The organism is Spirosoma horti (genome assembly GCF_054776595.1).
On sequence record NZ_BAAHBQ010000002.1, the window covers coordinates 1 to 57,671 of the forward strand.

At 47.9% G+C, this 57,671-nt stretch carries 40 protein-coding genes and 1 rRNA gene (1 of these 41 running past the window's edge); 16 read left to right on the forward strand and 25 right to left on the reverse strand.

Annotation, left to right across the window (positions count from 1 at the left end; genetic code table 11):
* Together ACYVAM_RS04130 and pruA are read right to left on the reverse strand one after the other, a co-directional pair.
* A 16S ribosomal RNA gene (locus ACYVAM_RS04130) occupies positions 1-206 on the reverse strand; the annotation flags it as partial.
* 349 nt (positions 207-555) lie between these two features.
* Complete coding sequence (pruA, locus tag ACYVAM_RS04135; RefSeq protein ID WP_461064236.1) at positions 556-2,187, reverse strand: L-glutamate gamma-semialdehyde dehydrogenase; 1,632 nt, start codon at positions 2,185-2,187, stop codon at positions 556-558.
* Between the two features lie 141 nt (positions 2,188-2,328).
* On the opposite strand from pruA, the gene thrC reads away from it, so the two are divergent.
* A complete protein-coding gene (gene thrC / locus ACYVAM_RS04140) occupies positions 2,329-3,636 on the forward strand; it encodes a threonine synthase (protein WP_461064238.1) in 1,308 nt (435 codons plus the stop codon).
* Positions 3,637-3,722: 86 nt separating this feature from the next.
* On the opposite strand, the gene ACYVAM_RS04145 is transcribed toward thrC, so the two are convergent.
* From ACYVAM_RS04145 to ACYVAM_RS04165, 5 genes are all read right to left on the reverse strand, one after another.
* Positions 3,723-5,531: a tetratricopeptide repeat protein gene (locus ACYVAM_RS04145; RefSeq protein WP_461065668.1), complete on the reverse strand. Its 1,809-nt coding sequence runs from the start codon at positions 5,529-5,531 to the stop codon at positions 3,723-3,725.
* Positions 5,532-6,018: 487 nt separating this feature from the next.
* The gene (locus ACYVAM_RS04150) at positions 6,019-6,900 is read right to left on the reverse strand and encodes a class I SAM-dependent methyltransferase (RefSeq protein ID WP_461064240.1); all 882 of its coding nucleotides are present in this window, start codon (positions 6,898-6,900) and stop codon (positions 6,019-6,021) included.
* Between the two features lie 75 nt (positions 6,901-6,975).
* Positions 6,976-8,838, reverse strand: a complete 1,863-nt coding sequence (gene mnmG, locus ACYVAM_RS04155) for a tRNA uridine-5-carboxymethylaminomethyl(34) synthesis enzyme MnmG (RefSeq protein ID WP_461064242.1) — start codon at positions 8,836-8,838, stop codon at positions 6,976-6,978.
* Positions 8,839-8,992: 154 nt separating this feature from the next.
* On the reverse strand, positions 8,993-12,295 hold the full coding sequence (locus tag ACYVAM_RS04160) for a DUF4175 family protein (protein WP_461064244.1): 3,303 nt from the start codon (positions 12,293-12,295) through the stop codon (positions 8,993-8,995).
* Positions 12,296-12,314: 19 nt separating this feature from the next.
* Positions 12,315-12,668: a hypothetical protein gene (locus ACYVAM_RS04165; RefSeq protein WP_461064246.1), complete on the reverse strand. Its 354-nt coding sequence runs from the start codon at positions 12,666-12,668 to the stop codon at positions 12,315-12,317.
* 56 nt (positions 12,669-12,724) lie between these two features.
* Here ACYVAM_RS04165 and ACYVAM_RS04170 point away from each other — a divergent pair, with 56 nt between their 5' ends.
* A complete protein-coding gene (locus ACYVAM_RS04170; protein WP_461064248.1) occupies positions 12,725-13,435 on the forward strand; it encodes a ComF family protein in 711 nt (236 codons plus the stop codon).
* Positions 13,436-13,540: 105 nt separating this feature from the next.
* Here ACYVAM_RS04170 and ACYVAM_RS04175 read toward each other — a convergent pair whose 3' ends face one another.
* The 7 genes from ACYVAM_RS04175 to pdhA form a co-directional block, all read right to left on the reverse strand.
* Positions 13,541-14,803, reverse strand: coding sequence for an SUMF1/EgtB/PvdO family nonheme iron enzyme (locus ACYVAM_RS04175; RefSeq protein WP_046578403.1), 1,263 nt, complete (start codon positions 14,801-14,803; stop codon positions 13,541-13,543).
* Positions 14,804-14,842: 39 nt separating this feature from the next.
* The gene (gene mfd, locus ACYVAM_RS04180; RefSeq protein WP_461064251.1) at positions 14,843-18,196 is read right to left on the reverse strand and encodes a transcription-repair coupling factor; all 3,354 of its coding nucleotides are present in this window, start codon (positions 18,194-18,196) and stop codon (positions 14,843-14,845) included.
* A gap of 102 nt (positions 18,197-18,298) precedes the next feature.
* Positions 18,299-18,745 (reverse strand): barstar family protein, encoded by a 447-nt coding sequence (locus ACYVAM_RS04185; protein WP_461064253.1) that lies wholly within the window; start codon positions 18,743-18,745, stop codon positions 18,299-18,301.
* 194 nt (positions 18,746-18,939) lie between these two features.
* Positions 18,940-19,236 (reverse strand): muconolactone Delta-isomerase family protein, encoded by a 297-nt coding sequence (locus tag ACYVAM_RS04190; RefSeq protein WP_046578409.1) that lies wholly within the window; start codon positions 19,234-19,236, stop codon positions 18,940-18,942.
* 29 nt (positions 19,237-19,265) lie between these two features.
* Positions 19,266-19,898 carry an alpha/beta hydrolase gene (locus ACYVAM_RS04195; RefSeq protein ID WP_461064255.1) on the reverse strand — a complete coding sequence of 211 codons (633 nt, stop codon included), beginning with the start codon at positions 19,896-19,898 and terminating at the stop codon, positions 19,266-19,268.
* A gap of 98 nt (positions 19,899-19,996) precedes the next feature.
* A complete protein-coding gene (locus tag ACYVAM_RS04200) occupies positions 19,997-20,935 on the reverse strand; it encodes a ring-cleaving dioxygenase (protein WP_461064257.1) in 939 nt (312 codons plus the stop codon).
* 148 nt (positions 20,936-21,083) lie between these two features.
* Positions 21,084-22,142, reverse strand: a complete 1,059-nt coding sequence (gene pdhA / locus ACYVAM_RS04205) for a pyruvate dehydrogenase (acetyl-transferring) E1 component subunit alpha (RefSeq protein WP_461064259.1) — start codon at positions 22,140-22,142, stop codon at positions 21,084-21,086.
* Positions 22,143-22,345: 203 nt separating this feature from the next.
* Between pdhA and recF the strand changes: the two genes are divergently transcribed.
* The 9 genes from recF to ACYVAM_RS04250 all read left to right on the forward strand — a co-directional run bounded on the left by recF (position 22,346) and on the right by ACYVAM_RS04250 (position 34,121).
* Positions 22,346-23,452, forward strand: coding sequence for a DNA replication/repair protein RecF (gene recF, locus ACYVAM_RS04210; protein WP_461064261.1), 1,107 nt, complete (start codon positions 22,346-22,348; stop codon positions 23,450-23,452).
* 251 nt (positions 23,453-23,703) lie between these two features.
* On the forward strand, positions 23,704-24,330 hold the full coding sequence (locus tag ACYVAM_RS04215; RefSeq protein ID WP_461064263.1) for a TetR/AcrR family transcriptional regulator: 627 nt from the start codon (positions 23,704-23,706) through the stop codon (positions 24,328-24,330).
* The gene (locus ACYVAM_RS04220; protein WP_461064265.1) at positions 24,317-25,978 is read left to right on the forward strand and encodes a TolC family protein; all 1,662 of its coding nucleotides are present in this window, start codon (positions 24,317-24,319) and stop codon (positions 25,976-25,978) included. The genes ACYVAM_RS04215 and ACYVAM_RS04220 overlap by 14 nt, the downstream gene beginning before the upstream one ends.
* Before the next feature lie 17 nt (positions 25,979-25,995).
* Entirely contained in the window at positions 25,996-27,123 is a 1,128-nt protein-coding gene (locus ACYVAM_RS04225; RefSeq protein WP_461064267.1) for an efflux RND transporter periplasmic adaptor subunit, read from the forward strand.
* A gap of 29 nt (positions 27,124-27,152) precedes the next feature.
* Positions 27,153-30,587, forward strand: a complete 3,435-nt coding sequence (locus ACYVAM_RS04230) for an efflux RND transporter permease subunit (RefSeq protein ID WP_461064269.1) — start codon at positions 27,153-27,155, stop codon at positions 30,585-30,587.
* Between the two features lie 302 nt (positions 30,588-30,889).
* The gene (locus ACYVAM_RS04235; protein WP_461064271.1) at positions 30,890-32,170 is read left to right on the forward strand and encodes a metallophosphoesterase; all 1,281 of its coding nucleotides are present in this window, start codon (positions 30,890-30,892) and stop codon (positions 32,168-32,170) included.
* Between the two features lie 59 nt (positions 32,171-32,229).
* Positions 32,230-33,096, forward strand: coding sequence for a dienelactone hydrolase family protein (locus tag ACYVAM_RS04240; RefSeq protein ID WP_461064273.1), 867 nt, complete (start codon positions 32,230-32,232; stop codon positions 33,094-33,096).
* 182 nt (positions 33,097-33,278) lie between these two features.
* A complete protein-coding gene (locus tag ACYVAM_RS04245; protein ID WP_461064275.1) occupies positions 33,279-33,713 on the forward strand; it encodes a hypothetical protein in 435 nt (144 codons plus the stop codon).
* Positions 33,714-33,803: 90 nt separating this feature from the next.
* Complete coding sequence (locus tag ACYVAM_RS04250) at positions 33,804-34,121, forward strand: hypothetical protein (protein ID WP_461064277.1); 318 nt, start codon at positions 33,804-33,806, stop codon at positions 34,119-34,121.
* 79 nt (positions 34,122-34,200) lie between these two features.
* On the opposite strand, the gene ACYVAM_RS04255 is transcribed toward ACYVAM_RS04250, so the two are convergent.
* A complete protein-coding gene (locus ACYVAM_RS04255; RefSeq protein WP_461064279.1) occupies positions 34,201-34,632 on the reverse strand; it encodes a gamma-glutamylcyclotransferase family protein in 432 nt (143 codons plus the stop codon).
* A 68-nt stretch (positions 34,633-34,700) separates the two neighbouring features.
* On the opposite strand from ACYVAM_RS04255, the gene ACYVAM_RS04260 reads away from it, so the two are divergent.
* Both ACYVAM_RS04260 and typA read left to right on the forward strand, forming a co-directional pair.
* Positions 34,701-34,901 (forward strand): hypothetical protein, encoded by a 201-nt coding sequence (locus ACYVAM_RS04260; RefSeq protein ID WP_461064281.1) that lies wholly within the window; start codon positions 34,701-34,703, stop codon positions 34,899-34,901.
* Between the two features lie 261 nt (positions 34,902-35,162).
* Positions 35,163-36,977 (forward strand): translational GTPase TypA, encoded by a 1,815-nt coding sequence (typA, locus tag ACYVAM_RS04265; protein WP_461064283.1) that lies wholly within the window; start codon positions 35,163-35,165, stop codon positions 36,975-36,977.
* A 97-nt stretch (positions 36,978-37,074) separates the two neighbouring features.
* Here typA and ACYVAM_RS04270 read toward each other — a convergent pair whose 3' ends face one another.
* The 8 genes from ACYVAM_RS04270 to ACYVAM_RS04305 all read right to left on the reverse strand — a co-directional run bounded on the left by ACYVAM_RS04270 (position 37,075) and on the right by ACYVAM_RS04305 (position 43,814).
* Complete coding sequence (locus ACYVAM_RS04270; RefSeq protein ID WP_461064285.1) at positions 37,075-37,272, reverse strand: hypothetical protein; 198 nt, start codon at positions 37,270-37,272, stop codon at positions 37,075-37,077.
* Positions 37,273-37,341: 69 nt separating this feature from the next.
* Positions 37,342-37,923 (reverse strand): hypothetical protein, encoded by a 582-nt coding sequence (locus tag ACYVAM_RS04275; RefSeq protein WP_461064287.1) that lies wholly within the window; start codon positions 37,921-37,923, stop codon positions 37,342-37,344.
* Positions 37,924-37,931: 8 nt separating this feature from the next.
* Complete coding sequence (locus ACYVAM_RS04280; protein WP_461064289.1) at positions 37,932-39,218, reverse strand: LVIVD repeat-containing protein; 1,287 nt, start codon at positions 39,216-39,218, stop codon at positions 37,932-37,934.
* A gap of 189 nt (positions 39,219-39,407) precedes the next feature.
* Positions 39,408-39,851, reverse strand: a complete 444-nt coding sequence (locus ACYVAM_RS04285; RefSeq protein ID WP_461064291.1) for an META domain-containing protein — start codon at positions 39,849-39,851, stop codon at positions 39,408-39,410.
* Complete coding sequence (locus tag ACYVAM_RS04290) at positions 39,848-41,101, reverse strand: serpin family protein (RefSeq protein ID WP_461064293.1); 1,254 nt, start codon at positions 41,099-41,101, stop codon at positions 39,848-39,850. Before ACYVAM_RS04290 ends, ACYVAM_RS04285 begins: the two co-directional genes overlap by 4 nt.
* 56 nt (positions 41,102-41,157) lie before the next feature.
* The gene (locus ACYVAM_RS04295; protein WP_461064295.1) at positions 41,158-41,631 is read right to left on the reverse strand and encodes a hypothetical protein; all 474 of its coding nucleotides are present in this window, start codon (positions 41,629-41,631) and stop codon (positions 41,158-41,160) included.
* A gap of 12 nt (positions 41,632-41,643) precedes the next feature.
* Complete coding sequence (locus ACYVAM_RS04300; RefSeq protein ID WP_461064297.1) at positions 41,644-43,230, reverse strand: hypothetical protein; 1,587 nt, start codon at positions 43,228-43,230, stop codon at positions 41,644-41,646.
* A gap of 14 nt (positions 43,231-43,244) precedes the next feature.
* Positions 43,245-43,814, reverse strand: coding sequence for an RNA polymerase sigma factor (locus ACYVAM_RS04305; RefSeq protein ID WP_461064299.1), 570 nt, complete (start codon positions 43,812-43,814; stop codon positions 43,245-43,247).
* Positions 43,815-44,036: 222 nt separating this feature from the next.
* Between ACYVAM_RS04305 and ACYVAM_RS04310 the strand changes: the two genes are divergently transcribed.
* Positions 44,037-44,894, forward strand: a complete 858-nt coding sequence (locus ACYVAM_RS04310) for a sugar phosphate isomerase/epimerase family protein (protein WP_461064301.1) — start codon at positions 44,037-44,039, stop codon at positions 44,892-44,894.
* 80 nt (positions 44,895-44,974) lie between these two features.
* On the forward strand, positions 44,975-48,052 hold the full coding sequence (locus ACYVAM_RS04315) for a PVC-type heme-binding CxxCH protein (protein ID WP_461064303.1): 3,078 nt from the start codon (positions 44,975-44,977) through the stop codon (positions 48,050-48,052).
* A gap of 67 nt (positions 48,053-48,119) precedes the next feature.
* Here the strand turns inward: ACYVAM_RS04315 and ACYVAM_RS04320 are convergent, their stop codons facing one another.
* Positions 48,120-48,710 carry a peptidylprolyl isomerase gene (locus ACYVAM_RS04320; RefSeq protein ID WP_461064305.1) on the reverse strand — a complete coding sequence of 197 codons (591 nt, stop codon included), beginning with the start codon at positions 48,708-48,710 and terminating at the stop codon, positions 48,120-48,122.
* Positions 48,711-49,156: 446 nt separating this feature from the next.
* On the reverse strand, positions 49,157-50,866 hold the full coding sequence (locus tag ACYVAM_RS04325; RefSeq protein ID WP_461064307.1) for a PQQ-dependent sugar dehydrogenase: 1,710 nt from the start codon (positions 50,864-50,866) through the stop codon (positions 49,157-49,159).
* Positions 50,867-51,216: 350 nt separating this feature from the next.
* Between ACYVAM_RS04325 and ACYVAM_RS04330 the strand changes: the two genes are divergently transcribed.
* Positions 51,217-57,671, forward strand: partial view of an alpha-2-macroglobulin family protein gene (locus tag ACYVAM_RS04330; RefSeq protein WP_461064309.1) — the 5' portion only. It continues 7 nt past the right edge of the window; 6,455 of the gene's 6,462 nt are visible here — the first part of the coding sequence; the start codon lies at positions 51,217-51,219; its stop codon lies off the right edge, out of view.

Sequence of the window (57,671 nt, forward strand, 5' to 3'; positions counted from 1 at the left end):
TACCCATAAATGTTTACCCATTAAGCCAGGTGACTCAATCGGACCGTGCGGGTTTACCCCAGCTTTCGCCGGGCTATCCCCCAGTATGAGGCAGGTTGCTTACGCGTTACGCACCCGTTTGCCACTGATCTTGCGACCCGTTCGACTTGCATGTATTAGGCCTGCCGCTAGCGTTCATCCTGAGCCAGGATCAAACTCTCCATCGTAAATATATTTGTGACCACCGAAGTAGTCACGATGTTTATAGCCTTGAATAGTGCTATCCTATGATGTCAATACGTCAAAGAACTGTCTCACGAACCTTTCGGCTTATGATTGCGGCCAACCGTTGTTGGCCTTCCTTATATTTGGGAGTGCAAAGGTACAACACTCATTCGTTCTTGTCAAGAAAAAGTTGAAATTTATTTTTTAACAACTTTTCCAATTCTCATTTGTAACTAGCTGACAGAAAAGCAATTAGATTATCAATCTGCCTGTTCTTTCGTCGTTTGGGAGTGCAAAATTAGGTGTTTAAATTCCTTTACGCAAGCATTGTTTAAAACTTTTTCTAAAAATTTATTCGGCTTGCAAAAAGGGATACTCGTAAGACTTGGGCGGATTAAACGTCTCTTTTATCGTACGTGCTGATACCCAACGATATAGGTTTAAAGCCGATCCCGCTTTATCATTAGTACCCGATGCCCTAGCCCCCCCAAACGGTTGTTGGCCGACTACGGCTCCAGTCGGTTTATCATTGATATAAAAGTTACCAGCTGCGTTTTGAAGCACCTTTGCTGCCTTCTCAATGATATATCTGTCCTTCGAAAATATTGACCCCGTCAATGCATACGGGGAAGTCGTGTTGACAATTTGTAACACATTGTCAAATTCCGATGGCTCATACACATATATAGATAGCACCGGACCGAAGATTTCTTCACACATCGTACGGTATCCTGGATCTTTAACCAATAATACGGTGGGCTCAATGAAATAGCCTTTTGAGCCGTCACTATTTCCACCTGCAATTACCTCGACGTCTTCACTCCGCTTTGCCTCTTCGATATATCCCGTAATTTTCTTGAATGAGCGTTCGTCGATGACGGCATTCATGAAGTTGGAGAAATCTTCGGTTACGCCCAGTTTGATCTCACTCAGGAATTGCTTCATCTTTGCTTCTACGGCTGGCCAAAGCGTAGTTGGTATGTATGCCCGTGAAGCCGCCGAACATTTTTGACCCTGGTATTCAAAAGCACCGCGTACCAAACCGGTTGCTACCTCATCGGCATCGGCCGATTCATGGACCATTACGAAATCTTTTCCGCCCGTTTCTCCCACGATTCGGGGATACGTTTTATACTTGTGAATATTGGCGCCAATGGTACCCCATATTTGCTGAAACACGCCAGTGCTTCCCGTAAAGTGGATACCCGCAAAATCGGGGTGGTTAAAAATAACCTCGCCCGCAACCGGCCCATCGACATAAATAAGGTTAATGACGCCATCCGGTAAGCCTGCTTCCTGTAGAACCTCCATAATGACCTTAGCCGATAATACCTGTGTATAGGCTGGTTTCCATACCACTGTGTTGCCCATTAAGGCTGCCGATGTGGGTAGGTTGCCCGCAATAGCTGTAAAGTTGAATGGCGTCAGTGCAAATACAAATCCTTCCAGTGGACGGTATTCTAATCTATTCCATACGCCCGCTGATGATGCCGGTTGTTGTCCGTATATATCTGTTGCGTAATGTACATTGAACCGAAGGAAGTCAATTAACTCACAAGCAGAGTCTATTTCTGCCTGGTAGGCATTCTTTGACTGCCCTAGCATGGTGGCTGCATTGATTCGGGCTCGGTAGGGTCCAGCAATCAGGTCGGCAGCTTTCAGAAAGATACTGGCTCTGTGTTCCCAACTGAGGGAAGCCCAGGCATCTTTCGCTTTTAAGGCTGCCTGGATGGCCATCTCAACATGGGGCGCATCACCTTCATAAAAATAACCTAATGTGTGCTGATGGTCATGTGGGGGCGCAACGCGTATCTTTCGATCCGTACGTATCTCCGCTCCGCCTATATACATGGGAATATCCGTTTCGTGAGAACGGAATTCAGCTAATGCTTTTTTGAGAGATTCGCGTTCCGGCGAACCGGGACGATATTCTTTTACCGGCTCATTAACCGGCGTTGGTACATTGAATTGGCCAAATGACATAATGAAGTGTTCGAGTTTTTACAAATTTACGGATTGCTATACTTATCCACTAATTCACACTAGTTTTCCACAATTTAGCTGCTGATACTCCATTCATTAAGTTGATTTACCGTACTTTGTTATCTTACTTCGACTTTATTCATGCGTTTTTATAGCACAAATAGCCCCAAGGCGACTGTTTCCACAGAGCAGGCACTTTTTCAAAGCATGCCTGCTGATAGAGGGCTTTACATGCCTACTCCTTTACCGTATCTGGGAACTGACTTCTTTTCAACCATAGCCGGACAATCGTTGGCCGATATTGGTTTTGCGATCAGTCAGGCTTTGTTCGGCGATGAAATAAGTAAAGCTGATCTGGAAGAATTAACTCACCACGCTTTTCCATTCGAAACGCCAGTGGTCGACCTCGAGCCAGGTTCGACGAGTGTTTTAGAGTTGTTTCATGGGCCGTCTCTGGCGTTTAAAGATGTTGGTGCTCGCTACATGGCCGCTTTGATGTCTTACTTTTCTAAGCAGACTGATAAAGAAGTTAATATTCTGGTGGCTACCTCGGGCGACACGGGTGGCGCTGTAGCTATGGGCTTTCACAATGTTCCGGGCGTTCGGGTTTCTATATTATACCCAAGTGGTCGTGTCAGCGAATTACAGGAAAAACAGTTGACAACGTTAGGAGGAAATATTCAGGCATTTGAGGTTCAGGGTTCTTTCGACGATTGCCAGGCTATTGTCAAGCAGGCTTTTTCGGATGATGACTTGAACGCAAACCTTTCTTTATCTTCAGCTAACTCAATCAACATTTTTCGGCTAATTCCTCAGGGCTTTTATTATGTGAGCGCCTACGGACAGGTTCAAAAACAGGGCAAGCCAGTTGTCTTCTCGACACCCAGCGGCAACTTTGGTAACTTAAGTGCCGGTGCCATGGTACAGAAAATGGGATTGCCCGTTGCCCATTTTATTGCGGCTACTAATCTGAATCATGTTGTACCAAGCTATTTAAAAACGGGAGATTATATCCCGAAAGCTTCCGTTGCAACCATATCCAATGCAATGGATGTTGGAAGCCCTAGTAACTTTGTTCGTTTGGCTCATCTCTACGATGATCAGTATGACCAATTTAAAGCAAACGTTTCGGGCTACTTTTTTGATGATGAAGAGACGAGGGCTGGCATGCAGCAGATTTATCAACAATACGGCTACGTCTCCTGCCCGCACACCGCTATTGGCATTATGGGTTTACAAACCTATCTTCAGGATAAGAAGCAGGATTATATAGGTGTAGCGCTGGCAACGGCCCACCCTTCCAAGTTTAAACCATTGGTCGAAGAAGTCCTTGATTTAACTATTGACGTTCCGGAACGGCTTGCTACGCTATCCCAACGAACAAAGCGGAGCATTCCTATTCCAGCCGATTACGAAGTTTTTAAAGAATCATTTTTACAGACTGTTTAACAAAAGTTATCCACAAAAAAGGCTCGAATTTAGGGGTTCGAGCCTTTTTTGTGGATAACTTTCTTTTTAAGCGTCATTACAGCTGTTTAGTTAAGCGTATCTCCTCGTAACGCTCTAAACCGCTTACGAGCCTCAGCGCCATAAATGCTTCCCGGATATTGGGTCAATACTTTTTGGTAGGCTTCCATAGCGGCCTGTTTATCCTTCAACCGCTCCTCATACATTTTCCCTTGTGCAAACATGGCGTCATCGCCTAAAATATCGGTTGGGTAAGTTGCCGTTATTTTTTTCAAGTCTTCCAGAGCCTCAGCATTTTTGCCCTGTTTCATGTACGTATTAGCTCTTAACCACAGAATTTCGTCAGCCAAGCTATGAGTAGGATATTTGGTTAACATTTGATTCAGAGCCGCTATGGCTTCATCGTTCTTATTTTGAAAAAGCAATAGATCAATGTCAGCGTATTCATGCATAGCAGCTTCTGTGCTATCCATACCTGTGTTATCCACAATCAACAGACTCAGCTGCTCAGCATCATTGGCAATTTCACGTGAAGTAGCCAGTTTTAGAACATCCAGCAGATCTTTTGATACGGCAAAATTTCCTCTGTAATAATGAAGCTTCGCATTTTTCAGTTTTGCCTCATACCCCAATAGCTCCTCCTTTTGCGATTTTTCAACCTGAGAATATAACAACGTTGATTCCCAGGGCTCACCTTTAAGCAGGTAAATATCTCCTTTGTCGAGTTTGCAGCGATCAACAAAGTTTTTATCCGTTTTTCCTAAATCAATCGCCAGATCCAGTACTGTGAGCGCCGTGTCTTTACTGTCCAGGTAGTTACCGTACAGGTTTGCCGTACTGCGTAAGGCTTCCAGCGTTTTTACGTTCGTTCCTATTTCCTGAAGCATTTGCTGATAATCACCGATCAGCTTGCGTATCTCGACCTTATCAACAGGATAAGTGTTTTTTACCTGTTCTTCACGAGCACTAATGACTAACCTGCGCGCAAACGGATACAGCTGTCCTTGTGGATAAGTTGTGGATACATACTCAAAAGCCTCAGCTGCGGTCTTGTATTCTTTGTTATTCATGGCCAGCATGCCCAGATCATACACGCGGCTTCCGTTCAACTTGACCCGTTTATCAGTCGCTTTTTCCTGCAGCAACGCCCGGCTGAATTTTTGCTTCTGAACAAAATACCAGATCAGTAGCTCATTATAGGCCAGCTCATTTGGCTCTTGCTGAATTCGCGTATATAATGCTTTTTCCACAAGTGGTTCATCCTTGGTGTTGATAAACCCCTGCAAGGCGGCTAAAACGGGTTCTTTCTTTTCAGCTTGTTTGCTGGTCGTTATGATTTCGTCTATCGCCTTTTCTGTTTGGCCCGTCGCCCGATACAAGGCCATTAATTCCTCGCTGTAAGCCATTGGCTCCTTACCGACCTCACGGGCCGTTTCCAACGAACGGATCGCCCAGCGGCTTTCTCCGGCCTCACTGAAGGCCGCTGCGATTTTTTCCAGCTTTGCTATCGATGACTTACTCGATTGTATGGCTGCGGTGAATTGTGCTTTCGCCTGAGTGCTGTCGCCCTGCTGGGTTGCTAATTGACCGCTCAACAATTCGTAGTAAGCACGATTGGGCTCGTCACTGCGCTGTTGTTTGCGCAGGAACTTAACTGCTTCTTCGGTTTTATTAGTTTTTTGCAAGCTGTTCACATAACGCGACAGTTTTATCCACGTCACATCTGTTTTTAACAACTTGGCATATTCGTTTGCGGCCTTTTCAAAATCGCCGGCTTTATAGTATTCTTCGGCCAGCGTCGCCCCACCTTGTCCCCAGGCCAGTCCAACAGACATCAGCCATAGTAATGCAATAATGACTTTTGACCTTATTAACATTTTATAGAAAAGATTTTTTAAAGAAACGTTATTACTCTTATTAGCTATGTGGAAATGTGAATAAATAAGTTGTCCACTAATCAATATACGCATTGTGGATAACAACTACAAGATATCCACTATCAGATTAGTGCTTATCCACTTGTAATTAGTTTATTCTTAGGTAAATAACATTTTATCCACAATTTGTGTGTTGAAAGTTTGTGGATTAGTGTATAAACTTCGTACACATTTTCAACTGGGGAAAAATTGTGGAACGGATTGGTATATGTGGGACTTTCTCCACAGAAACTAATTTGTTAAAAACCTATGTGGATTACTTCACTAGTCTTCCACATACCCTTCCATTCTTGTGAACAAATTATCCACCGTGGTTAGATAGTTATACACACGGTTATTCACATTAAATTTTCACTTTTTTAATTTAGAATAGACCTTTACCGCTCTTAGCCCAATTAGGCTATTTATGGGGTGATCAAGGCAAATACTATGCCTTATTAAAGAGGTAGATTAAGCTTGATGAGTTACCGGTACGTCTGGCTTCGGCATTAGAGGCTAAGCCCACTCGAATACTTTTACTGTAGTCTGTTTTACCAGTTTGGTATCGGGTGCTCAACATGGCGATATAAAATGCATCGAATACCATTGGTTTCTGTTTAACCATAGTAAAGCCATGTTTGTTGAAAAGCAGCTCTATTGATGAGGGAGTGAAATGATGTAAGTGCCGGGGAACATCGTAGGCAGCCCAATATTCTTTGAAATATTGAGCATCATAAGAATCGGAGTTTGGTACGGCTATCAACAATGTTCCCTTTTCTGTCAACAACTGGTGGAGTATCTGAATGGATTCGTTCAGATCAGGAATGTGCTCAAGTACGTGCCAAAGGGAAATAATGTCGAACCGTTGAGCGCCTACTAGTGCTTTCAGGCTTGGTTCAATTTCAGCGTTCAACTTTTCTATGGCTATAGCCCGGGCATCCGGGTCTGGTTCCATGCCGGTTATCTGCCACCCACCCATTCGGCAAGTCTCAAGAAAGGCCCCCGTTCCACAGCCTACATCCAAGATTTTACCTGGTTTTCCATTAAGTTGATTGATGAGGGTTAATTTCGATCGCAATGTATAATTTCTTACGAGTCGATAAGCCGTATTGACAACGCCACTGCTTTGGTCATTGTGCGACACATATTGATCTGACTTATAATAGGACCCTATCGACTGTGCATCTGGACGAGGATTTGTTAAGCGAAAGTTGCATGTCTGGCACTGCTGAATGGAGAACTTCTGATTACTGACGAGGTAATCCTCACACGTTAAATAGGGACTAAATGTGTTGTTGCCACAAACGGGACATTGATCTATGGTTTCCAAAGCAGGTATTAGAAAGGAGTGAATACAAAAAAGCTCTGATGGCTTATTTAAAATAAACGATCAGAGCTTAAAAAATTAGCGGCCCATGTAGACCAGAAGTATCGATACGTCGGAAGGACTTACCCCACTAATGCGAGATGCCTGGCCAATTGTTGATGGCCTCAAGCGTTTAAGCTTTTCTTTACCTTCAAATGAAAGCGCTTTTAACCGATCATAATCAAAGTTAGAATTGATGGATAGGTTTTCCCATTTGTCTAACTTCTCGGCATTCTGTTTCTCCCGGTTTAGATAATCTTCGTACTTTATTTCAATTACGGTCTGTTCAATGATCTCCTCCCCTACCCCATCCGGCATTTCGGGTATTGATTTCAGCAGGTCTTTTACGTCAGCCTGATCAATTTCGGGCCGCTTCAGAAGCGTGTATAAACTCCCTTTTTCACGTAACGGAGCGCTTCCTTTCGATTCCAGGAACTCATTAATCGACTCTGGTTTTACTTTCGCTATCCGTATGGCTTCTGTTAATTCAGCAATTCCGTTTCGTTTTCCAACCATAGAAGCATACCGTTCCTGCGAGGCTAAACCAATGGCGTACCCCTTTTCGGTGAGCCTTAAGTCAGCATTATCTTGTCTTAATAAGGTCCGGTATTCAGCTCTAGATGTAAACATTCGGTAAGGCTCTTCAGTCCCCTTTGTGATCAGGTCATCGATCAAAACACCTATATATCCTTCAGAACGTTTGATGGTAAATTCCGCTTCTTCATTTGAATTTCTGTGGGCGTTAATACCGGCCATCAACCCTTGACAAGCCGCTTCTTCGTATCCTGTAGTACCATTTATCTGGCCGGCAAAGAAAAGATTGGCTACCAATTGCGTTTCAAGTGTTGGCTTTAACTGCGTAGGCGGAAAGAAATCATACTCAACGGCGTACCCTGGTCGGAACATGCGTACATTCTCAAACCCCTGAATTTTACGCAAGGCATTATATTGTACGGTTTCTGGCAATGAAGTTGAGAATCCATTCACGTATACCTCCACGGTGTCCCACCCTTCAGGTTCCACGAAAATCTGATGACGGTCCTTATCCGCAAACCGGTTGATTTTATCTTCTACTGACGGGCAATACCGAGGGCCAAGCCCTTTAATCCGACCCGTAAACATAGGGGATTTATCAAAGCCTGTTTTTAGCTCATCATGGACGGCCTGATTGGTGTATGTTATCCAGCAACTACGTTGCTTTGTTAAAACGGGTGTATTTGAATAGGAAAACTTTCCTGGTTTTTCATCGCCCAGTTGTTCTTCCATTAACGCATAATTAAGACTTCGACCATCTACGCGTGGAGGAGTTCCCGTCTTCATGCGTCCAGATTCAAAGCCGAGCTGAACGAGTTGTTCGGTTAATCCTGTCGATGATCGTTCGGCAGTTCGGCCACCACCGAATACTTTTTCACCGATAAACATTTGGCCGTTTAGAAACGTCCCGTTCGTTAACACAACGGCTTTGGCGTAGAACTCAACACCTAAACTTGTTTTCACACCCGCAATACGCCCGTTTTTTACAATCACTTCGTTAACGGAATCCTGCCAAAAATCTACGTTTCTATTTTCTTCTAGCGCTTTGCGCCATTCCCAGGCGAATACATTTCGATCGCTTTGGCAACGTGGGCTCCACATGGCTGGGCCTTTTGATCGATTCAGCATTCTAAATTGTATCATGCTTTTATCGCTTATGATACCTGAAAGGCCGCCTAATGCATCAATTTCTCGCACAATTTGCCCTTTAGCAACCCCGCCCATAGCGGGATTACAAGACATTTGAGCAATCGTCTGCATGTTCATTGTTATGAGCAATACTTTAGAACCCATTGTTGCCGCTGCGTTAGCCGCTTCACATCCGGCATGGCCAGCTCCAACTACAATGACATCGTATGAAGAATACATCTCTTATGATTTTTGAAAAATGTTTCACGTGGAAACTTTTCACAAAATTGTTGAAAGTTGTTGAAAAGGTAAAACGTGACATATGCTGAATATTGAACCAACAAAAAACCGCTGACCTTAGTGCAAAGTCAGCGGTTTTAAACAGAATGGAAAACTATTTACTTACCTTCTGTAAATACTGATTTGCTTCCTTTTTGTAAAAAAGATTGTAATTCGGCGAAACAGAGCGAAGAACTTCAACTTGCTTCGTCTTTTGCTGAAAATTGGTCGAATCAAAAAAAGCTGGTGTGCTACGCTTGGTTGACTTAGCTGCTTCTGCTTGCCGTTTTGGATCTTCCTCTTGTTGTTTCAACGCTTTTTCAGATTCCAATAAACGAGTCAAAATCTCATTCTGCCGATTGATTGTCGTTGGATTCACCCGCTTGTTAACCAAGTCTGTTTCGGTTTCATCCATTTTCTCCATCAGCTCTTTCACTTGTTTCTCCTGTTGTTTACCGACTTCTGTTCCTTTTGCATTCTCTTCTAGTTTCTTCAACAGTTGACGGATCATTGCCTGCTCGGCAGCCATCTGGGATAACTCTTCTGATAAGCCCCTACCCGACTTGCCGCCTTTTTGCATTTGCTGCATTTTTGCATTTAGCTGCTTTTGCATTTCGCCCATACCGCTTGGGTTTTGGCCTTTCTTACCTCCTTTCCCCTTGCCCGGCATAGCCATTGCGTTCATCTGTTGCTGCATGTTTTTAAGCACGTCACTAAGCATCAAGGCGAGGTTATTGATTGACGTCATTGCAAACTGCTGCTTTGAAGAAGCCATACTCAATCGACGATCGCGTAATTGCTGTACGCTCTCATCCATGTAAAACTTCATATTTGTTAGTTCACGTGTCACAAACGATTGAATCTGGACTACCCGGCTAGCCAGCGCATTCAGGCTATCTTCTATGATTTTCGCATCGTCCTGTAACTTGAGTTGCTCCTGAGATAGCTTCGTTACCCGTGGATCCTGCAGGCTCATTCCACGAAAATCCTTCATAACCCGTTCCTGACCGAAAGACAATGTAATCAGGTTATCAAGAATATTACGAAGGTCATCCATGTTTTCCTGCATCTCTTCCATCTCCGACGATTGCATAGACTCTTTCATGGCTTTACTCATTGCCTTCATGGATTTGGCTGACTTTTTCTGCTTTGAAGAAGCTTGTTTACCCTGATCGCTCTTCATGTTTTTAGTCGCGTCCTCCATGTCTTTTTCTATCTCCTGCTGCTCTTTTTCAGATGATTCCGGTTTATTCAGATCATCCTTCTCAGCCTGTTTTTCTATCTCTTTAAGTTGTTCCTGCGTATTTTTGAAATCCTCCTGAGACTTCTCCTGTTGCTTCTGCTGCTCTTCGGACGTTTCATTTTTCTTCTCATTTTGTTCAGCCTGCTTCTCCAGTTGTTCAGCTTGCTTCTCTAAATTTTCCGCGATATTATTCACCTTCTGCTCCAGTTGCATCTGCTTGAAAAGCTTAAGCGCGCGGTCTAAATCGCGCTCCATATTCTTCTCTTTCCGGGTCAGCCGATCAAGCATATCAGATGCTTTCTCATCCTGCTTGCGTTCCAAAAGCTGTTTCAACTGCTCATACAATTGCTTAGCTTCTGGATCGAGCAAATCTTTGAAAAGCTTCTGCAATTGCTCCATTTTATCCTGCATCGCCTGGTTTTTTTCGGCAAAGCGTTGCTGTGTGTCATTCGTCTTCTGCATTTGTTCCTGCAGTTTTTGAACTTCATTCATTAACTCCTCACGCTTCTGCAGGATATCCTGTAACTGTTTTTTATCCTGAAAATCGGATGACTTCTTTGTTCTCATCCGGTCTTCCATCGTTTGGAGCTCTTTCTTGATCGCTTGTGTTTTACTGAGCGCGTTATCTATTTGTTCCTCCGTTTTCTGGGCTGATTTATCAACTTGCTTTTGTATCTCAGCATTGGAAGGTATAGTGAAGTTCAACTGATTGGATCGACTGGATTTAGCCCCGTTTACCCCATCATTGTCCCATACCTGAACGAAATATTCCAGCCTATCTTCCTGCCCCAACTTCAAGCTGTCGAGCGACCAGTTGTATACAAAGTTTTGGGAGGTGGTTGATTTATTGACAGGAATTTCCTTCGTATACAAAGGCGATGATTTGCCGTTGCGGCTAATTTTATAATTCAATCGTAGTTTAGAAAAGCCATAGTCGTCAGAAACCAGACCGGAGAGTGCTATGTAATCATACGTTACAGTGTCCTGAATACGGTCTACCGAAATTTGTGGATACCGGTCCGGAATAACCTGCACGTTGTATTGAATGGTGGATGGAGACGCAACCTGACCATTTTTTAAGGAGACCGTATAGCCTGAATTTTGCATCAGTTTCCGGTTCAACATAAACGTATTGTCATCCACTAACCTGGCTGCGGTTGGCTTTGAATCGGTATTAAATCGAAATAAAAGTGAATCCGTATGATCAGCAGCAAACTCCCAGTTCACGACCGTCCCCTGTGGTACGAGTAGATTTCCAACGTTAGAAAGTTGCTCGGACGGTTTATTCAAATAACCAGGATAATCGAGCTTTACATTGAACGAGAGTACAGATGGACGGTCAAGTAATGACACTTTATAAGTAGGAGAATTGTACCCAGCGGCCTCCAGGTGAAAATCCAGATCACGCTGTAAGTTGTCAAAATTATAGGTGAATTGACTCCCGGACTGTTCCAGTTTAAAGCGAGTTCCATTGGCCACTACATACACAGCCTGAGGTACGGCATCGCCAGCTAGCTTTACGGATAAGGGAAAATCTTCGTTCCTGAAAGCTTTCAGGGCTTTGTTCTGAATAATAAATTGAAAAGGGGCTTCCTCTACAAATTCCTTATTGTAATTAACCAGTCGAGTTGATGATTTGGCAAAGAAAGACGGATTCATTATCAAAATGAGGAGAATCAACGCCAAAGGTGGTATAGCATATTTCAGGAATTGCCGGTTACGACTTATTTGAATCGCATTGGCAAAACGGTTTATCAATAGCTGTTGCGAACGTTGATCCAGACTAGCTCGCAACAAATCACTCTGGTCGGTGGAGATACGCTGAAGCTGAAGCGTGTTGAGTAACTTATCCCCTACCTCAGGAAAGAACGTACCAATTTGCCGGGCAGCTTCGTCATTTGACAGGGGTTTACTCAAACCATACAAATTCAGCAAAGGCCGAATGATAAGCAGATAAAGGCCGACAAAGACGGTAAGCAGGAAGCCAAAAAACAGGGCTCCTCGCCCGACGGAGTTAAACCGTCCAACGAACTCCGCTGTATTAATGAACAAATAGCCACTACCCAATAAAGCAATAAAGAATAAACTACCCTTTACCAGCTGATTCTGAAAATAGCGTTTTTTATACTCGTCGATGCGTTGAAGCAGCGTGGAATAAGAAGTTGATGATTGCATAAAACTTCAGATTGAGTAGTTAAACTAAAAGGGACTCGAAATACTGAATGACATGTTTCTTTAAAAAATTCTCCTGCGTCAATAGGTCTCCATGTGGAATGGGCTTCGCCAATGTCCACTGTGGCCATCCATCTTTATCAAGCCCATCGAATGTGTAATACCCATCAAGACTTAATACCCGACAAACAGCAATATGCATCAGATCCTGCTTGGCTTCTTTTGAGAATCGTTTAGGGCCCGTTCCCAATTCCTGAACACCAATCAAAAAGAGAACAGCGTTGAGATCAGCAGGCCTTTTACCAACAAGAGCCTGCAACTGGTCGAGTAGCTCCTCCCACGATTTATCTGTAGTATTTTCGTTCACGGCGCTCATAAATTTATTCTTCTCTCTAAATTACAACGTTTTATCTTATCTAACGAATGCATTCCATGATTCGGATTATTCGTACACTACTAGCCGATTTTGCCGATCTTCTATTCCCTACCCTTTGTTTAGGGTGTGCTAATTCACTGGGAGCCAATGAGAAGATTTTATGTACTAAATGCCGAATCAATTTGCCGGAAACAAACCAGCACAAGGAACCCAACGACCTGAATATCCTCAATAAGTTTGCCGGAAAAGTACCGATACAATTTTTATCGTCTTATCTATTTTTTAGTAAAGGAGGAATTGTCCAGAAACTCATTCATGGGATCAAGTACAAGGGACAAAAAGAGGTAGCGAAAGAAATAGCAGGTTGGTATGGTTATCAGTTACGAACGGAAACAAAGCTTGCAAATGAAATAGACGTATTGATTGGTGTTCCGTTGCATAAGAGCCGCTTTCAGCAACGAGGCTACAACCAAGCCGATTGTATTGCTGAAGGACTCTCTGAAGCCCTTAACCTGCCAATGAGAACAGATGTTCTAATACGAAATCAATTTAAAGGATCACAAACGCGTAAGAACCGGCTGGAACGCTGGGACAATGTTAAAACGGTGTTTTCTGTGCAGAATGAGAATGAGATTCAGAATAAGCATGTGATGCTTGTTGATGATGTACTCACAACGGGTGCCACATTGGAAGCCTGTGCCATTGAGCTTTTACGAGCTGGTTGTAAATCGGTCAGTGTATTAACGTTAGCTGCTACTCACCGATAAAAGGATGGATAAAAAAAAGGTAATTGCCTGTATTTTAGGTATTTATATAAAATAAGGCGGTCATCCATTTCTGAATGACCGCCTTATTTTGTTGTTAAGTTAATTCTATTTGTTTCGGCCGACACCGATCATGGCGCAACGGAAACCAATCATAGCTGTTGCTGAATCCTGATCCAGGAATCGACGTGTACCGGGCGATAACCAGTAAGCTACATCATTCCAGGAACCACCTTTATATACCCGAAGTTTGTCATCAATTAATGACTGTTTGTTTTTGGTATCATAGTTCTTCGATTCATCCAGATAACCGTTCCGACGAATTGGGTTCAGGTCATTAACGTCCTGATAAGATAATGGACGATAAACGTCATAGACCCATTCATTTACGTTACCTGCCATGTTGTATAAACCAAAATCATTGGCTGGGTATGAATAAATTTCAGCGGTGATAATGGCTCCATCATTGGAACGGCCAGCAATACCGGCATAGTCACCCCGACCACGCTTGAAGTTAGCCAGCATTTGGCCCTGTTTCCGGCCTTTCTTGGGGTTCCGCACAGAAGAACCATCCCACGGATAGATTCGCTGATTTATTTGATTCTCGTCCATGTATTGCGTTCCTATGAGCGCTTTGGCTGCATATTCCCACTCGGCTTCTGTTGGCAGGCGATAATCTGGCAAAATCATGCCACTTTCCAGACTTGGTTTTGGCGGAGCCGTTGAGGTAGTTGCTTCCGCTAAAGCAGGTTCTTCAGCCGTTTTCGATTTCCGTTTGAGCGAGAAACCGCCCCCTTTCTTCTTCGGAGCGCCCCCTTTTGCTAATTCGTTATTTACAGCATTAGATCGCCAAACAGCGTAGTCGCTGGCTTGTACCCACGATACACCCACAACTGGATAATACCGGAAAGCAGGATAGCGTAAGTATTGTGTTACATACGAATCGTTGAATGAAAGTGGATTTGCCCAAACCGTTGTATCTGGCAGCGCAGCTTTGACAACTTCTTCTGACGAATCGCGCGTGATGGCATTCAGATACTCGAGGTAGTGAACATTCGCCATCTCGGTTTCATCCATATAAAACGATTGAATCGAAACGGTACGCTCGCGGTTGTCGCGGCTATTCATAACGTCCTCTTCAAGAGCGCCCATTGTGAACCGTCCACCTTCAATGAAAACAAGGTTCGGACCGGCTTTCTGTCCCGCAAACTTCTTTACCTGAAAACCATCTTTCTGGTTGTAAGCAATTCCCGTAGCCGTACTTTGCTTTCCAGGCTTTACGCTGGTTGGGTGCTTGGACTTACAAGATGCAAGGGCCGCCATTGCCAACAGCACATAAGCCGCTCGTTGCAGGTGATACTTTTGAATCATTGCTCTATTTTGTGTAAAACGTAGGTACAAAAATCGTAATTAATTTGTCAATGCGCCCAGTATTTCATCCAGTTGCTCGACAGAAAAAACATCGGCATGCGTGATGATGGGTCGCCCTTTGGATTCCTTTACTGAACTTTTGGCTGGGTTACGCTTTAAATACTCAATTACCTTGCCAAATTGGTCCGATTTAAAGAAGTCATCGTTCCCGTTAGAAACGAAGTATCCTTTCATGATATTATTCTTAAGCGTCAGTTTTTCAAGGTATAACTTCTCCGCTTTCCAGCGAACGTTCACCATTTTGATCAGGTTTTCGACTTCTTCCGGCATTGGTCCGAATCGGTCGATCACTTCCTGACGAAAGGCCTGTACTTCTTCGACATTTTGAAGGCTGTCCAGGCGAGTGTATAACGCCAGTCGTTCAGAAATATTCGATACATACCGTTCAGGAATAACGACCTGTAAATCAGTTTCAATAACGGTATCTGGAAGGGCTAGTTTCAAATCACCGGGTTTTGTCTCGAAGAGGTCCTTAAATTCATTCTCGCGGAGTTCCTGAACGGCTTCATCGAGTACTTTATGATACATCTCGAAACCCAGATCATTGACAAACCCGCTCTGTTCGGCCCCCAGCAAATTACCCGCTCCCCGAATGTCCAGATCGCGCATGGCAATTTTAAAGCCTTCACCCAAATCCGAAAAGTCTTCGAGGGTTTGCAGTCGTTTTCGGGCGTCTGCTGTTAGCACCGAAGGCGGTGGCGTCAGAAGATAACAGAACGCTTTCCGGTTTGACCGCCCTACCCTACCGCGCATCTGGTGCAAATCTGACAGTCCGAAATAATGGGCATTATTTATCAAAATCGTATTGGCATTGGAAATGTCCAACCCCGACTCGATAATGTTGGTTGAAATCAACACGTCAAATTCACCCTCAATAAAACGGGTCATTACCCGCTCAAGCCGGTCGCCTTCCATCTGACCATGCGCCACCCCAATGCGAGCCTCCGGCACGAGTCGCATGATTAGATTGCCGATAGACTCAATGTCATTGACCCGGTTGTGAACAAAGAAGACTTGCCCACCCCGACGCACCTCATAACTGATCGCATCCCGGATGGTGGCTTCGTTAAACGGGTGAACTTCCGTCGTAACGGGCTGGCGGTTGGGTGGTGGAGTCGCAATGACTGATAAGTCACGGGCGCCCATGAGCGAAAAATGCAGTGTTCTGGGAATGGGCGTTGCCGTCAGGGTAAGCACATCGACCTCGACCCGCATTTCTTTGAGTCGATCCTTTGTTTTTACGCCAAACTTTTGCTCTTCGTCAATCACCAGCAGACCCAAATCTTTGAACTTGATGTCTTTATTGACAATTCGGTGCGTGCCAATCAGTATACCTATCTCGCCGGAAGCTACCCCTTTTAGAATTTCCTTAATCTGACCTGCCGTCCGAAACCGATTAATATATTCGATCCTTACGGGAAAATCTGCCATTCGCTCAGCAAAGGTCTTGAAGTGCTGCATGGCCAGAATCGTCGTTGGGACAAGCACGGCCACCTGTTTGTTATCCGTTACGGCTTTAAATGCAGCCCGAATGGCTATTTCTGTTTTGCCAAATCCAACATCGCCACATACCAGCCGGTCCATCGGGTGTGGCCGTTCCATGTCGTCCTTCACATCATTGGTTGCCTTGGCCTGATCGGGCGTATCCTCGTAGATAAAAGACGATTCCAGCTCAGCCTGCAGAAAGCTGTCACGGCTGTAGGCGTAACCCGGTGCGGTTCGCCGTTTGGCATAGAGCGCAATCAGCTCGCGGGCAATGTCTTTTACCTGTTTTCGAATACGGGATTTCTTTTGCTCCCATTCCTGCGAACCCAGCTTGCTCATGGTGGGTGCCCCGCCTTCCCGGCCACTGTATTTCGCTATCTTGTGCAGGCTGTGAATGCTAACTAGCAGAATGTCGTTATCGCGATAAATAAGTCGAATTGCTTCCTGCTCATTGCCGGCATGATCTACCTTCTCAAGACCCGCAAATCGACCAATACCATAATCGACGTGCGTGACATAATCACCCGGTTGAAGTGTTTTCAGTTCACGTAACGTTAAGGCTTTCGATTTCGAGAACTTGTCCTGAACACGATACTTGTAATAGCGATCGAAGATTTGGTGATCCGTAAAACAGGCAATTTTCAAAGCATCGTCTAGGAAGCCTTCACGCAGCCCGATATTCATTGGCTGAAATGTAACGAAAGGATCCAGCTCTTCGAAAATTGTTCGCAAGCGGTCCAACTGTTTAAAGGATTCCCCCGCAATAATGTTGGTGTAGCCCTTCGCCTGATTATCGCCCAGTGTTTCGATTAAGCGCTTGAAATCCTTGTTGAACGATGGTTGTGGCTTGGAACTGTACTGCTGTCTTCCGTCGGTTTTGAAGTAAAATTTACGACCAAACTCAACGGTACGGAACCGTTTCAACTCATTCAGGAATGAACGCCGGGTTTCCCACAAAGCGTTCGGATCCGAAACCACCTGTATGCCTCCACTCGATGCAACTACGGTTGTGAAACTCTGCTCAGCTTTTTCGTAGCACTTCTCAATGATTTCCAGCGTAAACTCCACATCTTTTGCCCATATGGTCGTGGCATCAGGTAGAAAATCGAAGAATGGTTCTCTGGTTTCCTGCGTGAGTTTGGTCTGAATATTCGGGATGATGTTGATGAACTCGACGGGGTCAGTAGAAAGCTGCGATTCGGGATTGAATTTGCGAATGCTTTCTACATCGTCACCAAATAAATCGATCCGAAATGGAAACTCGCTAGCAAATGAAAAGACATCGATAATTCCTCCCCGCACGGAAAACTGACCGGCTTCGTACACAAAATCAGTCTTCTCGAACTCGTATGTTTGTAATAATTCAGATACAAAATGGGTATCCAGCTTCTCGCCTACCCGAATGGTCAGTGTATTGGCTTGTAAAGACCGCTTATTGATTACCTTCTCCGAAAGTGCTTCCGGATAGGTTACCATAAGCAAGCCATCTTTCGGGGCCGGGTTAAGCCTGTTCAGTACTTCGGCACGCATCAGTACATTTGCGTTCTCGACTTCTTCGTACTGATAGGGTTTCTTGTACGACATCGGGAACAGCAATACTTCCCGACCCAGCAAATTCTGCATGTCGTTAAAGAAGTAAGCGGCCTCATCCCGGTCCGTTAGAACATACAGATGATTGCCCCCGACCGATTTAAAGATTGCCGAGGCCAGCACGGCGTCCAGACTACCGGCTAATCCTTTAATTTGTAAACGCTGAGGCTCGTTGGCAGGCTTTCGCGTAAACGGTTCTGTCAGCAGTTTTATGAAATTATCACCGGTATATAAGCCGATTAATTCTTCAGGTTTCAAGCGAAAGTCAGGTTGTATGTCAAGCACGAAAAGCCGCTGGAAGCATATTCCGGCGGCACGTTAGGGTAACAGCAGGTTTCGAAAATTTGTTGCGTTCAGGCTTTATTTCAACGTCGACATCAGGGCATAATCGATACTTTCCGTGTCGAGTGCTTGTCGAATGCGAGGACTGTCTTCGAACACCACAACGATCTCTTTTTTATCGAATGATTCGTCTTCATCCACCCATTTCCAATCTTCTGCCGTGGCATCCAGGATGTTTAGCACGCTGGCTAATTTTGCCGGATCGCGCTCCTTACTGATCAGTTCATTGGTGTTGGTGAAGTATAAAATGACTCGCTTATCCTCCAGCCATTGTAGGTCATTTAGCGAGTCGTTCAACCCTTCGAGGGTGAATGTGAAGTTTGGAATCTCAAGCAAATCAGCCATCTCTTCGTAGAACTGGCGCAGCGTGAGCGCATGTTTTCCGTCGATGTTCGCAATGAAATCATGGGCATAGCGGGACTCCAGTTCGCGCTCCGATTGGCAGATGAGGAAATTAGGGGTCATGTGTTTTATATAAATGATCAGTCTGAATGGATGAAAAAGAATGTTTCCACGTGGAACTGAAAATCAAACAGTTATAAACGTATGTAACCAGTTAAACCCTGGTTACTTATGCATATTTAAGCAAACCGTACCTGCAAAAGTACAATTTGCAGACATAAAAAAACCCTCCTGGGTGGAGGGTTTTTGACATAAAGTCAGTTCAGCGAAAAGAGGGGAATCCGAGCCGCCACCATGTTATGGAACATCAATTCAGTAATCATAGGTGTCATGTATTTGATAAGTGGAAACTCGGAAATAGATTCCATCACTTCCAGTTCTGAGTCGGCTTTGAAGATGCACCAGAGTTTGTGGCGGTCGACCGAAAGCGAATACGACAACAGAAATCCCTTCTCCATCAATTCCTCCACTTTGAGCCGTTGGGCAGGTATGCGGTTTTCGAACCCTTCATCCAGCACGGTCGGAAGATCAAATTCAACCATATATTGGCTCATAGGCATTATTGTTAGGTAACAGCCGAGTTCTATCGGTTCCCGGCTAATAGCAAATTAACGATGTTTAGCTCATCTTCGTTAATCGAATGCGGAAAATTTGGATACAATTTCGTCGTCACCTCAGCGCCCATCTGCTGAAATACGGCCTCAGATTCCAGAACCCGCTTTTTTGGGACGTGCGAATCGTGATCACTACAGCCTAAAAAAATAGGCGTCTTATTGAATGATCCTTCATAGGTTCGAGGTGTATCGTCGGGACCGATCAACCCACCGCTAAGGCCAAACACACCACCATACTCAGCGGCATGGCGAGCCACGAATTCAAGCATGAGGCAAGCTCCCTGCGAGAAGCCCAGCCAATAAATCTGTGGCAATTTAAAGTTGAAATCGGACTGCAATCGGGCACGTAAACTGGCCAGTACCTCTAGTGCAGACGATAGATATGGCTCGTTTTCATTCATGGGCCGCAGGAACGAGTGAGGATACCAGGTGTTTCCCTGTGCTTCAGGCGCGATAAAGGCAAAGTCTTTATCCTGAATATAATTGGATATAGACAGAATGTCCCGTGCCGAACCACCCCGGCCATGAACCATGACCATGACTTTTGTTGCTTCCTCCAAAGGCTTTCCGGCCGTATGAATATTGTTCGGGTTGTGTATCATAAGAATTAATCGGTTTATACTTTACGGTATTCGGTTGGCTGACGCACACGATTACTGAAGTGTCAGCCAACCGAATACTGTAATCAGATACCACAAACTTATTTTACCAAAATCGCTGGTAACTCCGCTTCAATTTTAGCCCGGCGGGGTTCGTATTGTGGGGGAAGTTTCAGCGCTGTTCCTAACTCGGCGACCGGCTCATCAACGGCAAAGCCCGGTGGGTTGGTTGCCACTTCAAACAATATACCGCCGGGCTCCCGGAAATAAATACTGTTAAAATAGTTGCGATCCTGTACGGGCGTCACATGGTAACCTCCTTCGGCCAGTTGCTCCTGAATGATCAACTGGGTTTCATCCGAATCGGTAGAGAACGCGACGTGGTGAACCGAACCTGCACCCTGTAAGGCGTGTACATCTTTGGGCGAATGCAATACATCGACAAAATTACCAGGACCACCCAGACCAGCTTTGAACCGGAACCGGCCCTCCTCCTCTCCTACCAGGGTGTGCTGCATCGTTTCGGTCAGCAGTTTAATGGTCCGATCCGGATTCAATTCATTTAATGTGACCGTGTGGAAACCACGAACGGCATACTCCGCCGGAATGCGACCATTGTCCCAACCTTGCCGCTGATCGTCATCCGTGAAGACAAGCTCAATACCCATGCCATCAAAATCTTCAAAGCGCACATAGGTTTCCGAGAACCGTTTGTATGGACCCGAATATGGAATGTTGCGTTCATGAAGCCGATCCATCCAAAAGCTGAGCGATGCCGTCGGTGCCGAAAAAGCGGTATATGTCAACTGACCGATGCCCTTCCGGCCGCGAGGTAATTTGCCGTATGGAAAGAACGTAAGAATCGTGCCGGGTGAACCCGTTTCGTTTCCGTAATATAAATGGTAGACATCGGGCGCGTCGAAATTGACCGTTTTCTTGACCAGCCGAAGCCCCAGAATATCCGTGTAATAATCGACATTCCGTTGTGTATCACCGGCCAGGGTTGTTACGTGGTGTAATCCGTTTATGAGCGTTTCCATACGATTTATAAGCGTTTGCTAATTGAAAAGGTTTTAATGTTTATGTATTTAATGTACATACATTTAATTTTTTTAAAACGTTCAATAAAAACGTCCGGACTGTTAAGCCAGGACGTTTTTATAATTCAAGTGCTGGATAGCAACTAAACTACTCCATAAGGAACGGATAGTCGGCTTGCATGTATACGTCCTTAAAGGCTTCTTCGGGAGATGGGTAGGGCGACTCTTCGGCAAACTTAACCGACTCGTCAACAATCCCTTTTATCTTCTGATCAATGGCATTCAGATCATCCTGAGTAGCAAGACCCTTTTCAAGAATCACTGCTTTCACCTGCTCGATAGGATCGCGGAGCTTGTATTCTTCAACTTCTTCCTTTTTGCGGTATTTCTGCGGATCGGACATGGAGTGACCACGGTACCGATACGTGCGGAACTCCAGGAAGGTTGGTCCTTCGCCCGCGCGGGCTCGTTCGGCAGCCCGGCTCACAGCCTCGTGAACAGCCTCGACACTCATCGCATCGACGGGTTCTGACGGCATATCATAGGCTTCAGCCAGTGTATATAAATCGGTTACGTTCGAGGTACGCTCAACGGAGGTTCCCATCGCGTATCCGTTGTTTTCAACAACGAAGATGACAGGTAATTTCCAGAGCATGGCCATGTTGAAGGCTTCGTGCAAGGCCCCTTGCCGCACGGCACCATCGCCCATGAACGTGATGCACAAATTCCCTGTCTTGTTGTATTTCTCTGAAAAGGCAATACCTGCTCCCATCGGAATCTGCGCACCAACAATGCCATGCCCGCCAACGAAATTGACTGACTTGTCGAAGATGTGCATTGAGCCGCCTTTTCCTTTCGACGAACCGGTTTGTTTGGCGAATAATTCGGCCATGATTGCCTTTGGGTCGGAACCCAGCGCAATCGGGATACCATGGTCACGATATGCTGTAATCCACTTATCGTCTTTAGTCAGGGCGGTGAATGAACCTGATGAACAGGCTTCCTGACCAATATATAAATGGCAGAATCCACGGATTTTCTGTTGACCATAAAGTTGCCCGGCTTTCTCTTCAAACTTCCGTTGCAACTGCATGGATTCGTACCAATACATATACCGCTCTTTGGGATGCTGTACTTTCGTGGCAACGGCCGACTGGGCTTCCGAAGCCTTACCATTTTGTTTGGGTTTCTCTTTGACGCTTGCCATGAGGAATGTGTTCGATAAAATGAGCTGTCGCTGGCGCTCTGCCATTACGCTGGGCAACCGTTGCGGGACAACTGGCTTAGGTCTGTTTACCTAACAAACCGACCGTATCTTTGTTGCCAAGTTTATTGCCCGCTCATTTGTAATAACTGAGTGGGCAATAAACTCCCGCGAAATTAAGCATTATCGCGTTATACCCGACACCTATGCACCTCGAAAAGCTTAGCCTGACCAATTTTAAGAATTATGAAGATGCCCGGTACGTCTTTGGGCAACAGGTGAATGTGATTGTGGGTCCCAATGGCAGCGGCAAAACGAACCTGCTGGACGCAGTATATTTTCTGTCATTAAGCAAAAGTGCCTTCCAGACGCAGGATGCGCTGAGCATTTTGCATGACGCAGACTACTTTATTATCGATGGTATTTTTGAAGAACATGCTGACCGTACTGTCCAGATCACGATCAGCCTGCAGCGTGGGCAACGGAAAGTTCTGATGGCGGACAAAAAACCGTATGAACGAATTAGTGAGCATATTGGCCGGTTTCCGGTGGTTTTAGTTGCGCCCAATGATACAGACCTGGTACGGGAACATAGCGAAGATCGCCGACATTTTTTCGACGGGGTGCTCTCCCAACTCGATCCAACCTATTTGCGGGATTACCTGATGTACCAGCAAGTGCTCAAGCAGCGAAACAGTTTGCTCAAACTGTTTGCCGAGCGTAGTCAGGTCGACAATGATTTGCTGGATACCTACGATGAGCCTCTACTCGACCTGGGGCAGAAAATTCATAATCGCCGGAAGCAGTTTATTGAGGAGTTTCTGCCCAGCTTTCGCGTTCACTACGCATTTTTAAGCGATGAGCGTGAAGAGGTAAACATCGTCTATGAGTCGGAAGTAAGCAATTCAGACTTTGCCAGCGAGTTTCGGCACTTTCGTCGGCGTGATACGGTATTGCAACGGACAACGATGGGCATTCATAAGGACGATTATTCCTTTATGATTGCCGGAAAAAATGATCAGCCGCCCGTGCCGCTGAAAAAATTCGGTTCGCAGGGGCAGCAGAAGACATTTGTCATTGCGCTCAAGCTGGCCCAGTTCGATCAGTTACAGACCGAGAAAGGTATCAAGCCTATTTTATTGCTGGATGATATTTTCGACAAGCTGGATGATCGACGCATTGGTAAGCTGATTCAGCAAATGGACGAAGGCGTATTTGGCCAGCTTTTCATTACCGACGCCCGCCCCGAACGCACCCGCGAACTACTGAACAACGTAAAAGCCGACGTTCGATTTTTCGAGGTTAGTCATTAGTTGTGTACTAAACAGCCTCTGGCTGTTTGAGAGTGGCTGACTCTGAGAGTATACCTGGTCTTTAGCGCAAATAGCCTCTGGCTGTTTGATACATAGCACTAAAAAAAGCCCGACGCCGTAGCTGGTTCGTCGGGCTTTTGCGTTGGTTCACTCCGCTTTTTCGGCCGTTCATCATTTAATTAAAAATAGCCTGGAAACTCAGAACTATATTTGAGTTTCCTAAGTTCATCATGTAAAAGTTCTATTGATTGATGAAGGAAAGGATTCTTGAGGAGGCCGAACGGCTATTTTGGAAATATGGCGTTCGCTCAGTGACGATGGAGGATATCGCTCGCAAACTTGGTATTTCCAAGAAGACGATTTATCAGCATTTTTCCGATAAAGAGCAGATTCTGTATCAGGTCATTGAGGGTAAAACCGGTAGAGATCAGTTTGAAATGGAATGTATGGTTGTTGGAACCACTAATCCAGTTGAGGAACTTCTCAGCGTTCTGGACATGATGCAGAAAAATGCTGACCAGGTTAGCCCCAATCTGCTCATCGACATAAAACGGTATTACCCACAAGCATTCGCGATTTTCAGGCAATATAAAGAAGAACAGATTATGCGGTCTATTCTTGAAAATATACAAAAAGGTATTTCTCAAGGCCTATATCGCGCCGACATAAATCCAACCATTTTGGCCCGTCTTCGGGTCGAGCAGATCGAGCTGGCTTTCGACAATGATATTTTTCCCACCGACCAGTATTCAATGCATGACATTCAGTCTGAACTGACCCATCACTTTGTGCGCGGTATGCTCACCGAACAAGGATTCACCATTTACAACCAGTTTTTGAATAAAGGAGTACAACCAATTATCTATGAAAACAAATAGTATACTTTTCATTGCAGCGCTTTGGCTGCCTACCGTCTGGCCAGGAGCAGGAGCGTTGGCTCAGGCCCCTACTCAGCCCTCGGTTGGCCAGCAACCCACCGGGGCAGCGGCCAGTGGTCAGCAGCCTGGAGCGCAGCAAGCCGCAGGTACTGGCTCGATCATAGCGCAGCCTGGTACAATACCCGGCACGGGCTCAGCTGTCCCTTCGCAACCGAGCATTAATTCGACAGGAGGAGTACCATCCGTCAATCCGTCGGAAGGGCCGGTAAATCTGCAACCTACTGTCATCACCTCATTCAAATCGGGTTTAGGGTTAGCACCAACGGGGCTAAAGCCCTCGGGTCAATCAGGAAACGGACAGGCTTTTACGCTGCAGGAAGCCATTGACTTTGCGTTACAAAAAAACGTCAATGTGCGTAATGGTCAATTGGATGCCGTAAGTGCTGAAGCCCGCATTCGGGAGGTCAAATCGTCGGCGCTACCTCAGGTAGCCGCTAGCGCGTCACTGACCGACAACCTGATTATTCAGCGGGCTTTTTTACCCGCTGTCTTTTTCGATCAGAAGGCCGCTCCCGATGCACCGGCGGTGCCAGTCCAGTTTGGGGTTGCTTACTCAAGCAATGCGTCTGTCAACCTGAACCAGGTTATTTACAGTGCCAGTCTGAACGTTGGCTTGCGGGCTGCGGCTACCTATCGGGAGCTGGCTCAACGCAACCTACAATCGACTAAAGTGACGGTAGCTGAGCAGGTTGCCAAGGCTTATTATGGTGTGCTGGTGGCGGTTGAACGGGCTAAATTGCTCGATTATAACATTGGTCGGCTCGATACGCTACTGAACGAAACGGGGGCGCTAAATCGGCAGGGCTTCGTTGAGAAACTTGACGTGCAGCGATTGGAAGTACAGGCAAATAATTTGCGCGCCGAGCGTCAGAATGTCCAGAATCTGATTGAGTTGAGTTATACGCTATTGAAGTTTCAGATGGGGCTAGGAGTAAATGACGAAATCACGCTGTCGGAACAGCTACTGGACCGACGAGCAGATGATCTGCGGCCATTGATTTCAGCGGATCCTACGTTTCAGTATCGCAGCCGGATCGAGTATTCAACGCTGGAAACGCAGATCAAACTGGCCGAACAGGATATTGAATTAACGCAGAAAGGCTATCTACCATCGGCATCCGGGTTTGTCAACTATGGGTACAACAGTGGCCGGAACGCATTTAGTCAGCTTATAACGGATCCCTGGTTCAATTTTGCAACGATTGGCATAAGCTTACAGGTACCCATATTCGACGGTTTTCAGAAGCGCAATCAAATTGCCCAGAAACGGATTACGCTGCAAAAGGCCCAGAATAATGGAGAATTGCTTCGTAACTCCATTGACCTGCAAATTCGTCAGGCAAGCATCACGCTGAAAAATAGCCTGCAAACGCTCCAGACCCAGCAGCGTAACCGCGATCTGGCCCAGGAGATTGTTCGGGTAACCCAGATTAAGTACAAAGAAGGCGTTGGATCCAGCATTGAAGTGCTCAATGCTGAGGCTTCATTCAGAGAAGCACAAACCAACTACTTTTCATCCTTATATGATTTTTTAATCACGAAAGTTGACCAGGACAGAGCGCTGGGTCGGCTGTATGTGGGAAACTAAAATTTTAAAATTCGACCATGAAACCATACTACGCAATTGCCCTCGTGAGCTTATTAACCGCCTGTTCAGGGGAGAAGAAGACAGATGTACAAAGTAAACGGGAAGAACTGACTACACTAAAGTCACAACAGACCGAGCTGACGACGAAGATCAAAACACTGGAAGCCGATCTGGCCAAACTTGAGCCAAAGAAGCAGGACAACGAGCGCGTAAAAGACGTGTCGGTAGCGCCTTTGTCGGCCTCCACATTCAAGCACTTTGTTGAGTTGCAGGGCACGATCGATGCAAAAAATAACGTGCAGGTATCGCCCAAGTCGGGCGGTGTTGTGACGTCGGTGTTTGTAAAAGAGGGCGATCAGGTTCGGGCTGGTCAGGCAATTGCAAAAGTTGACGATCAGCTGTTGCGGGAGTCGATGGCAGAACTGAAAACGCAACTGTCGCTTGTCAATACGATTTACGAAAAACAGGCTTCTTTATGGAAGCAGCAAATCGGCACGGAGATTCAGTATTTACAGGCGAAAAATAACAAAGAGTCGCTCGAACGCCGGATGTCTACGCTCAATGCTCAGCTAGGCCAGTCGACGGTAACGGCGCCTATTTCGGGCGTTGTCGATCAGGTAATGGTGAAAATAGGCCAATCGGCGGCACCGGGTATGGCGCTCGTTCGGATTGTCAATCTGTCGCAGCTTAAAGTCGTCGCCAAAGTGGCCGATACGTATTCGGGTAGTGTTCGGAAAGGAGACGCTGTGATGATCGAATTTCCTGATCTGAAGAAAACGCTGAACTCGCGTATCTCCTTTGTGGCAACAACGGTCGATCCGCTAAGTCGGACATTTACGATTGAGGCTCCTCTCCCATCTGACAATGCGCTGAAGCCAAACATGCTGGCCCGCATAAAGATCAATGACGAGACGAAGGCCAATGCGATTGTGATCAATCAGAATTTGATCCAGAGCACGGAGAATGGGCAATTGGTGTATGTAGCCGTAAACGAAGGCGGCAAGAAGGTAGCTAAAGCACGGACCGTTAAAACGGGTCAGTCGTACGGTGGTCAAATCGCCGTTACGCAGGGATTACAGGCAGGTGACCAGATTGTTACGGCTGGCTATCAGGATTTGGTTGATGGACAGGCAATTAGTTTTTAGTTGAACGGTTTTCTACAAACTCCTTCTTTATGAAATTTGAACAGTATAAAACCCTCGGATTCACCAACTGGTGCGTTGAGAACCGAACGGCGATTTACATCTTCACCTTCCTGATTACACTGGGTGGGCTGTTCGTGTACAACAACCTGCCCAAAGAGCAGTTCCCGGATATTAAGGTGCCTCAGGTGTATATCAACACCGTTTATGTGGGAACGGCCCCAGCCGATATCGAAAATACGATTAACAAGCAGATCGAGAAGCAGTTGAAGTCCATCTCGGGCGTGAAGCGCATCAAATCGAATGCCTTGCAGGACGTATCGGTTATTCTGGTTGAATTTAATCCCGATGTGCAGTCGTCGGATGCGTTACAGCGCGTTCGGGATGCCATCGACAAAGCGAAACCGGATCTGCCGAAGGAACTTGATTCAGGCCCGACCGCGCAGGATGTCGACTTCTCCGAAATGCCGATCATGAATGTGAACATGGCCGGTAATTTCTCACTGAAACAACTGAAAGAGTACGCCGAAGATTTGCAGGACGTGATTGAAGGTATGCCCGAAATTCGTCGGGTCGACATCATTGGCGCGCTGGAACGTGAAATTCAGATCAATGTCGATCTGCCTCGGATGCAGTCGGCGGGTCTGGCTTTCTCCGATATTCAGCAAGCCATTCAGGGCGAAAACATCAACGTATCGGGCGGTGAGCTGCCCATCGACGGGGTTCGTCGGACGGTACGCGTGAAAGGTGAATTTACGGACGTTGCGCAGCTTCAAAATCTGCAAATTCGGACGGCTACCGGCGCAACCGTAAAGCTTGGCGACATTGCCGAAGTGCGCGACAACTTTGAAGAGCAGCAGAATTTTGCTCGGCTGAATAACAAGTCGGTTGTTACGCTGAACGTCATCAAACGGGCGGGTGCTAACCTGATCTCGGCCGCCGACCGCATCGAAAAAACCATCGAAGAGTATAAGGAGACCCGTTTCCCGGAAGGGCTGGAAGTGAAAATCACGGCCGACCAATCGGAGCGGACGCGTGAGAACGTGAATGACCTGATCAACACGGTTGTTCTTGGCTTCATTTTCGTTGTACTGGTGCTCATGTTCTTCATGGGTGTTCGCGATGCAATTTTCGTTGGGTTGTCGGTTCCCTTATCTGCCCTGGTTGCGTTTGTCCTGATGCCGGTGTTAGGCCCTCTGGTTGGTGCATCGTTTACACTGAATACAATGGTGCTTTTTGCCTTCCTGCTTGGTTTGGGACTTGTTGTGGATGACGCGATCGTGGTTATCGAAAACTCACACCGACTCTTCAACGAGAACAAAGACTGGGATATTAAGCAAGCCGTGAAAGCGGCTGCCGGAGAGGTATTCGTACCCGTGTTATCCGGAACGCTAACGACCATTGCGCCATTCTTCCCGCTCTTGTTCTGGCCGGGTATTGTGGGTGAGTTTATGAAGTTTCTGCCTCTGACGCTTATCCTGACGCTGTTCGCTTCCTTGTTCGTTGCCTACGTGATCAACCCGGTCTTTGCCGTAACGTTCATGAAACGCCACGAAGACGATAACCACGAAGACAAACAGAGCTTCCAGGAAATCAAACGGCCCCTTATGATTATGACCGTGCTGGCCGGGGTTGGCTATGTAATTGACCGGGGTATTGGCAACCTGTTCGTTCTGTTCATCATCCTGTATGTGTTCAATCATTATGTGCTGACGCCAAAACTGATCGTTCCGTTTCAGGAAAGTATGTTACCCGCGCTCAAGAACGGCTATCGGCGGTTGATTTCGTGGATCCTGACCGGATGGCGGCCTGTTCTGGCTATCGTAGCCGCGTTCGGTTTGCTGATTCTGACCTTTATTATCACCGGAATTGCCAAGCCAAAAGTCCTCTTCTTCCCGAGCGGTGAGCCGGATTACATCTACGTTTACAACGTGATGCCGATTGGTACCGACGCCCGCGTAACCGATTCGGTCACCAGAGTTATCGAGAAGCGTGTATTTAAAGTACTGGCAGACAATAAGGCAACCGATATTGTAAACTCGGTTATTTCCAACGTTGGTAAGAACGCCGGTGATCCCATGAATCCTGATCGCTCGGCAACGCCCCAAAAATCGAAAGTCACGATTGCGTTTAAACCAAACGAAGAACGGCACGGCATCTCAACGGATTCACTACTGAGCAAGGTTCGGGTAGCCGTGAGCGGTTTGCCAGGTAGCGAACTTTCAGTAGAACGTGAGTCCAACGGACCACCGACGGGTAAACCAATTGCCATCGAGATTGCGGGCGAAGAATTCGATGAACTTAAGAAACTCGAAAAACAGGTTCGTCAGAAAATTGCCCAGGCGGGTATTCAGGGTATCGACCAGTTGAAGTCGGATCTGATCACGAACAAACCCGAAATCGTCATCGACATTGATCGGGAGAAAGCCGAACGGGAAGGTATCTCATCAGGTCAGGTGGCCATGGCCATTCGGACGGCGTTGTTCGGTACGGAAGTGTCGAAATTCCGGGATGCGAAAGACGAATACCCAATCATGGTTCGCCTGAAACCCGATGACCGAAGCCAGATCGACCGGCTATTGAGTCTGAACGTGGTGTATCGCGACATGGTCATGGGCGGTCAACTGCGGCAGGTTCCGATTACATCGGTAACGAACATTAGCTACTCGACAACCTTTAGCCAGATCAACCGCAAAAACCAGGAACGGCTCGTTACGTTAAGTTCTGATGTGGTGCCGGGCTATAATGCCAACGAGATTGTGGCGCAAATCCAGCAGGTAATCAAGGACATTGAGGTACCGAATGGTTACACGCTCAAAATGGGTGGTGAGCAGGAAGACCAGCAGGAGTCGATGAACTTCCTGGTATCGGCCTTCGGGATTGCCATGCTGTTGATTTACCTGATCATGGCCACGCAGTTTAACTCGGTCGTGAAACCACTGATCATCTTCGTTACGATCCTGTTCTCGCTGATTGGCGTATTGCTCGGGTTCGTTATTTTCAACAAAGAGTTCTCGGTAATCATGTCGGGGGTTGGTATCATTGCCCTGGCCGGGATTGTGGTGAAAAACGGGATTCTGCTGATCGAATTCATTGAAGAATTACGTGGTCGGGGTGTTCCCCTGCGTGAGGCCATCATTGAAGCGGGCGGTATCCGGTTAACACCCGTATTGCTGACGGCTTCAGCTGCCGTACTGGGCCTGATTCCGCTGGCGCTGGGTATCACCGTAGACTTTGTCGGGTTGTTCCGTAATTTCGATCCGCACATAATCGTTGGCGGTGACAGCTCCGTATTCTGGAATATTCTCGCCTGGACGATCATTTTCGGTCTAACGTTTTCAACTGTTCTGACGCTTGTCATCGTGCCCTGTATGTACTGGATCAACGAACGCATTCGGATGAAATGGTTTGGCAAGAAAGACCCCGCACTCGAACGTAAAGAGGAACTGGAAGAAGAACTGGTATAGATAACAGCGTTAACCGAATGATGCCGACAGGTCCAAAGCCGTCGGCATCATTCGTTTTCAGGCAATTTTCACAGAAAGCTATTCACCAGCCGTTCAGGTTGTCCTGGGTACAGGCGGTAACCCCACATTATCACCAACAGAGGGTTTTCGCCAGGCCCTGTCTGCAACTTGGAACACCGGCCATCATTGTTGGGTTATGCTCACAATTAGGCCGCCGAACCGGTTTGAAAAAGGGGCGGCATCCACACGAATACATCATATCATACATCCCCTTACTTCAGCAGAAATACGAACAAAAATCCATGAATCGGACCACTTTATTTTTTATACTCCCCGCTATTCTGCTCCTGATCGACTGGTATGTTTTTCAGGCTGTTAAGACACTCAGCCGATCAGCAACCGAAGGGACACAACGCATTATTGCCATCGCTTTTTGGGGCTTCACCGCTATTTCGTTGCTGATGTATATCATCATGCAACTGCTGCCGCCCGATTCCATCAGCCGGAATACACGCACATTTCTGTGGGCGTTTATCGCTATCCCCTATTTCTCGAAGATCTTCGCCGTACTGATCATTTTAATCGATGACATCGGCCGGTTCTTCCGGTGGGTTGTTTCGCTCTTCTATAAACCTGAGGTTCGCGAAGCTGTTGAGGATACGACCCGCAAAACCATGCCCGCTACGGACACCATTACCCGCTCCGATTTTCTGATGAAAACGGCCCTGGTAGTCGGTGCTGTGCCCTTGGTTGGCTTTAGCTGGGGCATTCTGTCGGGGGCGCATGACTACCGAATCCGGCGTATCAAGTTACCGCTTAAGAATCTGCCTTCCGGTTTCAACGGCATGACCATTGCCCAGATTTCAGATATTCACTCCGGGAGTTTTTTCAACAAAACGGCGGTAAAAGGGGGCGTTGAAATGCTCCTGGGCCAAAAACCCGATATGGTGTTTTTTACCGGTGATCTGGTCAACAGCCATGCCGATGAGGTGAATAGCTACATCGACGTATTTAACAAAGTAAAGGCACCCATGGGCGTTTATTCAACCCTCGGTAACCACGATTATGGCAAGTATGTGCAGTGGCCAAGCGCCCAGGCCGAGCGTCAGAACGTACTGAATGTAATAGCCGCTCACAAGCAGATGGGCTGGAACATCATGCTGGATGAGAACAAGATACTGGAACATAACGGCGACAAAATCGCGCTGATCGGGGTTCAGAACCTTGGCTTTGGCCCGGCAGCCTTACGGGCCGGTAATCTGGCAAAAGCGTATGAAGGCACGAAGGACTATCCTGTCAAACTCCTCCTCTCCCATGACCCCACGCACTGGGATGCCGAAGTTCGCCCGAAATACCCGGATATCGATGTTCAGTTTAGCGGTCATACCCACGGTGCTCAGTTTGGGGTTGACCTGGGCGATGTGAAATGGAGCCCGGCTCAGTATTTCTACAAGCAGTGGGCGGGTTTATACCAGGATGGCGATCAGCGCCTATATGTGAACCGGGGATACGGCTACATTGGTTACCCGGGCCGGGTCGGAATATTACCGGAGATCACTATTTTTGAGTTAGTTAAGGCCTGATCGCCTAACTAATTGTCTACTCATTCAGTTACCCTACTCAATAAACCATCACATACATTATGAAAATTGTATTCATTACCGGACTCTCTTTTTTTATGTCGTTGTTTTCGTACCTGAAGCCAGCCGAGCCTCAGGAAACAGCCATCCCACTCTGTCACACGACAGATTCACCGGGCAACGATATGTCGGCTATGGCCGCTGATCCCGCTTTCCAGCGGCTACATGAAGCTCCCCTACCCTTTACCTACACGGGCGCAGGTGAGATGATTAAATTCTCGACGCCGGATGGCCAATCGGCAAATGGATTTCTATTAAAAGCCAAAAAGCCATCGAACAAATGGCTCCTCGTGTATCAGGAGTGGTGGGGCCTGAACGACAATATCAAACAACAGTCAGAAACGTTCTACAACGATCTGAAAGATGTGAACGTGCTGGCGGTTGATATGTATGACGGTAAAGTGGCCACCGAGCCATCTGAAGCGGGTAAACTGATGCAGGGAGCCAGCAAAGACCGGCTAATGAGCATTCAGAAAGGAGCTATTGCCTACGCAGGCCCTAAAGCTGAATTCGCCAGTGTAGGCTGGTGTTTTGGCGGTATGTTGTCCCTGCAGTCGGCGATGCTGGAAGGCAAACAGGCTAAAGGTTGTGTCATGTATTACGGACGGCCAGAGCAGGATGTTGAAAAACTGAAAACGCTCGATACTGATGTACTGGGATTTTTTGGCAGTCAGGATAAAGGGATCACACCGGAGTCCGTCAAGTCATTCGAAGAGAACATGGCTAAAGCTGGCGAAAAAGTAACGGTGAAGATGTATGACGCCGGGCATGGCTTCGCTAACCCAAGTAACCCTGTTTACAATAAAGAAGCTGCTGCCGATGCTTACAAATTGGCACTAGCTTACCTGAAAGATAAGTTGAAGGCGTAAGGAAGCTGGTAAGTTGTAAGATAAGAAGTGGCTGGCAAATACAAACCGTATTCGTCAGCCACTTCCTGTTATATAACACGTCCGGGTTTTAATAAAACTTTAACCGCCTTTTACTCGTTTTGATTAAACGCTGAGGCTCACGATCTGTCTAACCAACAAATCGGGTGAAAACCCGCACAGCGATGAAAACGACGAAGTTGAGTGGACTTATAACCGGACTCTTACTCGGTATAGCGACGGTCAGTTTTGGCCAGGTATATGGACCCGGTAATGGGTATGGGCCGGGATATCAAAATGGAAACGGATATAACCAGAACTACCCCAACGGAAACGGGTACGGGCAGAGTTATCCCAATCAGAATTACCCAAATGGATATAATAACGGGTACAACCAGGGGTATCCAAACGGATATGGCCAGGCTTATCCAAATGGATATGGGCGATATGACCAGTATGGCCAACCCTATCCACCCCGTCAGCAGGTGGTCATTTTGCCACCCCGCGTCGTTGTTGTGGCACCACCTGTTGTGGTAGGTCCTCCTGTTTATGTTAGACCCTACCCTCGTTATGGATACGGGTATGGTGGCCACCGGGGCGGCTACGGCCGTCGTTGGTAGCAAAGAGTAGGTAGGTATGTGAGATTGGCAGATCGCCTTTCTTAAATGACAAATAGTGATTCAATGCGTGAACAGTAAAAACGAAATGTCATGAAAACGATAAAAGTCTTCCCCTTTCTGATAGCTGGTTTATTAGTTGTTCTGATGACTAGCTGTGGTCCTTCTTATGTAAGTACAGGTCCTGGTTACGGACCCGGCTATTATGGGGCTCGTCCTTATTACGGCTATGGGTACAGGCCATATGGGTACTACAACCCACCCGTCGTGGTTCGTCCGCCGGTTGTGGTTCGGCCTCGTTATTATTCGCCAGCCCCCCGCTATTATGGTGGTAGTCCCCGTGGTGGCTACAATGGCGGTCGAAGTGGGGGTGGTTATAGCGGGGGTGGCCGTTCTCGTGGACCGAGATAAAAACACACGGTGGCATTCATAGAAAGAGGGGTTATAGTTTCAAACTATAACCCCTCTTTCTATGAATGCCACTGATACTTCAGGCGGGCCAGGAAAAAGGCTTACCAATGTGCACAGAGTAGTCGCCCGATTCAATTAAAGGCTTGTCATTGGTCTGTAGATTGTACAGGTAAATCCAGCAATCGGTAGTGGCATCCTGAAATTGAACCGGGATTATGGCTCTGATATATTCCGTGGGTTGTTCAAACTGATCACCAACGCCTTCGTAATAGTCGAGATAAGTGAGTATAGCCTCCTTCTGGTTACTGATTTCGAAGACTGAGCCATACACGCGCGTATCGCTATTTTCCTGATAAACAGCTCCTGGATAACTTCCCATATCGAATGACTGGCCTTTAAAGGAACCTTCGCCCACATAGCGGCCCCGTTGGCGCAGATATCGGGAAAACGTGTTGTCGAAGGGCGGTCGGAGGGTTCCGTAAACGATTAGAAAGTCAGGATTGTGGGTCATTTAATAAAAAATGGATGGCCGTGCGACGAAAGTAGGCTATTTGACGTTAGATAGAAAATACACGGGTTATGAAACGGACAAAAATCATTCTGCTAATGGCAGCATCGCTGGTGCTGATCAATGTACCGCTGGAAACGATGGCGTCTAAAAATCCAACGGAACAAACAGCTATCGGGCGTAAGCGAAAAGGCTACAAACCAAAGCGTGGGGGACTGTTCAACACAGGACTTTTCCGCAAAAAGAATGGCTGTGGCTGTCCGAATCATTAAGCAATTGTTAAGAAATTGTACTTATAGCATAGACAGGCCCTTTCTTGGGCCTTTTTTCGTTAAATTACTTGTAAAAATCTGTGTTTCAGCGTAAAATTTCGTACCTTTGCGGCTTGAAACATCTGAACCGTACCAGTTAACTGGTAGAATTTATTTGATTTTTCATGATTTTCATGATTGCTTATAATAGGGTTCAGAGGAATACAATCAAATCATGAAGATCAAACGAATCAGGGTAGGCCTGATTCAGACAACATCTGTATGCAATCAATTCGCAATATAGCAATCATCGCTCACGTTGACCACGGCAAAACGACCCTGGTCGACAAGATTATTCACGCGTCTAAGCTCTTTCGGGATAACCAGGAATTTGGTGACCTGATTCTGGACAACAATGACCTCGAACGTGAACGGGGTATTACGATCGTTTCCAAAAACGTATCGGTCCGTTACAAAGATGTTAAAATTAACATCATCGATACCCCAGGTCACAGTGACTTTGGCGGTGAAGTTGAGCGCGTTCTGAAAATGGCCGATGGCGTTTGTTTGCTGGTCGATGCCTTTGAAGGCGCCATGCCACAAACCCGCTTCGTACTGGGTAAAGCCCTGCAACTGGGTCTGAAGCCAATCGTTATCGTTAACAAAGTCGACAAAGAGAACTGCCGTCCTGATGAAGTGCACGAGCAGGTTTTCGATTTGATGTTCAACCTCGGCGCTACGGAAGACCAACTGGATTTCCCAACCGTTTACGGTTCGTCGAAACAGGGCTGGATGGGTCCGGATTGGAAAACACCAACCGACAACATCACCTATCTGCTCGATACAATCATTGAGAGCATTCCGCCTGCACCAATGAATGAAGGGTTGCCACAAATGCAGATCACATCGCTGGATTATTCGGCTTTCGTAGGCCGGATTGCTATCGGGCGGGTGCACCGCGGAACGCTGAAAGAAGGTGCTAATATGGCCCTTATAAAAGCAGACGGTTCTGTTAGAAAGGTCAAAATCAAAGAATTACAAACCTTTGAAGGACTTGGTAAACTGAAAGTAAGCGAAGTTGCGTGTGGCGATATCTGCGCTGTTACGGGTCTTGAAGAGTTTGAGATCGGAGATACCCTAACGGATGCTGATCAACCCGAAGCACTTGCTCGTATTTCGGTGGATGAGCCAACCATGAACATGTTGTTCACGATCAACAACTCGCCATTCTTCGGTAAAGAAGGTAAGTTCGTTACATCGCGCCACCTGCGTGAGCGGCTTTACAAAGAAATCGAAAAGAACCTGGCCTTACGGGTCGAAACAACCGACAGCGAAGACCGATTCCTGGTCTATGGTCGTGGTATTCTTCACTTATCCGTTCTGATCGAAACCATGCGTCGTGAAGGCTACGAATTGCAGGTTGGTCAGCCACAGGTGTTGTACAAAGAAGACGAAAACGGTCATAAGCTGGAGCCAATCGAAACCCTCGTGGTCGACGTTCCAGAGGAAACCGCGGGCAAAGTTATCGAATTGGCTACCCAACGTAAGGGTGAACTGCTGATCATGGAACCGAAAGGCGATCTGCAACATTTGGAATTCGATATTCCATCGCGTGGGCTGATCGGTTTGCGGTCAAACGTTCTGACGGCAACCTTCGGCGAAGCCGTTATGAGCCACCGGTTTAAAGAGTATCAGGAATACAAAGGACCAATTCCTGAGCGGATCAACGGTTCGTTAATCTCGATGACAAGTGGTGCTGCAACAGCTTACTCAATTGATAAACTTCAGGATCGTGGATCGTTCTTTATCGAACCAGGTGACGAAATTTACACCGGTCAGGTAATTGGTGAGCACAACCGTCAGAACGACATTGTTGTTAACGTAATCACAGCGAAGCAATTGACGAATATGCGGGCTTCAGGTTCGGATAACAATGTGAAAATTGCCCCGAAAATCTCGTTCTCACTTGAAGAGAACATGGAGTATATCCAGAAGGACGAGTACCTTGAGGTGACACCAAAATCAATGCGGATTCGTAAGATTTATCTAGACGAAAACGAGCGTAAACGGAATCAAAGCAAATTCGCGATGGCTTAATCGGCTATGGATCGAATAACAATAGTTTAGCTTACAAAAAGAAGCCCCGCCTGAATGTTCAGGCGGGGCTTCTTTTTGTAAGCTAAACTATCCGGTTTCAGAATGTGAAGTACTTATCCGTTCTGAAGGCAAAAGCAGGCAATGTTTTAAATGGAAATACGGTTGCTGGTTTTGCTGGCGTTTCGAGTGCTGTTTGCGTCGTTTTGGTATCGGCAAATGTAGAATGCCGATGAACATGGTAATAACCAGCTACAAACAGCGAACCGCCAATAACTGATAGGGCAATTTTTTTCATAGTGTATTGCGTAGAATTCATGAATGATGTGTCTACTGTTGCTATTAACAGAAGTTAAAGGAAATTGTTTCAAAAAGAGACTCCCATTCGGAAACAAAGTCGATTGTATAGGCGGTGCTCATCCCGTTGAATATCATTGCCGAAAAGCGGTTTTTGTACATCGACCAGTTGCCGTTTGTAAGAAATTGACAGTAAGAAGGCATTGGTCGATGGTTTACCTACCCGCAAAGCTACTCCCGGGTTAAGCATCAACCCACCTTTTAGTTCGTAACCGGTCGAACTTTTGTTGAGCCATGTAAATCCATAACCAGCGTCGGCAATGGCCAGTAAACGTACGTTCCGGTAAGGATTCCGGGCAAAATCGAAACGCAGTCCGCCACCGACTGGCATAACCAGTGCGCCTTTGTACCAGTCAATGCCTACCAGGCCACCCACCGCTAACCGTCGACTTACCTGAACACCATTAAAGGTCTGCGCCGTAAAGCTCAACTTGTTTTCGACTAGTTGAGCCGTCGACGACCCGGAAGCGACCCGTCCAAATAGTCCCCCTAACTCCGTATAATTGACGTAGGCAGGCCGATAAGTAACGGATTGCGCTAATGCTTGCCCAAAAATTAGCAGGCTTGATGCCAACAAATAAAGTTGCTTCATACCGATACCTAATAATAAGATGGACGACTAATCGGAATATGGCTCAGCGGGCGCAATTGGCGCGGATTACTGGCGTCGAACTGGTAGAAACCGTCTTTGCCAATCATTAGCAATGATTTTTCCAGCGGGATGACATCAAATGCGTTTAAATCTTCAATATGCTGCAATTGCTTCACGTTCATGGCATCCGCTATATCGAACGATTTGAGGCCATAGGCGCCCTCACAAATGAACAGGTTAGGATAGGCAACGCCCAGCCCGTGTGGATTTCGCATCGGATAACTCTTGAGCAGACGTGGGTTTGTCAGGTCTGAGATATCAACGACATCGAGTTGGTTAGTAAACCCACCACATTGATTGCCCGAGCGCAGGGTTACATAGGCCAGATTATCATGCACCACAACCGGATCGCATACACGCGCGTGCTGAAAAACCGACAGGCGCTCAGGCTTCTCCGGGTTGGCGTTGTCGTAAATGAACATGCCCGTTTGCGAACCGATGAACAGCTTATCCTTGTACGGAAAAATTGTTTCGATTCCCCAGCCCATTTGTATGGCGTTTCCAATTTTTGGTTGTGCCGGATTCTTGATGTTGAACAGTTGCATCGTCGACTGATTGACCGTGTAGAGGTAATCATTGTAGAGGGCGAATCGGGCCATTGACCCGGCCACACCGTTGGTCGTTGAGCTGCCTGACGATTTATCTGACCCAGCCGAGCTTGCCTGTGCATTGAAGAAAACCCCATTGACCCAGCCATTTGTTGGGCTGACGTTCTCCTCACAATTTGTGTCGACTGTTTCAGTTACGTAGCTAACCTTTTGGTCGTATACCAGTTGGGCCGTGTTGTCAAAGCTCCACCAGCCGCCTTCAAACGAACCGCTGGGAAATACATTCTGGACCCGATTTATGGACTTTATGGAGGCTGGATTGCTGATGTCGAACGCCACCAGATCCATGTAGCTATCAGCATACAAAATATTATCCCGAACGGCCATGTCGCCATTGCCGGGAATCCGGACAAACGCAACGGGCGTTGGGGCGGATGGGTTGCGGTTATCGATAATGTGAATCCCCTCTTTCAGTTCGTTGATGAACAGATATTGATCCTTCGTGTAAATTTTACCCGGGTTCACCAGAGCTTGAGGGGGCACGATCTGAACGCCCTGCCGGAGTTGATTGGCTGTGAACGTAACGGGTGAATAACGCCGGAACGTCCGGGTTTCTTTGCAGTTGTCGGTACAACCCGTCAGCGATAAAAACGGGAGTACAAAAAGAAGTAGACGGTTCGCTTTCATAGGCACATGTGTCAGGGTTTGTGACTAAGATTCTGTAGACCGTAAAAGCGTTGTAAATCAGTACAAAAAAATTGCCCGGCTGTCTTGATTACGGCCGGGCAATATTGATCTTACACAAAAAGTTAGCAATTATTATCGTTGATATGAAGCCGTAGAAGCGGGGAAAAGCGCTTCAAGAATCACACAAGTTCATTTCATTCGTTCATACACCATTAGGTGAGGTTGCGCACCGCCATGGTAAAGGCGTAATTGATCATTCGTTGTTACTTCGTACCGAACAGCGGCTTTCAGGTTTGTAAAGTACGTCTGTTCAAACGCCATGGCGTCTGGTGTCCCTGCCACATAGGTGCTGGCCAGATTTTCTGCTACCAGCACACCATCCAGTGTAGCAAATAAGCGTAGCGTATAAGTATTCACCGATGCTTTTCCACTGGCCAGAAAGGGCGTAATGTCATGCGGTGGGTTAGCGGAATCGTAAGCAAACGTTAATGTCACGGCATATGAGGAGTCGGGTTGAACAAGTCTCCAGGTACCAATCAACGTCGCTATTTTCGGGGCTACTGTGGCTTCCTTCTGGCTACACTGGCTGGTCAACAGCAGGAGTAACAGGAAAGCAATCGGTCTGTTTTTCATGAACTGGTTTTAGTCGGATCAGCTATTTTACCGACAAATAACACGGTTTCTGTGCTTTTTTCGTGTATAACGAACACAAAAGGCCGGTTACAAAGCGTTGGCAGTTGCACCGACGTCGTTGAAACGCCCCCCGTTGTAACCGCAGCGGCTTCGGTACCCTGCTCATCGACAGCCACAAAGGTGTTTTGCTTCACGAAACTTAACGTCAGGCCACCCTTGCTGTTGATCTTCGTAAAATCGGCGCGATCCGTAAAGGCCGTTGGCATACCCATTGTCATAAGAGCCTTATTCAGATTGATTTCGTAATTGAGCGTAAACTTGGGCAATCCGATATCAAACATACCCAGCGTCATATCTTTTTGTAACTGAGCCCAGTCCGAGCTGGTCATGTTGCTGATAACATCATCGGCCGTTGTGCTTTCAGCAGGAAGCAAAACCGTCATTACATAACCGGGCCCATCCGTACGGGCAGCACCATAGGGTAACTCGAAGGCCGTGTAGGTAGCCCGAAAGGCTCGGTTCAATTTGCTGTTAAGGCGCATCATTCGGACGTTTGTTGTCGCATCAGTGACCAGCTTAAAAGGCGAGTCGATCGTTTTGGCCGCGTCGAACCGAGTTTGCCAGTCCCCTTTAAAATACAGAGCATTCAGCAAAAACATGACATTATCGGGCTGTATCTGGTCAATTACCTTCGGAATTTTACCATTCGTTTTCTGACTTGCCCAGTTGTTAATGGTATTCACCGTAGCCGGGTTCGTAAAATCCTGCGCCGATACCTCGGCATTAAACGTCTGTTTCAGCAAGTCCTGGAAGGAGTTCTCCACGGAAAATGTATTTCGGTACCACACCGAATTTGCCAGCGTAAGCGTAACCTTCGGGTCTGCTTTAGGCAGGTTCGCTATCAAGTTAGTATAAGTCGCGTTGGCTTCGGCTAGCGTTTGGGCATCCAGGTGCAGCGTTTTCTGAATCTCCTGTGCCGTTTGGCCATTAGCCCCGTTCATAATCATGCCCAACGCCATATGAAGGCTAAGGGGCGATATGAAGACATTTTTAGCCTGGCCTTCTTCGGCGTTTACCTGCTTTGCCAGATCAAAGGCAAATTGAGTCGTTTGATCGGCGAAGGGAGCCGATACCCGCAGTTCGCTGGGTGTATTTGTAGCTGGTGTAACGGATGAAGTATGACAGCTGATGGCTGTTAGCATCATGCCAGCAGTAACAGCAGTCGTTAGGGAAAAAAGAGACGGTTTCATAGGGATAGTTGGATAAGCTTTCGCTGTTTTAAACGATTCCCGGTATTCGCTAACCCTTACGGGCATTCGTCAAAGGCTTTCCGTTGACTACGTAGTGCATCGACCAGCGATTCGAACCCTGGAATCGTTTGGCCGTATTCGAACGTTACCCGGTGTTTTTGATCACCGAGTTGTAACTCAATGTATTCGGCACCGCCATCGGCGCAATCGGGGCAACCCAGTCGTTCGGGTTGCTTCCTGAACGCGTCCAGATCGGCCAGCGTTTTGAGCGAATCCCAGCTTGCCTGGTCAATCGTTTTCTGGCAGGTTTTAGGCGACGTTTGCGTTTTGTTACGGCTGATCATGGTCAGATCAATGTTGGTGCCGTTGAAAACATAGTCTTTTACGCAATACCCAACGCACATACCAAAAGAGGAGCCCGTGCGTATGGTTAGCGGATCGGTCGAGGTCCGTTCTTCCGATGAGACGGTCGTTGGATTACACCGCCCCAGGATCATCAAAAACAATAAGGCAATACCCGTCAGCTTCATAGTTGTAAAGGATTAAAAATGATAATCAACCCCAAAGCTCATACCCGCTGAAGTAGGATGGCCCTGTACCTGAGCATCTGATTTTGTACTCGGTTCCAGCGCCGGTTGATACATACCCGCCACCGACGCCGACCATTGGCGCGATGGCCGGTACCGTAACCGGGCCCCCATCGTAGCCGCCAGCGCTACAGGTCGATAAATGCCGTCTTTATTGGTAACAACCAGCGCATCGCCCACTGTGTTCTTAACGAAAATGTTGGTTAATAGCCCTCCTATGACAGCCATGCTCAACTTCTTGCGAGGTCGTAACTGATAACCTATCTGAACAGGAACCTGAACATACTGATAGTCATTGTTCACCGTCTGCAGGTTCTGGTTTGATGAGGGTACGTATGAAGGGGGCGCAAACGATGTGTTGTTGTAACTGGCCTGTGGAGCGCTGTTGGCAAGCTTAACGTTCTGTGAGCTATTGCGGAGCGCATCAACGTAAGCGTTGCTGCCCGTTCCAACACGGTTTGCCAGCAAATCCATCTGTCCGGTGGCTAACGGTTGTCCTGATGTCTCAACGGTGGCATGGCCCGACAAATAACCTATGCCTGACTCAACCGACCAGCGCTCGTTCAACTGTACGCCAGCCCCGGCCTGATAAGCCATGGAATAATTTGCCCGGCTACTCACCGACGACTGAGTAGACACATTCGCCGATGCCAACGCCGTGTTTGAGAAGGAGGATTGCACGGGTCGTACGGATACCATTGGATTAAACGATCCTGGCATCATACTCACCGACGCCCACAACTCCCGCGGCTGACGCTTCGATTTATTGATCTCCGGCTCTGTAGCAAACTCCATCGGCCGAATCCAGACTATTCGTTGAATCGCGCCCGGCCTGCGCATACGCAGCGGTTTTCCAGTCAATTTATTAAAAGCGACAACGGCCGTTTCATTTAACACCGAAGCAGCCGTAAATGAGCGGCCAGTTGGTGTATCAGATGCGGTAGCCATCGAATGGGATGAAAATCCGGCATCTAAGCGCTCCGTTGGCCGCAGTGCCGTTGCCAGGACGGCTGGACTATTCCCGGAGTGAATACTACGGGATGATTTTGAATAATTCCGGGCAACCAAAGACGGTGCTTCGTATGAGGCTACGGCGGTCGATCGAGTTCTTGAATCGTCAATCGGGAGTGCTGATTTCGCTACGGGTTCAGCCGTAGTGGAGGCAACCACGTCAGTTTGGGCATCGCGTGCGTTGTTGGCTGGTAAGGTAGCGGTTGGTACGGATGACTGGCTACGTGAATCAGCTACGTTGTTGGCCTGATTAACAGGGTGAACATGGGATACCGGTTGTGTAGTCGATTGGGTGTTAAGGGCCCACCAGCCAACCAGGAGCAAAGCCACCGCAGCCGCAATCCCCGACCCCCAGATCATCGCCCGCGACGAAGTTAGTCCCGTTCCCCAGAGCGGTAAAATCTTCGATCCGCTGGATTCATCCAGACGTTGCTCAATAGTAGCCCAGACGCGCGGTGGTGGCATTTCTGACGCGTCCTCAAATGTCTTTCGCCAAAAGTCATCGGGCAAGTTTTTATCTAATTCATCCATTTTAGTATTGTCGTTCAAAGTGGGCGGCCTTGGGCGGGGTGCCCATCGGCAAACCGTTTGTCAGCTTGTATTTTTTGTTGTAAAAGGCCTCTTGCCCTTGAATACTGTGATTTGGAAGTTCCTTCAGCTATATCGAGCATCTCCGCAATTTCGGGGTGGTTATAGCCTTCAATTGCGTACAGGTTAAAGACAGCCCGGCAGCCGGGGGGCAATTCCTGAATAAGTTGCAGCAGATACTGATAATTTAGTGCGGGCAAACTCTCGTCGGCTTGTGGTAATATGGGCGCCAGTTCCTGCACATCGGCGGTATTTTCCCACGGCTTCTGTTTGCGTATGGCTTTTAGAGCTGTATTGATAACGATTCGTTTTAACCAGGCTTCCAGCGGGCACTCGAACCGAAAGGAGTCGATGTGCCGGTAAATCTTCACAAAGGCATCCTGCAAAATGTCTTCCGCTTCTTCGGGGTCATGCACATATCGCTTGCAAACGACAAAGAGCTTCCCGGCAAACCGCTCATAGAGCTGTCGCTGCACAATTCGGTCCTGCCGTCGGCACCCTTCAACTAATCCGTATTCATCCTGCATAGCAACGTTGACTCATCAATGACCTCATTTGTAATCAAACCGTTGTAAGGCTTTTAAATTTTTTTCATAATTCTTATGGCCTGCGACCTTGGTGCTACAGTAGCGCATGGTTAACGTAGATAAGGTTCTGATTGACATGAAAAAGGGCGATAGTAGTTTTAAGATAGTTAATGTTGGATATTTTGCAGATACGTATCTTTGAGAACCTAATCAATCATCCCTATGACTCGTCGAGATGCCATACGTTACTCAGTTGGAGCTGGCTTGACCGCGTTGTCGTACCCGGTTTTTTCTGAAACAAAATTAACGAAAGCCCGATTCCAAATTGGGGCCTGCGATTGGTCTATTGGCCCGGCGGGTGACATACTGGCGTTTGCCGTAGCGAAACAGATTGGGCTCGACGGTGTACAGATAAGCCTGAACACGGCTTCGGATCACGAACACCTGCGAAAGCCGGACAGGCAACGGGCGTATATGGATGCGGCCCGCCAGGCAGGTGTTCAGATTGGTGGGTTAGCCATTGGCCTGCTCAACACGATCCCCTATAAATCAGATCCCCGAACGGAGGCCTGGGTGCAGGATAGCGTTGATGTAGCCAAAGCCCTTGGCGTAAAAAATGTGTTGCTGGCTTTCTTCTCCAATAACGACCTGAGAAACGATCCGCAGGGTACGAAAGTCGTTATCGACCGATTGAAGGCCGTTGCCCCAAAAGCAGAAAAAGCTGGTGTTGTTTTGGGCATTGAATCCTGGTTATCAGCACCTGAACTAATGGCCATTCAGGATGCCGTAAGCTCGCCCGCGGTAAAGATTTATTACGATGTCTGTAACTCGTCGGATATGGGATACGATATTTTTAAGGAGATTCGGCTGTTGGGCAATGAGCGGATCTGCGAAGTCCATCTGAAAGAAAACGGTTATTTGTTAGGGCAGGGAAAGGTCAATTTGGCCGAGGTGCGGAAAGCATTGGACGACATTGGTTATACGGGCTGGCTCCATATGGAAGGGGCCGTTCCTAAAGGAAAGTCGATGCTGGAAAGTTATGTAGAGAATAATAAGACCGTGCGGAGTTTGTTTAGTTAATTGTTTATAGCGTAACGGTGTCGTTATCATCCTGACAAAAGAAAGATGATAACGACACTGTTACCTTAAACCAGAAAAATATGAAGTCAACTTTTTCAGTGAACCCCATTCCGGTCGTTTTGACAACGCTTGGATTCTTATATCTGGCGGGTACCGCGTTCGGGCCAACCAATCATTTCGCTGTGCCCTCGTCTGGACATGAACCGTCTCAGCAACAAAGCGTTGTGATGATGGGCGATTCCAACACGCTTTACCTGCCCAACGATTTGGAGGCAACGCTTTGGGCGGAGGCTCCTATGTTTTATAATCCGACCAATATGGACATCGACGCCAGGGGGCGGGTGTGGATTACGGAGGCCGTTAATTATCGGAAATTTAACAATAAGGCAGAGAGTCGGCTGGATCATCCCGAAGGCGAGCGCATTGTTATCCTGGAAGATACCAATGGCGATGGGAAAGCGGACGACAGCAAGGTATTCGTAACCGATCCGGAATTAGTGTCGCCCCTGGGTATTGCCGTCATTGGCAACAAAGTTATTGTCTCCTGCGCTCCCAATCTCGTTGTTTATACAGACGAAAATGGCGACGATAAGCCCGATAAAAAAGAGATCATGTTGACCGGTTTTGGTGGCCTGGACCACGACCATGCGCTTCATGCCTTGGTAGCGGGTCCCGACGGGAAATACTACTTCAACACCGGAAACGCCGGTCCGCATATGGTGACCGATAAAGATGGCTGGACACTTCGGTCGGGGAGTTTATATGTTGGCGGAACGCCTTATAACAAACTTAACCACGGCAATCAGGTGAGCGATGACGGACGCGTCTGGACAGGTGGCATGGCCCTGCGGATCGACCCTGATGGCTCTAACCTGAAGGTGATGGCGCATAACTTTCGGAACAACTACGAAACCGCGCTGGATTCGTATGGCAATATGTGGCAAAATGACAATGACGATCAGGTTGTAGCCTGTCGTACCAGCTTCTTGATGGAAGGAGCCAATGCCGGGTATTTTAGCAGCGATGGCACCCGCTACTGGCAGGGCGATCAACGGCCGGGCCAACCCATACCCGTTGCGCACTGGCACCAGGAAGATCCGGGTGTGATGCCCGCTGGTGATATTTCGGGCGCAGGGTCGCCTACGGGAATGGTCGTTTATGAAGGCGATGAACTTGGGCCACAATATCGGGGCATGTTGCTGAGCGCCGAAGCAGGCCGGAATGTGATTTTTAGCTACAAGCCAGAACCCGCAGGAGCCGGTTTCCGACTGCCCCGGACTGATTTTATCAGCACCTTTCCCGAGGTAGATGCTACCTACAAGTGGGACGCTGTTACGAATGACCCCCGCAAGTGGTTTCGCCCCAGCGATGTGGCCGTTGGAACCGATGGGGCCATTTATATTGCTGACTGGTATGACCCCGTCGTTGGTGGGCATCAGATGCAGGACCACAAAGGCTATGGTCGCATTTATCGTATTACACCCAAAGGTAAAAAGCTGAAAGCCCCAAAAATAGACCTGCGTACCACACAGGGACAGATTGCGGCCCTTCTGAACCCGGCGGTAAACGTTCGGATGCTGGGTTTTGAAGCCCTTGCTGCACAAGGTGAAAAAGCGGTGGAGCCCGTTATGGCCTTACTGTCTTCGCCCAATCCATACCACCGCTCGCGGGCTATTTTCCTGCTGGCTCAACTGGGTGCCGAGGGGCAATTTGAAGTCGAACGGTTACTAAAGGCTGTCGATGCACCCGTTCGGATAACGGCTTTGCGCGCCTTACGGAGCATTACGCCCGAAAATTCCAAGTCCATTCCGGCCCTGACCGCTTCCCAACGGGCTCTGTTGCCATTAATGGGAAACCTGTCCGTAGACCGAAATGCGGCTGTCCGTCGTGAAGTGGCAATTGCCCTGCGTGATGTTCCCTTCGATGAGTGCAAATACATGCTCGTGAATCTAGTGAAGGGATACGATGGGCAGGATCGCTGGTATTTGGATGCACTCGGAAAGGCAGCCGATGGCAAAGAAGAAGCCCTTTTCTTCGAGCTTCGTCAGACCATGCCCGAAGACCCGACAAAATGGGATCAGAAGACCGCTGACATTGTCTGGGAACTGCATCCGCCGTCGGCCGTGGATATGCTGAAAAAGCGCGCCGATAGTCCGTCGCTCACAGCCGAAGCCCGTAAACAAGCTATTGTAACGCTTGGCTTTATTAAAAGTAAACCCGCAGCATTGGCCATGGTCGATTTGTCGAAATCGTCTGACAAAGATGTAGCCGATCAGGCAACCTACTGGATGGGTTTCCGGCGGGGTAATGATTGGGCCAAGTTGCTGAACTGGGAAGAGATAATGCCCACAAAAGTGTCGGCAAGCCAACAGAAAATGCTGGCTAATCGGCAGATCCTACTGGACGAATATAAAACCGATGCTGAGAAGCGGAAGATTGCGTTGGAAATGGCCCGTGATCCTGAAGGTGGCCAGATTCTGGTTGGTCTGGTGGCCGACAAAAAACTGTCAGATAAGTTAATTAAAGCCATCACCCCAACGATTCTTAAAAACCCGGATCAGAGTGTGCGGACGATGGCGAAAGAGTACTTCTCCCCGAAACAGGAAGTGCCGGCTGTTACAGAAACAGCCTCTACTAGTGCAAAATCGGTTAAACTGGCTACTACCGAATCAGTTCCTGTTAAACCGGCTGAAATCACCGCCAGTGCCACAACCAGTTCAGACCCGCTTATTGCGCAGATTGCCATGCTGTCGGGTGATGAAAAATCGGGTAGATCGGTGTTCAAAGCCAACTGCGCCACTTGCCACCGTCATGGGCAGCAGGGGAATGATGTCGGCCCGGAACTGACGACTATTCACCAGAAATTCGATAAAAACAGTTTGCTGGATGCCATTGTCCATCCGAGTGCGGGCATTGCCTTCGGGTATGAACCCTGGCTGATTACGACCAAGAAAGGTCAGACATTCTACGGTTTTCTGGTCAGTGATGGCGAGCAGTCTGTCGTTGTAAAAGGAATAAAAGGCCAGAAGCACACCATTCCAACCAGCGATATTTCTTCCCGTCGCCAGTACAAGAGCAGCCTCATGCCCGATCCTGTTGCTATGGGCTTGAGCAGTCAGCAACTGGCTGATCTGGCGGCCTTTCTGTTGAAGCAGTAATCACCTTATAGAACGGCAGGTTGGTTGATCAGCACAAATCAACCAACCTGCCGTTCTAAAAACTTACTTACTCTTTCACCGTATACCCGGCCTTTTTCAACTCAGCCGCCGTAAGATTGATCACGTTGACGTCCAGCTTAATGGGCGACAGAGGTGTATCGGTAGTGTCGGTTTTAACGGCAACGATGGCATCGATCACGTCCATCCCCTTAAACACCTGACCAAACACCGTATACTTATCATCCAGGCGGGCAAGCCCGTTCTTATTCTGAACAATGTAGAACTGGCAACCCGCCGAGAGCATTTGCGGGTTATTGTCACGCCCGGCGCCAACGGCTCCATACACATGCCTGATGGCCGGTACAAATTCCGGTTTCAGCAGATAAGGCGAATCCGCAAAACCGGCTGGCGTATCGGGGCAGCCACCCTGCGCCACGAAGTTGTTGATGACTCGATTAAACGTTAGTGTATCCCAGTAATTTGCTTTCGCCAGTTTCATAAAGCTGGCTTTATGGTTGGGCGTCTCGTCGTAGAGCCAGAAAAGTATCTCACCCTTAAGGGTTTTTATTTGCCCGACAGGATACGTTTTGACTGGTTTGGTAATCGGCGGTGTCGATAAGGGGAGTAGGGAGATGAGCAGAAGTAGCAGTGTATGCATAGGCTATAACGGAACAGTTTAGACGGTGAAGGACTCAGGTGCAATATAAATCACCCCATTGATTTATCCGCCGTTCGACTATCTGGTTTTGGGCCTTATACAACGTGAATAATGGGCTAAACTATTAGATTGTCAAGTTATTCAGTGCCGTAGGTACGCGACCTTTATTTCTTGTTACGTACCTACGGCACGTGGACCTGCAGCCCACTTTTACTACAAACATTAAGCCGCTATGCGCGCCCAGCGGCCATTGTCCATATTATACAGAGCCTTTTTGAAGCAAACCTGGGTTCATGTGTCTAAAAAAGAATCTAGATAGGATCCGTCATTGTTTACAAAAGTTCATATTTACGCATTTAATGGAGTCTGTACCTTCTTGTTTGACCTCCCTTGTCAATTTTGTGTTTAATCGGCTGGCTATTTCGCTGGAATCATCAGCACTATGATTACTTCACCACCTTATACATCATACCGTCTGATTTGGTCATCAGGTAGAGTTCACCAGTCGCGTCCTGCCCGATTCGTAGATCGACTTTATTGGCGTTGCTGAGTTCTTTCAGGGTTGTTGGCTGGCCATCCAGTCGGAGTGGAAACTCATAAATGGTCGCCTGGGCCCCTTCTCTGACCTCCTTAAGATTAATGGAGAAGACCCGCCCCCGGACGATTTCACCAAAAATGTATTTCCCGGCCAACTGCGGCAGTTGCTTCCCGGTATACTCGAATCCGCCGATGATGGCGTTGCCCTCGTCGTGGTCGAATTGCGCCACCGGATACGAATAGCCGTATCGGGAGTCATTTTTAGGCAGTGGATAGATGTTGTTTACGTTGGCGGTCGAGTCGATCAGGAAAGTACCTTCCCGGTCAGGCCAGCCGTAGTTTTTACCCGGTTTAAGCAGATACAGGGATTCGATTTGGCGCTGACCAATATTGGCAACCAGTATTTTTCCGTCTTTGGTCCACGAAATCCGGTTGGGGTTACGAAAGCCTGCGGCATAGACTTCATCCAGTCCATTTTTACCGACAAATGGATTCGATTCGGGAATGCCATACTGTCCGTTTTTACTCGTTCGGCCTGCCGGGTCTATGCGGAGAACTTTACCCCAGACATGGTTTTTGTCCCTGGCGATAAATGGATACCCTTTCTCAACGGCCCCGCCATCGCCCACGCCAATATAGAGTAACCCATAATCCTGATCGTTGGGCCTTGCGTAGGGATTGAACGCAATTTCCTGCATACCATGAATCTGGTCGACCACGTTTATCCGCAGTAACTCGCGGGGCCTCCCGGTCAGCACGCGCGAACGGGGATCAGCGACGGTCCATTCATTGACTACCCATTGCAATCGGACAGGAATGCTGTCAGCATAGACGAAATCAGCTTTTGCGGCATCTTTGGGTTCCGAATGGGTCGTATAAACGAGCCCGTTTTTAGCATAGTCCGGGTGGAAGGCGAAACTACCTAAGCCCGTTGCCAGGCCGGGCGTATTGATGAACTTCTTAAAATGCTCAGTGGCATCAAAATACACATCGGGCTGGTTGTTTGCCGGTAAAATGTAAATTTTCCCCTGTAAATCAGCCACCATCGTCTCTTTCGTGATTGGGTGGAAGCCCATCTTGTTGATCCGTGTGAGGGGCTGCCTTTTGTTCGTAAACGGAAACTGAACGACCTTTTGTAGATTCAGGGCAATATAGGATGGGGCAATAGACGGAACAATCGGGTTTTCCACGGCTATTTTTCCAGTAGAGACACGAACGATGGGGGCGGGTTTTTCAAGAATATAGGCAACCAGATCATCAAGTTCAGTGGGTGTTAACTGCTTGAAATCAGGCATAATCGTGCCGAATTTTTTGGCTTTATCGAGCGCCCTTGCCACCTGTGCATCGATCTGGGCTTTCGGGCTTTTAATAAAATTGACCAGATAATTATGGTCCAGCACTCCCTTTAGCCCACCCAACTGCGGGCCGATGCCGTCCTGCTTAAAATTATGGCAACCGGCACAGTTGGCGTCAAATAGCTTTTCTCCACTACGCATATCCTGGGCAAATGAAGACCCGTATCGCAGAACAATAAGTGCTAAAAGAACAAAAAGCCGACCGGGCGCTGCAAGAAAAGGGTGGTGAAACGAGTGCATAAGGGTAATGATATGAATTGCCAAACGGTTGAGAGAAACGGGCTAACACACTTGTCGACTAGTTGTGGTTGACAAACGCATTATCTGAACAAAGCCTGAAGACTGGCCTTATCTAATTTCGTAGCGTAAATTATTTTAGTTGACAACAAGACTATGTGGCCTATAAGGCCATTTATTAGATGGTCTTAGGGCAGTCGGTAAAACACCTGTACCGTCATGACGCAGCCGAGAAAACATCTGTATGGGCAGAAAGGATACGGGTTAAATTTAGCGACAGTTAAACCCTTGCCCCCAAATCAGAATCATAGAAGCCACTGTTGTGGAAAAATAGATATACATTCATCTATCCCAACAACTCACCTGCGCTATACTATATGAACGCTTATTTGTCTCTTTTCTTTATGCTGATGGCTATGGCTGCGTCGGCACAAAATCGCCCTCAGCCAACGTATTCGTCCGATTGGAGACGGGCCGACTCGATGGCATCCAAAGGGTTGCCAAAATCATCACTGGAAATCGCCAATCGAATTTATAAAGAAGCCAAAGCAACCCATAATTACCCGCAGGTAGCCAAAGCGGCTATGGCCCGGATGATCTTTCGTAGCTATTCGGATGAGGACGCCTATGTCGAGCTTGTCAAATCCCTTCAACTCGATATCATTGAGACACCCGAACCCGCCAAATCCGTTCTACAGTCAGTGATGGCAGATATCTACTGGCGCTATTTTCAGCAAAATCGCTTTAAGTTTTACAACAGGACGACCGTAAACCAGATCACAAAAGGCCCGAATGGAGGTGGTAAATCAAAACCTGTCCCAACGGCTACTAATCCAGAGAAACCGGCAGATACAACCGCCGATTTCAGAACCTGGGATGCTCCCCATCTTGTCGAAGCGATAACAACCGCTTATCTGGAGTCGCTGAAAGCCAGCGAACTGTTGCAAAAAACACCCGTTGCCGCCTATGATGTCCTACTCGAAAAGGGGGACACCGATGCCCGGCCACTTCGCCCAACGCTGTATGATCTGCTGGCACACAGGGCCATTGATTTCTTCCAGAATACGGAGCCTGACCTGCTGAAACCGGTGTTTAAATTCGATCTTGACCAGGCCAGTTATCTGGCTGACCCAGAGGTGTTTGCCCGAATAACCGTTCAAAGTCGGGATTCGTTGTCGGGCCGTTATCAGGCGCTGAAGCTGTATCAGCAATTGCTGGCTTTTCACTTACTGGATACGACACCCGATGCGTTGGCCGATGTCGATGTGCTTCGGCTACAGTTTGTGCATCGGCATAGTGTCGTCCCAAACAAAGATTCACTCTATCGGCAAGTTCTTGAAAAACAGGCTATCCGGTTTAAAAATCAAGCTGCCGAAGCGGCTTATGGCTATCAACTGGCTGCATTTTTAGCGAATTATGGTAGTGCCGTTCGCCCGCTCGACGAGGACGATGCGCTTGAGCCTGATCGCCCGAATCCATTTCGCTGGAATAATAAGAAGGCCGCTGATATTTGCCAGGATTTGATTCGCCGTTTTCCCGCAACAATGGCCGCCAGACAGGCCAGTCAGTTGCTGGATCGATTAATCAAACCCTCTTATTCACTGGAAGTAGAGCACGTAAATGCGCCCGGCCAACCGTTTCGGGTATTGGTAAACTACCAGAATATTGGCAAGGTACTTTACCGGGTCATAAAGATCAGCGTTCCTGAATTGCAGGCCTATTGGAACAGGGCAAACGAAGAAAGTCAAAAGAAGTTTTTTAGCGCACTTTTGAAACGCCCCTTCGCGCTTGAGAAATCCGTTACGTTGCCCAATGATGGCGATCTGAATCGGCATGCTGTAGAAATGCCGGTTTCGGGTTTGCCTATTGGCCATTACCTATTGCTGGCAACGAATGAGGAGCGATTTCAGCTAGAGTCAGAGCTGGTCCAGCATACAGCATTTACGGTATCGGGCCTCGGTTATGTCGCCTTATCTGGCAACGGTGCGGAATCGAGTCAGTTGATTTATGTAACCAACCGGCTTTCCGGTGAGCCAGTGAAGAACGCGTCTGTGACGTTGGTGAATACCCCGTCGCTCATCGCGCTCAACAATTCAAACGCCAGCCAAACCGATGCAGATGGCCGCCTGAAAATTCCGGTTAGTGTTATGCCCGTGCAGGCTAATTTTCAATACCTGATCACGGCTGGCACAGATACACTGCTTTCAGACATGCAGTATTATTATCGATACAACAACCGTGGAGAAAGTGAACGCCCCCAGACTTACACCAAACTATTCACGGACCGGGCGATTTACCGGCCCGGCCAATTGATCTATGTAAAAGGCTTGTTGTATAGTGGGAAAACGAATCAATATGACGTTACTGCCGACGAGGAGGTTGCCATTGAACTGCTCGATAACAACGGGGAGCGTATCGCCCAACAAACGCTCAGGACTAATGAATTTGGTACGTTCTCGGCTACATTTACGGCCCCCACGGGTCGGCTTACGGGCACGATGAGCCTTCAAACCAGCCATGGCGGTACCAGCATTCGGGTAGAAGAGTACAAGCGGCCCACCTTTGAGGTAAAGGCCGACCCGATAAAACAGTCGTTCAAGCTGGGTAGTACCGTGACGGTGACGGCGCTGGCCAGGACGTTTTCAGGGGCGGTTGTCGATGGGGCGGCCGTTCGCTACCGAGTAACGCGTAAAATCCGGCAGCGGTGGGATTGGGGGTATTATTCCTGGAGCCGGGGCTCGCGTAACACAAGCCAGAGCGAGATTGCAAACGGAACGACACAGACGGATGCGCAGGGGAATCTCAAGATCGCTTTTACCGCAACGCCCGATCTGGAGAAATCGAGGCAGGACAATCCCGTTTTTGAGTTCGATATAACCATCGATGTAACGGATAAGGCAGGCGAAACGCGCAGTGCTACCCAAACGCTCGCTATAGGTTACTCGGCCTTGCAGGTTAGTCTGGCAATTCCCGAGCAGATCGAGAAAGATAAGCCGGTTTCTTTTCCGGTGAAGATTACCAATCAATCGGGCCAAAAAGTCTCGGCCAAAGGGCAGTTGACCGTTTATCGCTTACAACCACCCAGTCGGCCCTTACGGAATCGGCTATGGAATCGCCCTGACAGGCAATTGTTGAGCCGGGCAGAATTTGAAAAACTTTTTCCGAACGATCTGTATGCGAATGAAATGAATCCGAGAAGCTGGCCCAAAGGAGAGCTTGTTCAGCAGCAGTCGATCAACGCGCCCGCTGACTCATTGATCAAGCCGACTATAAGCCGATATGCTCCGGGCGACTATGTGGCTGAGCTAGCGGTTGTCGATTCTTCAGGCGAAACCATAACAGAGCGCGCTTTTTTTGCCGTTGTCGATGACAACCAGCCAGTAGCCTCGGCCCGCCCTGACAGCTGGGTGCAGGTGCGTAAGGCTACCGCTGAACCAGGCGAAGAGGCCATTTTTTGGGTAGGAACCAGTCAGCCGGGCTGGGTATTGATGACCGTTGAAGAAAATCAGAAAATTGTGCGCCAGGAGTGGCTAAAGACCGAGGGGCGGCCCCGGCGAGTGGCCTTGCCCGTTACGGAGAAACAACGGGGTGGCTTCGCCGTCCATTTTGCCATGATCCAGAACGGACGGCTGTATCAGAAATCCCAAACCATTACGGTACCCTTCACCAACAAGCAGCTGACCATCGAAACGAAAACCTTTCGGAACAAGCTTAAACCCGGCGAACGCGAAGAATGGACATTGGCCATTCGGGGATTGGACAAGAAACCCGCAGAGCTGGTCGCTACACTTTACGATGCCTCGCTCGACGCGTTTGACCGGCTCGATTGGCCCACATCGTTTTACCAGTCGTATCAACCTAATTTCTATGGCTGGCAAACCAGCAGTTTTAATGTTCTGGGAAGTAATGCACTTTTCTATCGCTACCGACCTGAGCCGCCCGCACTCGGGCGCCGGTACGATAAATTAGGTTGGCTAGGCTACCGGTTCTCCGCGAATGGTAGTCGTCCATTTACACATATTCCCGTTGGGCCATTTGGCGTATCGGGCGATGCTATACGGATAACCGTCCGTCGGATGGGTAAGATCATCAGCGGTACCATGAAACTCAAAAATGGATCAGCCGTACCGGACGTCAGCGTATTTATAAAGGGGACAACGACGGGCGCATTGTCAAACGAAAAAGGACAGTTTTCATTAACCGATCCTTCACCCGAAAAACAGATTACGCTAGTTTTTTCGACGGTTGGTTATATAACGAGTGAAGGCGTTCTCAAGCAAAAATCGGCCTCATTCCAATTAATACCTGATGCCTTGGCGCTCAGCGAAGTGGTTGTCGTTGGGTACGGAACAGAAAAGCGCCGTAACGTAACAGGTGCCGTTGCTAATGCTAAAATGGCCGCGCCTATGCAGGCTGGTGCAACGGAATTAAGCGAATCCGTCGCTGCAGATGGGACAGCACCCGTAGCGATGAAATCGCCCACATCGCCAGCAATCAACCCCCGCCGTAATTTTAACGAAACGGCTTTTTTCATCCCACAGGCGCAAACGGATAAAGAGGGTCGGGTAGTTCTGAAATTTACCATGCCCGAAGCGCTCACCCGTTGGCGGCTGCTGGCCTTCGCGCACACGAAAGACCTGAAAACAGGTACGCTGGAACGGGAGATCATGACGCAGAAGGAACTGATGATCACGGCCAACGCCCCCCGTTTCCTGCGGGAAGGCGACACCATCCGGCTAACCGCCCGAGTGAATAACCTAAGCGAAAAAACCCTCCCTGTACTGGCGAGCCTTTCCCTACTGGATGCCCTGACCGGTGAGCCAATCAATCAAAAGCTGACGAAAGCAAGCTTGCAATCGACGGTCAGTATAGCTCCTGGAGCCGGACAGGTCGTTGGCTGGACGCTGATTGTTCCGGTAGGTTTGGAAGCTGTCACGTGTCGCCTGACGGCGCAATCAGGGCTGTTTACCGATGGCGAAGAAGTTACGATTCCCGTACTGCCCAACCGGATGCTAGTTACCGATACCAAACCGTTCTGGGTAAACGGGTCGGGGCCGCGCGCTACAGAAACAAAAACCTTCGTATTGAAGGAACTCGCTAACCTCTCGCCCGAATTACCGGTGCAGCACGAGCGGCTCACGGTAGAAGTAACGAGCAACCCAGGCTGGTATGCGCTACAGTCGCTGCCGTATCTGATGGAATACCGCTACGAATGCGCCGAACAGTTATTCAGCCGAATGTATGCCAATAGTCTGGCCGCTCACATCGTCAACAGTAAACCGGCTTTCAAACAAGTGATTGCTGAGTGGCAAAAAACGCCATCAACAGGCCCGCTCCAGTCGAACGAGGAATTGAAAGCCGTTGCGCTGGAGAACTCGCCCTGGCTGGCCGATGCTCGCTCAGAAACAGCCCGACAGGCGAAATTGGGCCAACTGCTGGACGCCAATCACATGGAACGCGAAGAGGTGCAGGCGTTCGAAAAATTGATGCAACTGCAAACCGAGAGCGGTGGTTTCCGTTGGTTTGGCGGTATGGAGCCAAACCTGGCGATGACCCTGCACATTTTGAGTGGCTTCGGTCATTTGCAGAAACTAGGCGTTATGTTTCCAGTCGAAATGCAGGCCAGTTTGAGCGATATGCAGACTCGCGCTATTAAGTACGTCGATGCAGAAATGAAGCAATGGTTCATCGAACAAAAGAAGATTGATGAGCAGAAGAAAGGCAAAATGGCGTACTCCTGGTATTTCTCGGCCACACAATATCTGTATACCCGTAGCTTTTACCTGAACATACCCATCGAAAAAGCCGTACTGGCTTATTTAAAACAACGGGTGGCCGACGATTGGTTAAATCAAAGTTTGCAAGGGCAGGCGTTGAGTGCCCTGGCGCTCAATCGATTCGGGGATACCAAAACGGCAGATGGTATTGTGCGTTCGCTACGCGAGCGGGCGCGGGAGTCCGACGAGTTGGGCATGTACTGGCCCGAAAACCAGAGCGGGCTGTATTGGTACCAGACACCCATTGAAACGCAGGCTTATTTGATCGAAGCTTTCGACGAAATCAAGCAGGATCGGGCATCCGTCGATGCCATGAAGCGCTGGCTGCTCCGGCAAAAACAAACGCAATCGTGGTCGTCGACCAAGGCTACCACCGAAGCCGTTTACGCGCTCCTGCTGCGGGGGAGTGACTGGCTTAATACAGGCGTAAATACACGGGTAAGTCTGGGCGGGCAGCCCATTGACAATCGCGTAACGAAGTCGGACGCTATCACGGGTTATCAGAAAGTGACGTATGCGGCTAGTGAAATCAAGCCGGAGATGGGTACGATACAGATCTCAAAGACAGGCGACGGCCCGGCCTGGGGCGCCTTGTACTGGCAACATTTCGAACCACTCGACCGGGTTATGCCGGGTAGCGCGGGCTTGTCTGTCCAGAAAACACTCTACGTGCAGCACGATTCGCCCGGCGGACCGGTCATTACGCCTGTATCCTCAGAAACTGCCATCAAACCAGGCGATCTGATCAAAGTACGGCTCGTGCTCAAAACCGACCGCGTTATGGAGTATGTTCACCTGAAAGACGGGCGGGCATCCGGATTTGAGCCCATTGCGGCTCTGTCGGGTTATAAATACCAGAATGGTCTGGGTTATTATGAATCGCCCCGCGATGCCAGCACGGATTTCTTTCTGAGCTCCCTACCTGTTGGCACCCACGTATTCGAGTACGATCTGCGGGTTGCCCAAACGGGCGATTTCTCGGCGGGTGTGGCTACGGTTCAATGTTTTTATGCCCCTGAATTCTCCGCACATTCTGCCGGTGAGCGGGTAAAGGT

What these genes read in the sequence shown, in the direction of transcription:
- ACYVAM_RS04255 (WP_461064279.1), bottom strand. Translation starts at nt 34,632, where the DNA reads ATGACCCACAATCCTGACTTTCTAATCGTTTACGGAACCCTCCGACCG.
- ACYVAM_RS04175 (WP_046578403.1), bottom strand. Translation starts at nt 14,803, where the DNA reads ATGATTCAAAAGTATCACCTGCAACGAGCGGCTTATGTGCTGTTGGCA.
- ACYVAM_RS04240 (WP_461064273.1), top strand. Translation starts at nt 32,230, where the DNA reads ATGAAAATTGTATTCATTACCGGACTCTCTTTTTTTATGTCGTTGTTT.
- ACYVAM_RS04165 (WP_461064246.1), bottom strand. Translation starts at nt 12,668, where the DNA reads ATGAGCGCCGTGAACGAAAATACTACAGATAAATCGTGGGAGGAGCTA.
- thrC (WP_461064238.1), top strand. Translation starts at nt 2,329, where the DNA reads ATGCGTTTTTATAGCACAAATAGCCCCAAGGCGACTGTTTCCACAGAG.
- ACYVAM_RS04215 (WP_461064263.1), top strand. Translation starts at nt 23,704, where the DNA reads ATGAAGGAAAGGATTCTTGAGGAGGCCGAACGGCTATTTTGGAAATAT.
- ACYVAM_RS04200 (WP_461064257.1), bottom strand. Translation starts at nt 20,935, where the DNA reads ATGGAAACGCTCATAAACGGATTACACCACGTAACAACCCTGGCCGGT.
- pdhA (WP_461064259.1), bottom strand. Translation starts at nt 22,142, where the DNA reads ATGGCAAGCGTCAAAGAGAAACCCAAACAAAATGGTAAGGCTTCGGAA.
- pruA (WP_461064236.1), bottom strand. Translation starts at nt 2,187, where the DNA reads ATGTCATTTGGCCAATTCAATGTACCAACGCCGGTTAATGAGCCGGTA.
- ACYVAM_RS04245 (WP_461064275.1), top strand. Translation starts at nt 33,279, where the DNA reads ATGAAAACGACGAAGTTGAGTGGACTTATAACCGGACTCTTACTCGGT.
- ACYVAM_RS04290 (WP_461064293.1), bottom strand. Translation starts at nt 41,101, where the DNA reads ATGAAACCGTCTCTTTTTTCCCTAACGACTGCTGTTACTGCTGGCATG.
- ACYVAM_RS04160 (WP_461064244.1), bottom strand. Translation starts at nt 12,295, where the DNA reads ATGCAATCATCAACTTCTTATTCCACGCTGCTTCAACGCATCGACGAG.
- ACYVAM_RS04275 (WP_461064287.1), bottom strand. Translation starts at nt 37,923, where the DNA reads ATGAAGCAACTTTATTTGTTGGCATCAAGCCTGCTAATTTTTGGGCAA.
- ACYVAM_RS04310 (WP_461064301.1), top strand. Translation starts at nt 44,037, where the DNA reads ATGACTCGTCGAGATGCCATACGTTACTCAGTTGGAGCTGGCTTGACC.
- ACYVAM_RS04230 (WP_461064269.1), top strand. Translation starts at nt 27,153, where the DNA reads ATGAAATTTGAACAGTATAAAACCCTCGGATTCACCAACTGGTGCGTT.
- ACYVAM_RS04315 (WP_461064303.1), top strand. Translation starts at nt 44,975, where the DNA reads ATGAAGTCAACTTTTTCAGTGAACCCCATTCCGGTCGTTTTGACAACG.
- ACYVAM_RS04225 (WP_461064267.1), top strand. Translation starts at nt 25,996, where the DNA reads ATGAAACCATACTACGCAATTGCCCTCGTGAGCTTATTAACCGCCTGT.
- ACYVAM_RS04145 (WP_461065668.1), bottom strand. Translation starts at nt 5,531, where the DNA reads ATGTTAATAAGGTCAAAAGTCATTATTGCATTACTATGGCTGATGTCT.
- ACYVAM_RS04185 (WP_461064253.1), bottom strand. Translation starts at nt 18,745, where the DNA reads ATGACCCCTAATTTCCTCATCTGCCAATCGGAGCGCGAACTGGAGTCC.
- mnmG (WP_461064242.1), bottom strand. Translation starts at nt 8,838, where the DNA reads ATGTATTCTTCATACGATGTCATTGTAGTTGGAGCTGGCCATGCCGGA.
- typA (WP_461064283.1), top strand. Translation starts at nt 35,163, where the DNA reads ATGCAATCAATTCGCAATATAGCAATCATCGCTCACGTTGACCACGGC.
- ACYVAM_RS04295 (WP_461064295.1), bottom strand. Translation starts at nt 41,631, where the DNA reads ATGAAGCTGACGGGTATTGCCTTATTGTTTTTGATGATCCTGGGGCGG.
- ACYVAM_RS04285 (WP_461064291.1), bottom strand. Translation starts at nt 39,851, where the DNA reads ATGAAAAACAGACCGATTGCTTTCCTGTTACTCCTGCTGTTGACCAGC.
- ACYVAM_RS04260 (WP_461064281.1), top strand. Translation starts at nt 34,701, where the DNA reads ATGAAACGGACAAAAATCATTCTGCTAATGGCAGCATCGCTGGTGCTG.
- ACYVAM_RS04190 (WP_046578409.1), bottom strand. Translation starts at nt 19,236, where the DNA reads ATGAGCCAATATATGGTTGAATTTGATCTTCCGACCGTGCTGGATGAA.
- ACYVAM_RS04195 (WP_461064255.1), bottom strand. Translation starts at nt 19,898, where the DNA reads ATGATACACAACCCGAACAATATTCATACGGCCGGAAAGCCTTTGGAG.
- ACYVAM_RS04220 (WP_461064265.1), top strand. Translation starts at nt 24,317, where the DNA reads ATGAAAACAAATAGTATACTTTTCATTGCAGCGCTTTGGCTGCCTACC.
- ACYVAM_RS04235 (WP_461064271.1), top strand. Translation starts at nt 30,890, where the DNA reads ATGAATCGGACCACTTTATTTTTTATACTCCCCGCTATTCTGCTCCTG.
- ACYVAM_RS04300 (WP_461064297.1), bottom strand. Translation starts at nt 43,230, where the DNA reads ATGGATGAATTAGATAAAAACTTGCCCGATGACTTTTGGCGAAAGACA.
- ACYVAM_RS04305 (WP_461064299.1), bottom strand. Translation starts at nt 43,814, where the DNA reads ATGCAGGATGAATACGGATTAGTTGAAGGGTGCCGACGGCAGGACCGA.
- ACYVAM_RS04270 (WP_461064285.1), bottom strand. Translation starts at nt 37,272, where the DNA reads ATGAAAAAAATTGCCCTATCAGTTATTGGCGGTTCGCTGTTTGTAGCT.
- ACYVAM_RS04320 (WP_461064305.1), bottom strand. Translation starts at nt 48,710, where the DNA reads ATGCATACACTGCTACTTCTGCTCATCTCCCTACTCCCCTTATCGACA.
- recF (WP_461064261.1), top strand. Translation starts at nt 22,346, where the DNA reads ATGCACCTCGAAAAGCTTAGCCTGACCAATTTTAAGAATTATGAAGAT.
- ACYVAM_RS04280 (WP_461064289.1), bottom strand. Translation starts at nt 39,218, where the DNA reads ATGAAAGCGAACCGTCTACTTCTTTTTGTACTCCCGTTTTTATCGCTG.
- ACYVAM_RS04170 (WP_461064248.1), top strand. Translation starts at nt 12,725, where the DNA reads ATGATTCGGATTATTCGTACACTACTAGCCGATTTTGCCGATCTTCTA.
- ACYVAM_RS04250 (WP_461064277.1), top strand. Translation starts at nt 33,804, where the DNA reads ATGAAAACGATAAAAGTCTTCCCCTTTCTGATAGCTGGTTTATTAGTT.